The following is a 53,688-nucleotide window of genomic DNA, read 5'->3' as shown; positions in this document are numbered from 1 at the left end:
AAAACAGATTGCTTCGTTCCTCGCAATGACGCAGAGTTATGTCATTCTGAACTTAGTGAAGAATCTATCGCTAACAGAACACTCTATACAATAGATCCTTTGATTCCTAAGAATGGTATTATTACACTACAGACATTGCCTCCACCTTTAATTCAGCACCTACGTATACTATTATATCATTTTCTTTAACATCTTGTGGTGTTACTTCCGCTAAGATCTTTATATCTTCATTCGATTTTAAGAATAAAGGAATGCAGTTATCAAGTACTTTAATAGCTTCCATTTTTTGCAGGTAATCTTCTGTAGAAGCTACTTTTAATTCATTCATTTTCGGATAATCTCTAATGGTTTCTGTTACATTAATGTAATCATCATTCGCAGTAAATAGAATATCTGAGTTTTCTGGATTCTTTGTAGTAACTTCTCGCGATGTTGCTAATCTATACGCTCCTAATTCTCCAAAAATAGGTGAAAAACGTTCTAAGGCATATTTGTTAATCACATCACTACCTGTCATAGCAATTAAATATCCAACATCATTCAGTTCTACATTATCATCTAGATTATCGTTGTAAATATCAATATGAAAAGCCTCTATTCCTTCCTCTTTACTATCGTTTACATAATCTTTATTGCTATCTAATAAAATAACACGTCGGTTATTATTAATTAAGTATTTCGCAATTAATCGTGCAGATTTCGATGCTCCTACAAACACAATAGCTTCAGATTTCTTTAAGAATACACCAATCATTTTGGCTAACATTCTTGCGGTTGTTGCATTTAATAAAACTGTTCCTAACACTACCATAAATACTAATGGCGTAATGTATTCTGCTCCTTCTATACCCTGCATTTTTAAGCGCGTTCCGAATAACGAAGCAATACCTGCAGCTACAATTCCTCGTGGCCCTACCCAACTAATAAAAATCTTCTCATTTAGTTTTAACGTCGATTTATGGGTACTGATAAATACGCCTAACGGACGTACCAAGAACACTACTAGTCCGAATAATACAATAGTTCTCCAGTTGAATATCAATCGTAATTCCGACATATTCATGTTTGCAGCTAGCAGAATAAATAATATTGAGATGAGTAATACCGTTAGCGACTCTTTAAAGTATAATAACTCATCAAAACTCTTTAGCTTACTATTAGCTATTACCATTCCCATTACTACTACTGCTAATAACCCTGATTCATGTGCCAATAAATCTGACAATACAAACACTAACAGTACCATAGATAGTGAAACTACATTCAATAAATAATGTGGCACAAACTTTCTATTAATAAAGAAGATCAATGCCTTTGCAAAAACAAATCCTAAAGTAGTTCCGAATAAAATAATTTTAAAGAACTCCATTAATGCTGTTTGTGTAAAACCACCTTCTCCTCCAACGCTAATAAACTCAAATACCAATACCGCTACTAAAGCTCCAATAGGATCAATTAAGATTCCTTCCCATTTTAAAACGGCTGCTACATCTTTTTTAAGCGGTATATTTCTTAGAATTGGTGAAATTACAGTAGGTCCTGTTACGATAATTAACGATGAAAATAACAACGACATTTCCCAGCCTAAGTTGAAAATATAGTGAGCAAAAACTCCAGCCCCAAAAAAGGTAACTACAGAACCTAAGGTAATTAATTTGGTAATTACTGGCCCTACATTGTTTATCTCGCTTTTCTTTAAGGTTAATCCACCTTCAAAAAGAATAATACTTATGGCTAGCGATACAAAATAAAAGAGCCCTTCTCCTGGAAACAATCCTTTTTCTCCGTTCCAAATAGGTTCTATCCATTTGCTTCCGTTCTCGCTAAAATATTCTGCTGCAATAGGCCCTACCAATAATCCTATAAGTATTAAAGGTAAAATTGCTGGAATCTTAAATTTCCAAGCAACCCATTGTGCTAAAATTCCTAAAATAATAATGCCTGCTAATTCTAACATTCGTAACCGTTTTGTGTAAAAGTAAGTTTTTTTATACTATCATAAAACTTTATATTGTGAGTTTTTAAATAGATAAAATTTGACCAAAAAAATCTTGATTGGTTTGGCTTTTTCCCCAAATTTAAAAGCTAACCTTTTTGAAGCCATTAGAACTGCAAATATGTTTGATGCTGAGTTAGTTGCAGTGCATGTAGGAAAGAAAGATTCAAAAAAAGAACAAAATTTACACACTGTTTTAGAAGAAGCACCAGCAATACAAAATACCTTTACTACCGTATGGAAAGAAGGAAATCCTGTAGATATTATTCTTGATACTTGCGTAAAAGAACAAATTGATTTGCTGATTATTGGTGCTTTACAAAAAGAGAATCTCTACAAATACTACGTAGGTTCTATTGCAAGAAAACTGACTCGTAAAGCTCCTTGTTCTGTACTTTTATTAATAAAACCTTCTGTAGAAAGAGTGCCTTGTAAACATATTGTTGTAAATGGCTTACAAGACGATTCTACGCCAGATACTATTGCCTATGCTTTTAATGTTGCACATAGTTTAGATTGTAAACGTGTTACTATTGTTGAAGAAATTAGCCAAGATACTGTAGCTATTAAAGTAAGCGATGACAAAACATTAAAAGAATGTACACTAAACAAGGAACGTATTGAAAAGCGTGAAGATTTACGTGTAAAGAGCATCTTAAACAATATAGACACCAACGATATTAAGGTAAAAACACAAAGTATCTTTGGGCGTCGTGGGTATTCCATTGGCCACTATGCAAGAGTAAAAAGGGCAGATTTATTAATTATGAATAAGCCTAAAAAGACGAGGCTTGTAGATCGTATTTTCCCACACGATCTGGAATACATTTTATCGGAACTTCCTACCGATGTTTTAATTGCAAAATAGTATGACTAAAAAAAATAAATTTCAAAGTTTTGTGAGTGAACTACCACAAAACTTATTTTCTGGATTTGTAGTTTCTTTAATTGCACTTCCACTTGGTTTAGGATTGGCCTTAGCTAGTGGTGCTCCTCCAATTTCTGGTATTATTGCTGCTATTATTGGTGGTAGTGTGGTAGCCTTAATTGGTGGATCGCAAGTAACTATAACTGGGCCAGGAAATGGTTTGGTAGTAGTTATTTTAGGCGCTATTACTACCTTAGGAGCTGGCGATATGCAACAAGGTTTTTTATACACCTTAGCTGCCATTGTTCTTTCTGGAGCCATTATGGTTATTCTAGGTTTTTTACGAATGGGATCGTTGGGCGATTTCTTTCCTGCTTCTGCCATACAAGGAATGTTAGCTGCTATTGGAATTGGAATTTTTGCCAAGCAGTTTCATGTAATGTTAGGAAATACCAATGCTAAAGGAAGTATTATTGAACTAATGCTTCAAGTTCCTGAAGGTATTATAAATTACACTACTACCAATAGTGCTAGTGTATTTTGGGCTGGTATGATAGGAATTATCAGTTTGCTCATTATGGTGTTTTATAGTAAAATCAGAAACAAATACTTTCAGCTAATTCCTGCTCCTATGTGGATTGTCGTGCTCTGCATTGGTTTGTATTATTATTTCGATTTCTTTTCTGCTTCAGAATATCCAATAGCAAAGAGTTTACTAATTAATTTACCAGATGATGTATTGGCTAGTTTTGCCTTTCCAGATTTTGGAAAAGTGAATGACTTAGAATTTATAAGTGCGGTAATTTCTATTACTTTAATTGCTAGTATAGAGAGTTTATTAAGTATTAAAGCCGTAGATAAATTAGATCCTTTAAAAAGACGCTCTAATATTAATAAAGACATTCGTGCGTTAGGTTTTGCAACGATTATTAGTGGGTTTTTAGGTGGTTTAAATGTAGTAACTGTAATTGCCAGAAGTTCTGTAAATGTAAATAACAACGGAAGTAATCGTTCTGCTAACTTTTTTCACGCTTCGTTTTTAGTAGTGTTTATTTTATTGTTTGCTACTGAGCTTCGTAAAATTCCGTTATCTGCACTTGCTGCTATTTTGGTGTATACAGGATATAAATTAGCTTCTCCAGAAAATATTCAAAAAGTATTTAAAATTGGAAAAGAGCAATTAGCCATCTTTTTAATTACTTTATTTACTACAATTGCTACCAATTTAATTACCGGAATTGCAGTTGGTATTTTGGCAACATTTGTAGCGCATGTTATTATTAGTAAAGACATATTTCTTTTCATTACCAATTTATTCAAGCCTAATGTATTAATGTTTAAAGAAGATGGAAAGTACTATGTAAGTGTAAAGAACTTTTCTAGCTTTTTAAATTATACAAAGTTAAAAACGAAATTAGATCAGATTCCTGAGAGTTGTGATGCTATTATCGATTTTTCTTTGTCTGATTTTGTAGATCATTCTGTGTTAGAAAACCTAAATGATTATGCCGAGAGTTTTAAGAGAAAAGGCGGCTTTTTTGAAATTGTTGGTCTCGACAATCACAATGCTGGAAGTGAACACCCATTTGCTTTACGAAAAAATGCAGGTTTTCATATTCCTTCTCCCACAACAACTACGATTAATCTTACCAAAAGACAAAAGGCATTACAAAATGTTGCTAAGGAGTTACATTGGGAATACGAACCTAATAGAAATGTAGAGAGTCTTATTGAGCTTCCTGATTTTGGTTATTTTAAAACCAAAAAAATAAAAAAGGTTTCGAATATTTTATCAAACGATCGTTGCGAGTTGTTTGATGTAGTATTTCATGAAGGTGAATTATTTGCCAAACAAATCGTGAAAACAACAATGTTATATATCGATATAGAAGCACCAATTCCTGCTTTTACATTAGACAAAGAGGGAATTTTCGAATATATTTATCATTTTGCTGGTTTTAAAGATATTAATATTGATGAGCATCCCGATTTTTCAAAACGTTTTTATCTTTCTGGAAAAGATACTGAAGCAATTAAAAACTTATTCTCTAATGAGTTAATTTTGTTTTTTGAAAGCAATCAGTATTATCATATCGAAGCGAATAATCATGGTTTACTAATTATTGGTAGAGAACGATTGGCTGGAATTAAAGAAATAAAAGCCTTAGTTGATTACGGAACACGATTAAGACCTTTACTTTGCAATCAATATGAAACTGTTGCGCCTTTACTATAAATAATATCTAAATACATACTAGTTGATAGCATTACCTAACATACCAACCCATAAAATAGCGATTAAAGTAAAGCCTATGGCTGAAAATTTAATTAGAAAAGGACATCCTTGGGTTTTTGAGAATAGTATTGTAAAACAGAATAAAGAAGGAAAGTCGGGTGATTTAGCGGTTATTTTTGACACTAAAAACAATAAGTTTTTAGCCTGTGGGTTTTATGATCCTTTCTCTCCTATTCGAATTAAAATATTACAAGCAAATACATCTGCAACAATTAATGCAGAATGGTTTGCTTCTAAAATTGAAGCTGCGTATCAAAAGAGAATTCCTTTACTTCAAACAGACACCAATAGTTACCGACTTATTTATGGGGAAAATGACGGACTTCCTTCCTTAGTTGCTGATGTATATGACAATGTATTAGTAGTAAAACTATATGCTTCGTTTTGGTTTGCGTATTTAAAAGATATTTTACCTAAGCTTATTGCTACTAGTAAAGCTACTACTACCGTATTACGATTAAGTAGAAATGTACAAAAGGAACAACATACAGATTTTAAAGACGGGCAAATTTTAGACGGTACGTTAGAAAATGAAGTTATTGTTTTTAAAGAACATGGTGTTAACTTTTCTGCCAATGTTATTCATGGACACAAAACAGGCTATTTTTTAGATCATAGAGCAAATCGTAAAAAGGTTGGTGAGTTAGCGAAAGGAAAAACAGTATTAGACGTTTTTTCGTATGCTGGAGGTTTTTCTGTACATGCTTTAGCTGGAGGAGCTACTGAAGTTGAAAGCTTAGATATTAGTAAACCTGCTTTAGAAATTGCCAAGAATAATGCAAAGTTAAATCCTTATACTGGAAAACATACTACTATCGCTGGCGATGCTTTTATTGAATTACAAAAGTTAGTAGATAAAAAAACGAAGTTTGATATAGTCGTTATCGATCCGCCTTCTTTTGCTAAGAATGCTGCTGAAGTTGACAAAGCTATTGCTGGTTACCGAAAGCTTGCAAAGCTAGGGTATAAACTAGTTAAAAAAGGTGGTACGCTTGTATTAGCTTCTTGTAGTTCTCGTGTTACTTCTGATGACTTTTTTATGACTGTAGAAGAAACACTACGAAGAAACGGTGCTAGATATAAAGTACTTGAAAAAACATTACACGATATAGATCATCCTATTGGTTTTAAAGAAGGTGCTTATTTAAAGTGTGTGTATCTTCAAATTGATTAAAGTTATTGAATATATCTCAATCTTAGTTTTAGTTTGGTTTTATTCCAATACTAAATAAAATAAAAAACGACCTCCTAATCAAAAAAATAAAAATCAAGTAAGCAGTAGTGGCTGAAAGATGAAAAGCTGTTTGAGCGATAGCGAGTTCTTTTCATCAAAGGAAGGTTCCGTAGTATTTTATTTTTTTGATTAGAAGTCTTGATTTTTGTTTCTTTTTATCAAGAAAAAGAAAAAGCATTACAATAACTATACTATAAAAGTTAATACTTCTCAAATAAATTATCTAAAGAAACTACTTAATATAAATTCTACTTATGAAGATTTATAAGAGACTCGATAAATCATTTTTTTAAGTCATTACGAAGCCTAAAAAACTAAAAAGTAATCTTAACTTTATGTAATAAAGATTGCCACAAAACTCCATTTTATTCCGTTTTTCGCAATGACGTTCTTAATTAATAATATCGAGCTCATCCTAACTAAAAACGTATTCAATAACTAAATTTACTATAGTAATAATTTTACTCCACAATCAAAACCCTTTTTTCTTCATTCCCTAAATTATCAATTACAGCAATGATATGTTCTCCTATTTCAGGTTTTAGAGCAATTTCATGATATTCTTCTGTTTCTTTGATAAAAGTATCGTCTAAATACCAAAAAATGCTCGCTGTAGGATCTGCATGTGTTAGTTTTAAAATTACAGGATTTACTTCTCCATTTGTTCCCTTGGTTAAAGAAATTGTTGATTTATATTTTGTTGGAAATACAAAGTCTATTACATTTTCTCCTACAGGCACACAACCATTTTTGAAAGGAGGTAATTTTCGGTAATTTGGATTTCGCTGTTTGTAATAATAAGCGACTAGAGGCGGCAATACAAAATAAGTTTTTGCCGTAATATTTTCTATAGCTTCACAATTGGAATTAACTCTATACGTTTCATTTTTGTCCATTAACACTTCTATATGATATGGACAAGGAGTTGCTCTGACTCCATTTTTAGTTACTTGTTTTGTTTCTGAAGGACAAATAGGTAATGCAATATAACCACTCTCTGAACAAACTGCTACAGCTTCTTCATCTTCATACGGTTCTAAAAACCATTCCGATTTTGGTAAAATATCAAACACAGAAAACATTAATGGAGATGCACTTCCCACACCTGTTACATCGGGTCTTCCTTCTCCATCTGAATTTCCTACCCACACGCCTACTACATAATTCGCTGTAGCTCCTATTGCCCAAGCATCTTTGTTTCCAAAACTAGTTCCTGTTTTCCAAGCTATTTTTTGTGAAGAATCGTAATATTTCCACGCTTGGTCTGTAAGCGGCCTGTTTACTTCTGTTAATGCATTTAATGTAAGATAAGCTGCTCCTGCATCTATATAATTAGTCTGAGCTGTGACTTTTCCAAAATTCACTACTTCATCAAATAGATAACTAGGATTTTGAAATTCTTTAGTATAATAACGATGTTTTACTGTTTCAAAATGATTTACGGTTCCTGCATAACCTGCAAACAATTTACATAAATCCCACAAACTTGCTTCTGCTCCTCCTAAAATTAAGGACAGTCCGTAATGATCTGCCGATTTATTAATATGCTTAATATCGTATTCTCTTAAGTTCTCTCGAAACTTCTCTAGTCCGTACCGTTGTAACATTCTTACTGCAGGAATATTTAACGATCTAGTTAATGCTTCATTCGCAGGCACTGCTCCATCGTAAGATAAATCGAAGTTCTTGGGCGTATATCCAGCAATTTCTGTAGGAATATCTTTTACCAATTGACTAGGCAGTAACTCTCCTGATTCTAGCATATGCGCATACAAAAACGGTTTTAAAGTACTTCCTGTACTTCTGGGAGCTACTACATTATTTACATCTTTTTGATGTTTACTTGTTGTTGGAGCATTCCCTATATAAGCAACTACTTTCCTTGTGTGTACATCTAATACCAAAACAGCTAAGTTATGTACTTCATTTTGTCGCATGAGTTCATAATGTTGTTTTGCTAACATATATACTTGCTGTTGTATATTTCTTTGTATTGAACTATGAATTTTCTTCCCTTCATGTTCTTTTTTTACTTCTTGCACAAAGTGCGAAGCAAATGAAGGTAATTTATAAGGACTTTGAGGTAATTCTTCTTCAATAGCTAATTCATAAGTAAGATTGTCTATAATAGCTTTATCATATAGTTTTTTAAGTAATCTATTTCGTTTCTTCTTTAATTGTTCCTGATTTTTTCCTGGATAAATTAAAGAAGGGGCATTAGGTAATACTGCCAAAGTTGCACTCTCTGCCCAAGAAAGTTGATTGGGTTGCAATCCGTAATATCGCCAAGCAGCCATTTCTAAACCTACTACATTTCCTCCAAAAGGTGCATGCGATGCATATAATCGTAATATTCTTTCTTTAGAATAACGAAATTCTAAACGGGTAGCCAATACCAATTCCTTAAACTTTTCGAAATAGGTTCTTTGTTTGTTTTTTCTAGATAATCGTATAACCTGTTGCGTAATAGTACTACCTCCTCGTACAATTCTATTGGCTTTTCTATTTTCTAAAAATGCTTTTCCTATAGAAACAGGGTTGAATCCAAAATGTTTATAAAAATGTGCATCTTCAAATTGTAAAATACATTGCTTAAACTTATAAGGAACTGAGTCTAATTCTGGAAAACGCCATTGTCCGTCTGAAGCAATCGTAGCTCCTAATAATTCGTTATTACTAGCCGTTACTACTGTAGATGTAGGATCGTTAAATAACTGTTTAGGTAATGAAAAGTAATAAACAATCAGAAGAATACTAATTACAATAGTTTTCTTTGGGTGTTTTTTAAAAAGATTCCACAATACTTTCATTTACAATTTATTTCAAGCTTTCATTTCTAGCTCTAAAATACTGTTATACAATCGTAATTCTAACTTTTTTTGTTTTCAATCTCGTATTATTCAAGCTTTGCACTAATCTCTTTGCTTCTGAAACTGGTACTGCTATAAAAGCACAATCTTGTTTTAATTCAATAACTCCTAATTGATCTTTCGTTAAATTCCCTTTCTTAAAAAATAATCCTGCTATATCTCCTTTAGAGATTTTATCTTTTCTGCCTCCAGATATAAACAATGTTTCCCAATAACGAGATTTTATCGTTGTTTTCTCAGAGATATTTGCATTACTTGTTTTCTTAATAAACGCTGGTAATTGTTCTTTTTGCCATCTTAAAACATAAGCAGTTCCTTTAGCATTTACTCTTGCCGTTCTACCATTTCTATGCGTAAATTCCTCTATTCGTTGTGGTAATTCATAATGAATAATATAATTCAATTCTGGTATATCAATTCCTCTAGCAGCTAAATCAGTTGCTAATAATACTTGACTTGTTCCATTCCTAAATTTTATCAAAGAACGTTCTCTATCTCGCTGCTCTATACCTCCATAAAAATTACTGTGTGCGATCTTATTCTTAGTTAAAAAATTACTCACATATTGAATGCTATCTTTTAAGTTACAGAAAATAATTCCTTGTTTGTTTCCTATATGATGTAATAATTCCAGTAAAGTTTCATTTTTATTTTTTGAAGGTGAGACTACTGTTTTTATTGCTAATTTTTTAGATTTCTTACCTGTTAAATAATTCAATATTGTTGGATTATCTAAACGTACAAAGCTTGGAATTTCTGCTTCTTGTGTTGCAGAAGTTAAGATACGTTTATTAATACTTGGTAATTGCTTGATAATCCCTTTCATTTCGTATTCAAAACCAACTTCTAATGATTTATCAAATTCATCTAGAATTAATGTTTTAATACTATTCTTAGAAAAACGATTGTTTGCAAAATGATCTGCAATTCTACCTGGGGTTCCTATTAAAATACTTGGTGTATGTTTTAATTCGGTTTTATCTTTTGCCATTGCTCTTCCACCATATACTGCATTTACTTTTAATCCAGTTCCCATTTCTCGAATTACTTGCTCTATTTGAATAGCCAACTCTCTAGAGGGTGCCAAAATCAATACTTGGACTTCTTTATTCTCTGGATCGATTAATTTTAATGTTGGTAATAAAAAAGCTAATGTTTTTCCTGTTCCTGTTGGAGAAAGAATTATTGTATTGGTAGTTATATCTACAGTTGCAAGAGCTTCTTTCTGCATTTCATTTAACTCATTGATATTTAATTTTGCTAAAATGTCTTCCTGTGTCTTAATTGTATTTCCCATAAATATCTTTGAAGTTACTATTTAATTCACTGCCAAAGATAACGAGGCTTTTATAAGTATAGAAGTAAAATAACAACTATAAGACATTATTTAAACTAGGTACATAAGAGTAAGACTTAAAACGTCTTTTTTTTCTTTCAGTTTACTCCTCTACTCAACCTCATTTATTAACGTTTTTCTAACATAACGCTAATTTATAGCTAATGTTAGTTTTTCGCTGACTTCCTAGTTTCGCGCCACTAATTAATCAATCATTAAAATTAATAATTATGAAACTTTTTAAACTAAACTATTACGTAAAGTTATTTTTACTAGGATTATTTGTTACTACTTCTTTCAATGCCTGTCAAGACAGTGAAATCATTTCTAATAATCCTGATTCTGTAATTTCTATCGATGAAATTCAATCTGGTAAAGAAGATTTTAATCCTGTTGCTAATAGAGGCGGTTCTTCTTTTTTAATTGCTCATGAAAATTGTGGTGGACATACAATTGAGCGTCATATTAATAAATCAGATGCTTATTTACGTAATCGTTTAAATACAAGTGGTATTAGTGCTGCCAGTACTTTTTATGAATTAAATCAAGCTGGACAAGTTATTTACAATGCTATTAACAACAATAGTAGTCGTGTAAATAGTTGGTTAAATGGCAGCGGCGGACACCGATTGGTATTAACCTACACACATCGTAGAGCTATTGGAAAAGTGTTAAGAAGAGGCGCTTCATCACCTAGTAGTTCTAGCAGATTTAAAGTTGTTTTAGAAAGAAGAGGATGCTCTGGTTATGCTTATAAAATTCTTACAGCATATCCTTACTAATCACGACAAAATAAATTATAGCTTCAAGTAGCTTTAAACACTCTAAAAGTTCTTATTTTTAGAGTGTTTTTTAACCTTTATAATCTATGGATTTACAAGAAACACATCCCTTACTTTTTGATTTTTTTGCTGGATATTTTCCTGATGCTGATTTAGATGGTTTAACCGATAAAGAAGTTGTTTTTCGATTTATGGAACAAAATACTCCTGAAATTGTTTCGGAAACGCAAAACGCATTAACTACCTTAAACAATGACCCAATTGTATTACAAAATATTGCTGATGAAGCCAATCGATATTTTGAGTCTTCTGAGGAAATAATGAAATGGTTAGAAATGATTAAAGAAACTTTTAACACCAACCTTTAATATAAAAAGCATATATTTACATCCAGAAGAAAATACGTAAATTCTTTATTTACACATTCGTTTTCCATCATTAAGGAAGAAAATTGGGAAAATGGATGCTTTTCTTACGGAAAATCTCCGTATACCTTAATTACGAAAGTAAAGGTGTACGGAGATTTTTTTATACACCTATACTTTACAATTTCATATTAATTATTAAAATTTTAAACCATGAAAAAAGTACTTATTGGTATTGGTGTATTCCTACTCTTAATTGTTATTGGAATATTTTTTCTTTTCCCACAAATCTTATTCATTTTTCCATTTACTCAAAAATGGGCTTTAGAGTTAGAAGGAGAACAAGCTGCCACATTCTATTTTAAAAATGAAGCTAAAGATAGCTTGTACATGAAAGGTGTTATTTACAGCAATACCTACAATGAACTTACTAAAGTATTACAAGAAAACTCTAGTATTACCACACTAGTTATGGAAGAAGTTCCTGGCTCTATAGACGATGAAGTTAATTTAATAGCTTCTAAAGAAATCAGAAAACATAACTTAAACACTTACATTCCAAATAATGGTTGGGTTGCTTCTGGAGGAACCGATATGTTTTTAGCTGGTGTACAAAGAAATATTGCTTTAAATGCTAGATTAGGAGTGCATTCTTGGGCTGGACTCGATAAAGTTGCTAAAGATTTCCCAAAGGATGCCGAAGAACATAAGAAATACTTGAACTACTATAAAGAAATGGATATTCCTACCGATTTTTATTGGTATACCTTAGATGCTGCTCCTGCAGAGAGTATTCATTGGATGACTCCATTAGAAATTAATAAATATGATGTTGTAACTCCTACGTTAGATTTAAGTGAGTTATTAGCTACACAAAAACAATTAGCTTCAGATGAATTTGCAGGAAGAGCGGTTGGGAAAAATCAAAAAGCACAAAAACTTATTCGTAATCGTTTTCAGCAAATAGGCTTACAATCTTTTTCTGAAAACTACGAGCAACCTTTTACCTTTCAAAACGAAAAAACGAAACGTACTGTAAACGCTACCAATTTAATTGGCTATATAAAAGGGAAAAAATATCCAAATCATTATATCGTAATTGGCGCTCATTATGACCATGTAGGTATTATAAAAGATACCATTTACAATGGTGCAGACGATAATGCTTCAGGTACCTCTGCCCTACTTACATTAGCTAAATATTTTAGTAAAAAAATACCAGATCATTCTATCATTTTTGCTGCTTTTGATGCTGAAGAATCTGGATTATGGGGATCTAAATATTTTGTCGATAATCCGCCTGTTTCTTTAAAAGATATTCAATTAAATATTAACTTTGATATGATCAGTAGAAATCCTAAAAACGAGATTTATGCTGTAGGAACATATCAGTATCCTAAATTTAAAGTAGCCATCGATAGCGTAGCGAAATATGTTCCGTTTTTGCAAGTTTCTTTTGGTCATGACAATCCAAATGATACCACTAAAGACTTCTGGATGCGTTCTTCAGACAATGGGCCTTTCTTTGAAAAGAACATTCCTAATATTACTTTTAGTGAAGAAGATCATCCTGGATATCATCATCATTCAGATGATTTTGAGAATACCAATCCTGAGTTTTATAAAAACGTGGTCATTTTAATAAAAAATACCATTCAACAAATAGATCAAAACATTTTAGACTAATCACAAATGATTACTGCTAATTCAATAGAACAAGCATATCAACGTATTCAGCCTGATATTATTAAAACGCCTTTGGTTTACTCACAGGAATTAAGTAAGATCTCTGGCGCTAATGTCTACTTGAAAATGGAGCATTTACAACAAACAGGCTCATTTAAGATTCGTGGTGTACTGAATAAACTTTCTGATTTAGATACAGAAGCTTATCAAAAAACATTTGTGGCTTCTTCTACAGGAAATCATGCTGCTGCATTTTGTTTTGCTGCTGAGAAGTTCGGGTTTCAAGGTGTTTTATTTTTACCTAAAAATATAACTGATGCCAAATTAAATGCTATTACTTCTCCTAAAGTAAAAAAGGTATTATTTGGGAATAATAGTGTAGAAGCTGAACACAAAGCTACAATGTATGCTAAAGAAATAGATGGAATACTCGTACATCCATATAATGATCTTAAAATTATTGAAGGTCAAGGTACATTAGGAGCAGAAATAGCAACACAACTTCCTAATATAGACGTTGTATTGGCTCCTGTAGGTGGCGGTGGACTTATTTCTGGGTTGAGTATTTATTTTGCTGAAAAGAACACTTCTGTTATAGGTTGTCAACCTGAGAATGCTTCAGAAATGTATGAATCTATTATAAAAAATGAGATTGTTCCTCCAAGTGAACTAAAAACCGTGGCAGATGCAGCGGCTGGTGGTGTAGAAAAAGATGCTGCTACCTTTCATATTTGTAAGCAATACCTAAATGGTTTCGAAATTCTTACTGAAGAAGCCATCAAAAAAGCCGTAGCTCTTTTAATGAAACATCATCAAATTATTGTGGAAGCTACAGCTGCTTTACCTGTAGCTGCTTTATTAAATAGTTCAAATTATAAAGACAAAAATGTGGTATTAGTTCTCACTGGAAAGAAAATAGATAAAAACTTATTTAAAGAAATACAAAATACTTATGACTACTGTAATTAACTTAGAAACTATTACATCAATTGTTAAAGATATTGATGTAGTTACTGCAATGGAACAAGGGTTTATTGCCTATAGTAATAACCAAACTGTTGTTCCTCCTGTTGGTGAATTGTTATTTGAAAAACCAAAAGGAGATGCACATATTAAATACGGGTACATTAAAGACAATGCTTATTATGTTATTAAAATAGCTTCTGGTTTTTACGAAAATGCGAAACTTGGTATTCCTTCTAGTCAAGGATTAATGCTAGTATTCGATCAAAAAACTGGAGTTCCTAAATGTGTGTTATTAGATGAAGGTTTTTTAACAGATATTCGTACCGCAGCTGCTGGTGCTCTAGCTGCTAAATACTTTGCTCCTAAAAATGTAAAAGGTATTGGAATTATAGGAACAGGAATTCAAGCAAGGTTACAACTAGAATATTTACTACAACAAACTTCATGTAAAGAAATTTGGGTTTGGGGACGTAATACGGAAAATGCAAAAGCATTTGCTAAAAATTTCTCAAACGACATTCATATTCATATAGCTCAAACTACACAGGAAGTAGCACAACACACTAACCTAATTGTTACCACTACTCCAGCTGAAGCTCCTCTTTTAAAAGCCGAAGATATTCAACCAGGAACTCATATAACTGCCGTTGGTTCAGATACGCATTTGAAACAGGAATTAGACAGTTTAATACTAAAAAAAGCAGCGATTGTTGTTGCTGATAGTTTACCACAAAGTAAAAGTAGAGGAGAAATTTTTAGAGCTGTACAAAACGATGCTATTACTGAAGATACTGTGATAGAATTGGGAAATGCCATTCAGAATAAAGCTTTACAACGAACTAATGATGAACAAATTACTGTAGTAGATTTAACAGGGGTAGCTGTGCAAGATATAATGATTGCTACTGCAGTATACAATACTTATTTACAAACAAAATAACAATATTAATTATGAAAAGAACTATATATTATTTCGCCATATTTTTCACGTGTTTTTCATACGCACAAAACACAAAAACAGAAAATATCTTAACTCTTTTTGATAGTAATAAAGATGGTGTTTTAAATCCATATGAAGCATTAGATGTACTACTTACATTAGAAAAAGAAAAAGGTAAAAAACTTTCAATTGAAGCTTTAAAAAAAGATTTATTAACTGCTAAAAGCGAGCAACAAAAAGAATTTAAAGAAGAGTTTCAAACAATGGATACCAATAAAGATGGCATTGTTCAGTTTTCTGAAGCAGATGAAGAAACTCTTAATTTCTTAGCTTTAATGGACACCAATAAAGATGATGCTGTTACAGAAGAAGAAATGTTCAACTTTGATCCAGAAAAAGCTTTTTTATTAGACGAAAAAGGAATTCAGGCTGAAGTTAATGCTATTTTCAAAGACTTGGGAACTGATGACTCTATTACGCTTAATGATGTTCCAAAAGAAGTTCAAGAACAGTTTGTTTCTATGGATCAGAATAAAGATGGAAAACTGACTAAAAAAGAACTCTTAGTATTTATGAGAGCTAATAATACTTCTGCTTATTTCAAAGTAAAAGGAAATGTAGCTTACATGAATGGTGTTATCTCTTCAAGTACTCCTGCACGAGTTTTAGAACTATTAAATAAACACCCTGAAGTAACAACTATCGAAATGGGAATTGTACCAGGTTCTATAGATGATGTTTCTAACCTAAGAGCTAGCTTATATGTGCACAAAGCAGGTTTAAATACTAGATTAACTCCAACGAGTATGATTGCTTCTGGTGGAACTGATTTTTTTCTTGCGGGTAAGAAAAGAACCGCTCCTAAAGGAGCTTCAATTGGAGTACATTCTTGGGGAGGTACAGTAGATGCTACAAAGCTTTCTAAAGATGATGAAGCTCATGAGAAATACTTACATTATTATAGAACTATAAACATTCCTGAAGACTTTTACTGGTATACACTAAAAGCAGCTCCAGCTAACGGAATGCATACAATGACAAACAAAGAAATTTCAAAATACAACGTTCAAAATTAAAAATAACTATGTTACAATATGTAAGCAACAAAGGAGGTGGAAAACCTGTAGATTTTGAAACAGCCATTTTAGATGGTTTTGCTGTAGATGGTGGATTGTATGTTCCTGAAACCTTACCTACATTTACTACAGAGCAACTTACTCAATGGAAAGATTTATCATATACCGAAATTGCCTTTGAAATTCTTTCTTTATTTATAGATCGATCGATTATTTCTGCTAAGGAATTAAAAGGAGTTTTACACGATGCTTATGCTCCTTTTGAAAAAGAAGAAATTATTCCTTTACATAAATTAACTTCCAGAAAGGAAACATACATCATGGAATTATTCTATGGTCCTACTATTTCTTTTAAAGATGTTGGTTTAGCTTTTTTAGTCAATTTAGTAAATTTCTTTTTAAAAAGACGTAACGAACGATTAACCTTAGTTGTAGCAACCACAGGAGACACAGGTCCAGCAACTGCTTACTTTGCTGCAGGAAAATCAAATTTAGATGCTTGGGTATTGTATCCTAAGGAACGAATTACGGAAGAACAGGAAAGACAAATGACCACATTACCGCATCATAATATTTATCCAGTAGGAGTTTCTAATTGTCCTGATGGTGGTGATGATTTAGATCTTGTAATTTCTAAAATGTATAAGGATACGGCTTTTAAAGAAAAGCTAAAACTATCTAGTGTAAACTCTATCAACTGGGGACGTGTACTAATGCAAACAGTTCATTATGTGTACGGATATCTTCAAGTGGTAGACTCTATAGGGGAAGAAATTAATGTATCTGTCCCTTCTGGTGGATTTGGTAATTTATGTGCAGGTTCTTTGGCAAGAAAAATGGGACTTCCTATTAAAAACTTTATCGTGGCTAACAATAGCAATGCTTGTTTACATAGAATTTTTTCTGAAGGTGTTTTTTCTAAAAAAGATATTATAGAAACACCTTCTTCTGCCATTGATATTTTAATTCCTTTTAACTTTTGGAGATACTTGTATTTCTGTGTAGATAAAGACGCACAAAAAATAAAAAACTGGATGGAGGAATTCCAACATTCTGGACTTGTAACATTCGATTCTGAAACATATAAATCATACAGTAAAGGATATCTTTCTAATAGTGCAACAGATGAAGAAACACTACAAATTATTAAAGAAATTTATACCAAAGAAGGATATTTGCTAGACCCACATGGAGCTGTTGCTGTATTAGCTGCAGATGCTGTAAAAAATCAATTAGGTAATGAAAAGTTAATTTGCTTAGATACAGCGCATCCTGCAAAGTTTCCGGAAGCTATAAAAACTGCTTTAGGAACTACGGAACTTCCTCTAGCTGCTACACATTATAGTATTGAAGCAGAAAGAAAACGATGCGAAAAAGTGTATTTGTGTAATTATAGCAATTTAAAAGAAGCATTGTTTGAAGTAATGGAAACAAATTGGGATTTAAAAAACAACTAACCTTTATGAGTTTATACACACATTTGAGTATTCAAGATATTGAAAATATATTAAGTACATTTTATACCATTCAAAATGTACAGGAAGTCATTCTTCTAAAGGGAGGCTCAGAGAATACAAACTACTTAGTAAAAACACAAGAGTTTTCATTTGTATTAACACTCTGCGAACAAAAAACAGTAGCAGAAGCAGAACGGCTTGCCTCTTTATTACAATACTTAAATGATAATGATTTCAAAACTTCTGAAGTAATTCATACATCTCAAGGGGATTTAATTACAACATTTAAGAATAAGCCTATTATTTTAAAATCATTTATTGAAGGAATCATTACAGAAGACTTATCTAATGATCAATTAGAAGAGCTTGGTAAAAAACTAGCACATTTACATCAAATAAAAGCTCCAGATTATATAACAGATACTTTAAATTTTGGAGTTAAGTATTTTGATAAAGTAAAAGTATATGCTGCTGGTTCTGATTTTGATAAATGGTTAACTCAAATTAAACTCGATGTATCTAAAACCTTTAGCGATAAACTTCCTAAAGCTCTTATACATAGTGATATTTTTTCTAGTAATATCATTGTAAATACAGCAGCAAATTCCACTACTATTATGGATTTTGAAGAAGCTTGTTACTATTATAGAGTTTTTGATATTGGAATGATGATCGTAGGAACTTGCAGTGCTAATAATGAAATTTCATTATCTAAAGCTACTCATATTTTAAAAGGATATCAGAAAATTACACCTTTATTAACTATTGAAAAAGAAGCTTTACAAATGAGTATTGTGTATGCTGCAGCTGCAACTTCTTATTGGAGACATCAAAATTTTAATTATGTAAAACCAAACCCAAAAAGGAAAGACGATTATATAGAAATGCAAAGACTTGCAGATTTTGCTCGTGCTATTCCAAAAGATGTATTTAATACTATCTTTAATTAATAGAAAAGGGACTAAAATTTAATTTTTAGTCCCTTTTTACTATTTAATTCTTTTGATATAGATTCTTATTCTTGGTCCAGCTAAGTATTGTTTCGTCTCTAACTGAAGATGGATTTTCTGGTACTGCTTTATAATATGGATCTCCAACATCGTAACCTACAGCAGTTAGTTTTGCTTCTCCGTTACTCATAATATCAATCTTAGTGTACCCAAAGAATTTTGCTGGACCAGGACTTCCTGCATTTCCTGCAATTACTTGGTATGTCCCTTTGTTTCCTGGTTGCATTCGTTGATAATCGTGTACGTGTGCAGATAACATTGCAGTAACTTTATTCTCTTCTAACTTAGGCCATAGAACAGGTCCTTCTGGAATTCCATGATGTCCTGTATGTGGTTTTCCATCTACATAATATGGTTTATGACCTAGTACAAAAATATGTTCTATAGCCGGATCATTTTTATAAGCTTCTACTTTAGTAATAATCCTATTTGTTGGTATTTGTCCTTCCAAACCATACGGATTTTCTTTTGTAGGAGCATTATAAGTATCTGTATTCATAACAATAAAACCAATATTTTTTCTTGTAAATGCAAAAGTCATTTGATTATTAATACTATCGTTTCCTGTAATATGGTCTCTATCTTTAGGCATAAAATCTGCCATATGTTTCATCCAAACTTGCGTAGCTCCTTTCAGCGGCCATTCATCATGATTTGGAACGTTATAATCATGCCAATACAACATTTCATGATTTCCTGGAACTGCTACGGTTTCAATATTCGATGTGCTTATTGGGCTGAAATCTGTGTTGTTATATAACTTTATCCAAGCCGCTAATTGATTATTAAGGTTTATTGTATCTGTTTCTGCCAATACCATATCTCCTAAAAAGAAAAATAGTTCTGGTTTGCGAGGTAAATTAGCCACTTCTGTCCAAATTCTTTTCATTGCAGATAAATTGGCTGTAGAAGCATTTGTTGCGGTTGTATCGTTTTGTTGATGTCTATCTACTCGATTGCATCCAAGAAATACAAAACTAAAAGTTATTGAATCTTGCTTTTGATAGGTTTCTTTTTCTGAATTAACTTTTTCACTTTCTTTTTTCTTAGAATTACAACTTACCATACAGCACGCTAGTAATAATAACAAAATGAGTTTTTTGGTTTTCATGATTTTCGGAGGGTTTAATGTTTTAATTAATTATGTTCTAAAATCTACTATTATAGGAGTTTTAGACGATGTTGGATTCATATATAATTCAGTTTCATCAACAAACTGAATCGTTAATAATACTTGCATCACATCGAATTTAAAAATTGCATCTAACTTTTCTTTAACCTCTTCTCGTTTTTTTTCAGATATTTTTTCACTTATGAGTAAGAATTGAATTGCTCCTTGTTGTGGAGGATGTAAGCTTAATTGAATTTGAAAACGATCTACATAATCGTATAACCAATTAAATTCATTTAAAAAGTAGGCTTCAGAATCTATAGAAAAAGAGGTAGTATCTCTAGATGTTAATATCAAAATTCTCTTTCCATCTTTATTTTCAATTCTTCCTATATCTCCCATTAAATATCGAAATACAGGGAATCGTTTCCTAAGTAAATTTGTAACAATTACTCTTCCATTTCCGTTTATATCTGCATTTTCTATTTCTACAATAATATCGTCTAATAACTCAAAACATATTTCTCCTCTACCATAATTTCCCCATGCCCAAATACCTGTTTCTGCTGAACCATACAATGAATAAATTTGAGTAGTTCCAAAAACTTTTTTGAACAATCTTGCATGAGAATCTAATAAAAACTCGCCTCCATAAATTATCTTATCAATTTTGAGAGTTAATTTATGTTTTAGAACATAAGTTGCTAATTGCGCTATTTTTGTTGGAGTTCCCATTGCCAAATTAGCTTTAAACTCTGTTGCTGTATGATACATAATTTCAAAAGAAGAAGATGCACTTAAAGATATTGTTGTTGCATTGCATCTTTCTAAAATATCATCTAAAATACCAGCAGAACGGTACATATCTTTATAACTAAATAGATTTAATGCAATTGTTGTAGGAGTAACCATTCCATATTTGACTAATGCGTTTGCCAATAATTCTCGTTGGTATAGATTTTCTTGGATATCTACAGGAAAAATTAATGGTTTTGCGGAAGAACCTCCTGAACGTACAAGATACACACCTTTATTTTCTTTTTGTAAATCGAAATTGCTATGTAATACTTTTCTTAAAGTATCTTTTGCTATTGGTAAAACATGAGTAGCAGAAGATTGATCACTGTAAAAATCTTTAAACAATGATGATGTTTTTACTACTTCAAAATGTGTTTTCAATTTTTCAGCTATCATATGCTTTGGTTTTAAAATTTGTGTAGAAAGTAATAATGGAGTTGATTTAGGAATATTCGCTTATAGTTAATGATAAATTTTACTTTCTCTGATCTATTACTTAAGTTAGCCAAAGCATGTTTTATCCAACGTAAGCTAACCACTCCTTTTAATCGTCTATCGAAATAATCTTTGCTATTTTTAAATCTCGTTAATACAGGAGGAATATCAATATCATCCCATTTTGGGTATTTTTTTCTTGAAGCACTTCCTTGTACTTCTCTAACTTTTAAATAGTTTCCCATTAACAAACCAATATTTGCATTTTTATTTGCTAACATATTTCGTAATACACGATACCAGTAATCTATACCTTCGTAAAAAATATTTTCTTCAATATATTTCACACTACTTCCTAATGTTCTTTTTATAATCACATTACTTCCAACTCCCATATAAAAATTATGAGATGTTATCGTTTTTAATGGATGTTGAAAAGTATATAGCTCTGGTGTATGCCTGATTAGTTCTTTCTGTATTTTGTGTAACTTTGGATATACTTCGTATGTAGGAAACAATTGGATTCCTAGAATTAAAAAATCTATGTTATTATGCAACATTATTTCTTCTGTTACTTCTAATAAGTTTTCTTCATATATATCATCTGCATCCAAAAAACTCACTATATCTCCAGTTGTTTTTTTAAAACCTACATTTCTTGCATATCCTACTCCTCTATTTTCTTCTAAACGAATAATTTCTACTCTAACTTTTTCAAATCGCTTAGGAATATTGTCTAAGTATTCTAGTACTTCATTTAAGCTATCATCTGTACTTTTATCATCTACAATAATAACTTCATATGGCAGCTTCGTTTGATTTGCTAGCGATTCTAGTGTTTCTCTTACATAAAGAGCTTTGTTGTATAATGGAATAACTATAGAAAATTTCATGCATCACTTTTTAATTGCACTGGGTAAAATACATGCTCCGCTATGTACATTGATAATACTTTTTATTGCTCCTCTGTACAAACCTGTTCCAAATGATATTTCATTATAAGAAAGTAACATCCCCACTATATTCAGTTTTTGCTGTAATCCTTTATGCGTTACCGCTACTTTTTGTTGTTCTACAAATTCCTGTATCATATAATCTTTCCACTCATCTCTGATAACTTGTTGCCAAATATCAGTTGCGCATTCATCTTTAACATACATATCTACACCTCTTCCTCCACTACTTCTTTTCAATACCCAATTTTGATTTGAATTGCTGAATTTTTCTCTTTTAGCAGAAGTATCTAAAATGAAAGAAGGAATTAAAAACGCTTTTAAAAAGTTATACTCAGACATGCTTATGTAATCGAGCATGATTTCTTCGTCATACAACACAGAAAGAACTCGTTTATCATGCACTAAAATAATCGTTCTGAGATCGTTAATACATTTTTCACTTTTTATAAGTGCACTTAAAATATTCGTATCTATTTCTTTTAGCTCTTCTCTATCTAATTCTAAAATAAATTGAACTGCTTTATCATTATCTACATATAATTCTTCTTTATATAGAGTAAGTTCACTTGGAGAAATATCTTCAATAAGTAACCCTTTCTTTTTTAGTTCTTCAAAAAGTAAAAAAGCCTCGGTTCCTTTCTCTTTATTGTGTACGTAAAATAGCTTTTCATCTTTGCTAAAATCTTTAAAGATTTCTGAAATAAAATCTAACTGTTTATCAATTGGTTTCCAGTCAGTATCTGCTTGAGAAAGCTCTTTTAAAATCTTACTTAAATAATAACTCAACATCCATCCGTTAATAGGATATCTACAACCTATTTCACAGATTTTAGCCTGTCCTGTTTCATCAAAAATTATATCTGGTCGATACATTCCTACTTCATAAGAAGCTACGTTTGCTAGTTTTAGAATCTCTTCCAGCTTAGTATCCAATTGGTAAATCTGACGAATCCTTTCATCTAAGAAGTAGTTCGATACTATTTTTTCAAGGGTTGTATAGAGTAATTTTATCAACTTACTATATACTTCATCCTGATTTAAAGAAATCATTAGAGGAGTATTATTAAAAATTGTTACATCATGTGATAGTTCACTAACATAACGTTTCAATAACTTTTTATAATCTGCTATCGCTACTCCTCTACTTGAAATCTCGCAAGTTTTTAAACTAATATCGTATTCGTTTTCTAACATCTTCTTCACTCATTTATAATTAATTATAATATCAGAATGCTAGACTCTTCTGAATTATGTTTTATTACTTATTTTTCATTACATTCAATAAAAAATTACACTGCATACTCTTTTAACAACTCTTCGTGTAATACTCCCATTACTTCTGACTTTAATTGTAAATAGTCTTCTATGATTTCTTGTAAGTCATATTCTTCTATATTTACCTCAAAAGCTTTTGCATACGACGCTACAGAGGCAACTGCATGAAAGAAATGATCTTTTTCTGTTGGTCCACAATGTACTTGAATCCAAGCTAAAGCTTTATCAATTTCTAAATCAGACAAACGTCCTTCATCTTCTAACCATTTTCTAAATAGTGGAATGATAAATTCAACTTCTCCATGAGTATAAATTTCATGAACTAACGTGGTTAACAAACCAATCATTATATCTTTATTTCTCAAAGAATTTTTATCCTTCCAAGCTTTAAAATCAATAGCTTGTTGACTCAAATATCTATTGGACAACCAAGAATCATCTCCTGCAATACTGGTAGCCATATCGTAAAATAACTTTGAGTGTAATACTCTTCCAACTACGGCTAAATCTTCATCTACAATTCTATTTAAACTTGATACTGCTCTAAATAAATCGTACTCACTTTTTACTTCTTTGTTCTTATGAATAATCATAGTCATACGATTACTTAACCCTGCAACTGTCATTGCACTATTATTCGTTTGACTCCAGCTCTTAAAGAATAAATTCAAAGCATCTTGATGTTGCTTTTGAGCTGTTAATGCTTGGAATGAAGCTTCTATTTTTGAAAATTGCTCTTCTTGTTGTGGAAAATATTTTAAAAGTTGTGTTTTTAGATGAGAACTTTCCATTTGATCGATTACCGGTGTAATAATTGAAATTAAGCTCATGTTGTTAAATTTTAATGTTAGTAGGTTGTTTTGTAATGATATATACATCAACTACGCTTCAATTTTAAAATTTAAATCTGCTAACTATTATCATTTTACCACAAGCGTGTAAAATTCAGGCATGGAAGGAATTTTACACACCAAGAAATACCTCTTGAAATAAAAAATAAAAAAATAAACTCCTATTGATCAACATCTTATTTCATTTTTTTTATTAGTTTTAAATCAATTAACCAAAACCCTATTATTATGAAAAAACAATTATCTATTGTTTTATTCTTGCTGTCTATTATTGCAATAGCACAAGAGACCAAAAACAAACCATTTTATCGAGGAAAAATTTCATCAGTTGAGTATGTTTCTCCCCTGTCTTCTAGATCTGCCGATTTAGTTCCTTTTGTTGATGTTAAAAAAGAAGCTAAAGACAAAAGATCTATGGGAAATGTGGTTGTTTCTGGAAAAGACCCCCAAAATCGAGATGACTATTTTAGAAGAAATAGACACCCTCAAGAACAAAGTATACAAATGGCTAATGCAGGTTTAGTTTTTGATACTTACACTTCTAGCTCTCAACCTACAGACCCTTCATTAGCTGTTGGTCCAAATCATGTTATGGTTGTATTTAATACAGGTTTCATGATTTACGATAAACAAGGAAACCAATTACTGGGAGCTACCGCACCTAACCCTGCAATTTTCCCTTCTGGTGGTTGTTGTGATTTAACTGTTTCTTATGACAATGCTGCCGACAGATGGGTATTATCTTTTTTAAATGGTGCCGGAGCAGGTGCTCAAATTGCGGTATCTGATGGACCAAACCCTTTAACTGCTGGATGGTACATTTATAATGTTACTCAAATACAAGATTACCAAAAGTTATCTATTTGGAGTGATGGTTACTACATGACAGATAACACAAATGGCTCTAACAGAGTTTGGGCTTTAGAAAGAGATGCTATGCTTGCTGGAAATGCTAATGCAGGTATAATAGGTTTTAATTTACCTAATATTGCTACTAGTGGTTTTTATAGCCCTCAAGTATTAAATGTTACCGACAATAATTTACCTGCAGCTGGAGGAGCTACTGTAGTCTACATGCAAGATAATGCTTGGTCTGGAGTTTCAACAGACCATGTAAAAGTATGGACTATTGACGTTAATTGGACTAACACTTCAAGCTCAACAGTATCTACTCCAACAGAAATTTCTGTAACACCATTTATTGGAGTATTTGATGGAGGAAGCTTCTCTAATTTACCACAACCTAATGGAGGACCAACAATTGATGCACTACAAGCTACAATTATGAATCAAGCGCAGTTTAGAAAATTTAGCACTCATAATTCTGCTGTTTTCAACTTTGTTGTAGATACAGACGCTTCTTCTGGAAAACTTGCTGGTGTTCGTTGGATGGAATTTCGTCAAAGTGGTGACAATCAACCTTGGTCTTTATACCAAGAAGGAACGTATAATGCTCCAGATGGAAGGCATGCTTGGAATGCAAGTTTAGCTATGGATGGTGATGGAAATATAGGTATGGGATATACTTCTTTATCTGGGCCAACAACAGCAACTACTACAAGAGTAAGTTCATACTTTACTGGACGATCTAACGGAGATCCTTTAGGAACTATGACAGCTATGGAAGGATTGATCGCAAATGGTAATCAAAATATTCCTGGTACGCGTTATGGAGACTATAGTAAAATAGACGTAGATCCATCTAACAATAGTACTTTTTGGTATATTACCGAGTACATGAATAATGGTAGAAAAGGTGTTGTAGGTACCTTTGAAATGCAACCTGCTGGACCACCAGACACTCAATCTCCAACAGATCCTTCTAATGTAACTGCATCTAATATTGGAGGTACTAGTGCAACCTTAAACTGGACTGCAGCTACAGATAACGTGGCAGTGGCTAGATATTTAATTTCTATTAATGGTAATCAAGTAGGTACATCTCCTAACACTACTTTTAATGTAACTGGTTTGACTCCTACTACACAATATACTGCTTCTGTGGTAGCTCAAGATGCTGCTGGTAATGTTTCTGGTAGTGCAACTACTACATTTACTACCATAGAAGGTCAGGTTACTTACTGTAACTCTACAGGTAATAATGTTAATGATGAATACATTAGTAATGTGACGTTAAATACTATCAATAACACTTCTAATGCACAAGGTTATTCAGATTTTACTAGTATTTCAACTGACTTAAACGAAGGACAAGAGTATACCATAAGCGTTACTCCAACTTGGACAGGTACTACATATGCTGAAGGATATGCTGTTTGGATCGATTATAACAATAATGGTGATTTTTCAGATAGTGGCGAATTAGTATGGTCTAAAGCTGCCTCTACAGATACTCCAAACACTGGAACCTTCACAATTCCTACTGGAACTGCACAAACTGCTGTTAGAATGAGAGTTTCTATGAAATACAATGCAATACCTACAGAATGTGAAACTTTTACTTATGGTGAAGTTGAAGATTACACAATTAATTTAAAAGCAGATACTGGTGGTGGAGATCCTAATCCTCCTACTGGATATTGTAGTTCTAACGGAAGAAATACTAGTGACGAATATATTTCTAGAGTTCAATTAGAAGGTATAGACAATACTACTGGTGCTGAAACTGGTGGGTATGGTGATTATACTTCTATTTCTACAACATTAAGTGGAACACATACCATTACTGTTACACCAACATGGACAGGAACTGTTTATAGAGAAGGTTATGCTGTTTGGATTGACTATAATAGAGACGGAGATTTTTCAGACCCTGGAGAGCTCGTTTGGTCTAAAGCTGCTTCAAGAGATACATCTAACTCTGGAACATTTACTGTTCCTGCATCAGCTCTTGCTGGAGCTACAATAATGCGTGTATCTATGAAATATAATGCAATTCCAACTGAGTGTGAAACCTTCACATATGGAGAAGTTGAAGATTACTTAGTAAACATTAGTAAAACAGCAACGCCTGGTGATGACTTAAAAACATTTACATTAAATTCTTTAAACAACATAAAATTATATCCTAATCCAGCTACAAATCATTTAAACATAGAAGTTTTAAACGGAGACTTTAGTGAAATAACAATATATTCTATTATTGGTGAGATTGTATACTCTTCAAAAGAAAAAGTAAATACAAAATCTACTATTGATGTTTCTCAATTTGCTACTGGTCCATATTTTGTGAAGTTTATTTCAAATGGAAAAGCAGTTACAAAACGATTTATTAAGAAATAAATATCGATAATATTTTAAACTCTAAAGATCACCTTGAAAAAGGTGGTCTTTTTTAATTTAAATTAGTTTTATAAAGTTTCAAATTCTATAAATCTAAAAAATTAAATAACAGACATCTGCCTTTTAACTAAGAGTAAAAAAACTAAAAATCTAACACTACAAACCTATAAAGCAAAACGTTAACATTTTATCATATTCATTACAAAAAACAAATTATAAGATAAAATAACTATTTTTTTAATACTTTATTTTAGAAAATAAAAATTGTTTAACGCTTTTTATTTTTTGATTTTTGATGCTTAAACTCAAATAATAACATAAATGAAAAACAATTTTAATGGAATCTTAACGATCCTGTTAACGTTCTTTATGCAATTCACTTTTGCGCAAGAAAAAACGATTACAGGTACGGTTAAAGATGCCAGTGGGCCTTTACCTGGCGCCAGTATCGTAATTAAAGGAACATCAAAAGGAACAGAAACAGATTTTGATGGAAACTATTCAATAAAAGCCAATACAGGCGATGTCCTTGTATTTAGTTTTGTTGGATTAACAACGGTTGAAAAAACTGTTGGTTCAGAAAGTAAGATTGATGTCTTAATGTCTGAAGATGAAAATTTACTACAAGAAGTAGTTATTACCGCAGTTGGAATTAAGCGTAAGCCAGATGAGATTACCACAGCTAATCAAGTTGTAAAAGCGGATGAATTAAACCAAGCAAGTAACCCCGATGCAGTCCAAGCCCTAGCTGGTAAAGTTTCAGGGTTACAAATTAACACCACATCTAACGGTTTAAATCCTAATTCTACAATTACATTACGTGGAACTCGTTCTATTTCTGGTAATAACTCAGCATTAGTAGTTATTGATAATATCATTTCAACTCAAAATGTTTTATCTACGTTAGATCCTAACACTATTGAATCTATCAATGTAATGAAAGGAGCTAATGGTGCTGCTTTATATGGTGAAAGAGGTGCTTCAGGAGTAATTATTGTTACTACTAAAAAAGGCACTAAAGATGCAGAAAAACTATCTGTAGATTTTAAGACAAGTCTTACCTTAGAGGAAATTGCTTTACTACCAGAAACTCAAGATCGATTTGGACAAGGATGGTCTGGAACTTTAGATTGGACAGATCAAGGATCTTGGGGTACTCAATATGACGGTACTTTACAAGTTACAGGAACACCAGATCTTACTACGGGCGCTTGGAGGTTATTTCCTTATGAACATATAGAGGATAATATTTTACCTTTCTTTACTACAGGTACAAATTTTCAAAACAGTGTTTCTTTATCTGGAGGGAATTTAAAAAATGGATTTTTAAATTTTAGCTACTTAAGACAAGATATTGGAGGTGTGATTCCAAATGATTCGAGAATTAAAAACAACTTTTCTTTAACTACGGGAAAAACATTTAATAAGTTTTCTATTCAAGTAATTGCAAGGTATACAACGGATGAAATTGATAGAGCTAATGGTGCTTTATACGAACGTTTAGCAAATACACCTGGTAATATTCCAATTGAACAGTTTGATAGCGGTAATAACAACGATCACTGGACCTTATTTGATACAAGTCCATATTGGACACGACAAAACGACCGTTTTGAGGGAATTTCTAGAATTATAGATTTATCTGCTGATTTACAATACAAATTTAATGACCACATAAGTACCATATTAAGATCTTCTATAAGAAATACAAATTCTGAAGGTCAAACTAAAAGAAATGGATTTGTAGATAATATCAGATATGTTGGAAACCCTAGAGATATCAGGTCTCAGTATTTTATAAACACTAGCAACGATCGCTTTGTATATACTGATTTAATTACAAATTTCGATTATAAATTAACTGATGATATCACATTTAAATCGAACATCGGTTTTAACATGACTGATGCTGAATTTGGTTCATTAAATGTAGGTGGTAATGATTTAAGGATTGATAATTTCTTTGATTTATCGAATGTTTCGAATGTGATTCAATACAATCAAATAAGATCACGTCAAAGAACCATGGGAATCTTTGGTAATTTCGATTTTGGTTATAAAGATTATTTATTTTTAAATATTACAGCTAGAAACGATTGGAATTCTGTATTACCTAAAGCAAACAGATCATTCTTCTATCCTTCTGTAGGAGTTGCTTTTATTCCAACAAAAGCTATTGAAAACTTAAAAAGTAAATTTTTACATAAGATAAAAGTATCCGCAAGTTACGTAAGAACAGGAAACGCTGCTGCATTAGCAGCTCACGAAGTAATTCCAACAGCACCACAAGCACCCGGGTATCCTTATTTTTTAAATGCGAACAATTCATTTGTTTTAGAAAGAGATAATGTTGATCCAAACATTAAAAACGAATTTATTACCAACTTTGAAGGTAATATTAACTTAGAGTTATTAAACATTAGAGGCCCAAGAATTACATTAGATGCTTCTTATACTTCTGGTAAAAACTCAGATCAGCTACTAAATATTACCAATTCATCTGCAACAGGTTTTTATACAACTTTAACTAATATTGGAGAAACTACTTCTACTTCATTAGAACTTGATTTAGGCTTTACACCTTTAAAAACGGAAAATTTCGAATTTAATGGTAGAGTTGGTTTTTCTACCTACAAAACTGTTGTTAACAAAGTAACTGACGATTCTAACATTGTAACATTAACCAATGGATTATCTGCTGTTGAAGGTGAAGAGTTTCCTGTTATTAGAGGAACAGCTTATTCAAGAGACGATAAGGGAAGAGTTATCTTAGATTCAAATGGAAATCCTATTAGATCATCAGAATTAAAAGTATTAGGTAAAACTACACCTGACTATATCTTAAATTTTGCAGCAAGTTTCCGTTACAAAAGAATACGATTAAATGCCGTAGCAGACTATAGAACTGGACATGTTTTTTATTCAGGAATTAGAAAACAATTAAGTTACCAAGGTAGAACAATTCAATCTACTTCTAATAACAGATTGCCTTTCTTATTCCCTAACTCTACAGTACAAGGAACTGGAACAGATAATACAACTGTATTAACTACAGCGGCTAATGCTGAAGGAGCTATGAGATACTATCAAAATAATTACGATTTCTTTGATGAAAACTTTATAACAGATGCAACTGCATTTAAGTTACGTGAAGTTTCTTTGAGCTATGATTTACCTGAAAAAATAGTGTCATCATTAGGTTTAACAAAATTTAATGTTGGTGCTAGTGGAAGAAATTTATTAATCCTTTTACCAGATGAAAATAAAGACTATAACGATCCTGAATTTGGGAATGGTATTGGAGATTACAGTTTTACACCTCCTACAAGATTTTATACGTTAAATGTTAATGTAGCCTTTTAATAAAATAATTATGAAACACATATATAAAATAATCGTAACCTTAGTAATTTTTGCAGGTCTTGCTTCCTGTGACGATTACTTAGATGTGAATAAAGATCCTGGTAATCCTGAATTAGCAGATTTAACTCCTAATGATATTCTTTCTGCTGCAGAATCTACCTTAGGGAGTTTGTATACAACACGAATGAATCAGTTAGGAAACTTAATGGCTGTCGCTTGGTCTGCCAACTTTAGTGATTTTGCCGATCCTTATGGTGACGAGTTTCGTTATAATTTAACAAGTGAATTTTATGATGATATTTGGGATAATATCTATTCTAGAACAAACAATCTAACCTTTATAGAAAATTTCCAAGATGGAAACAACTGGGACAACCACAGAGCAATTGCAAAAATTTTAAAAGCTTTTTACTTACAATATATTGTAGATTTATATGGCAGAGCTCCTTATAGTGAAATCCATAAAGGAACTCAAAATTTATTTCCAAAATACGACGATCAACAATCAATTTACAGAGCTTTAGTAGATGTACTTGACGAAGCAGTTGTTTTAATAGACAATGCTCCAAGTACCGCACAAGGTTTTGTTGGTTCTGAAGTAATTTTTGATGGAGATATGGAAGCTTGGAAACGTTTTGCTAATACTATAAAATTACGTTTACTCGTCCGTCAAACAGAACTGGCTACAACAGATGGAGCTGTTAACACCTATATTACAAGTGAATTTAACGAATTACAAAATTCGGGAGCACAGTTTTTAACAACAAATGCTGGATTAAATCCTGGTTATTTAAATTCAGATGATAAACAAAATCCTTTTTACGCTCGTTTTGGGTATAATGCCGTAGGAAATGTTACCAATGGTTTCAGATCTACAGGACCATCTGCATATAGCTTTAACTTTTTACAAAACACTAACGATCCTAGAATTAATAGAATGTGGCAACCAAACTCTAGAGGTGGTTTCTCAGGAACTTTACAAGCTGCTTCTGGTGGTAGACCTGCTTCTTTTGGTCCTGCTTTTATAGAGAGAGGAGTAGCTAATAAAAACGTGTATTTAATGTTAGCTTCTGAGAGTTATTTCTTACAAGCTGAAGCTGTTCAAAGAGGGTATTTAACAGGAAGTGCACAAGATTTATTTAATAGCGGTATTAACGCTTCTTTTGAGTACTTAGGAATTCCAGATGATGCAAATGCTTATATTACGAGTATTACTAGTACTCCTAATGTTGGTTGGACTGGAAATTTAATAGAATCTATTATTACTCAAAAATATATTGCACTTACCAGCACAAGTGGAATTGAATTATGGATAGAATATAACAGAACTGGATTCCCAGATGATTTACCTTTACCTAATGGTAGTGCTGCTGCTAATATTCCAGTGAGATTAATTTACCCTGCTTCTGAATATTCAGGAAATACTAACAATGTTCCTGTTTTAACAGGCGCAGATGCATTTACTGCTAAAGTATTCTGGGATGTAAACTAATAAACAAACAACATTCTTTTTGAATATGTTTAAAACAATTAAAAAAATGAAAACAAAAAATATACGAAATTTAATAGCTATTCTTTCTCTAGCTGTTATTGCTGTTTCTTGTGATCAAGATGAAACAGTACCTAGAGCTCCTAAAGCCAAAGTAGAATTAGTAGAAGAAACAATTACTGTTTCCGAATCTGGAACAGACGATCCTGATTTAACTTTTAGGCAAGATATTCCTACTATTCCACAGGTAGATGATCAATATACTTCATGGTGGGGACCTCCTTATCCAGCTGAACGAGGTGTAGAAATGCGAGTGGAAATTGTTGGTGGCACTGCAACAGAAGGTGTAGATTACGAATGGGCAGTTACTGCACCATCTGGTAGTACTGTTGAAGATGTAGGGTTTGAATATTGGGGTGGTAATGGACTATACTATTGGTTACCACCAGATGCTACAGCTCTTGAAAATATTATGAAATTAAGTAGTATGATTGTTATTATTAATGATAATATTACAGAAGGAGACGAAACTATTGAACTTCGTTTTTACCCAGTAGGTATGGGACTAGCAACGATAGATGATACGTTAACAATTACTATTACTGACTAATAAAGTATAGTTTATCTTACAAAAAACACCCTATCGATGTGTCGATAGGGTGTTTTATTTTCAAGGTTAATTTAAACTAAGTTATTTAACAACTTTAATCCATTCTCCTTTAGTTCTTGCTATATAATCGTTATTATACATTGCTTCAACTTGTATTCCTGGTAAATAATAATCTCCTAAATACGATGCATTTAGTAAAACATTAAATGTTTTTGTTTCGTATTTCTTCAATGTAAAATAGTTATGAATACTTGCATCTCTTATATCTGTATAATCTACTTTATCTGAAGTTGTATTCCCTCCAAAATCTGTGAAACGTGTATTAATCACTTCCCAACCAGAAGGTAAAAACTGTGTTAGTGCTACATTATCAACTTTCTCATCTGTTGTATTTCTAACTGTAACTTGTGCTACAAAATTTGTTCCTTGTGATAAGTTCGTCACATTTATAGCCGCCCCATCTTTACCTTTATAAATTATAGTAGCATCTAAATTCTTTTGAATAACTTTTTCCTCTCCTACTGGTAGAATTCCAGTATTATAAATTCTTACATATACTACTCCTTTAGACCCATTCGTTATTTTTAGTGAATTCTCTTTCTTTAAGTCTTCTAAATCAGCAATAACTAATGATTTAGAGCTTTCTATACCTTTATTACTTCCATTATTAAATGAATAGTTTACAGAAACACCTCTATTATCTCCATTCTTTAAAGTATACTGTCCCATAGCTAATAAACAAAAAGCAGTAGTTTGTGTACTCATCCATTGATTACTAGATAAGGCTTCAGCTATTTCTTTAGCTAATTTAATTGCTTTTACCTCATCATTAACCAATGTATAGGTTTCTAAAGACATTGCTTTATTTCTCAGTTCTGAACCATAATTTGAATAATATCTTTTCTGATATCCATTTGGTGACAATGTATTTAGAATTGCTTTTGCAATATTGCTCTTACCAATTAAGGCATATGCTCCTGCTAAACGTCTTTTTGCTTCATTAGAAATCCCTCCTGTTTCTCTTAAACGGTTCATAGAAGCTAAATCAGGGCTATTAGCTAAACTCAATGTATATAATCTATATGCTTGTGATAATGCATTGTTATAATAAGTAGTATTGTACCTCCAATTTCTAGCTTCTTTCTTTTGATAATTCACCCATTTCGATCTAAAACCAATCGGCAATGCATATCCTTTTTTAGCTGCTTCAATCATAAAATGTCCAGCATAAGAAGTTCCCCAACTATTTGCACTACTACCACCTGGCCAGTACGATAATCCTCCACTCGATCTCTGGAAGCCTGACAATCTTTGTATTCCAGCTTTTATATTTCTATCAATATCTTTTCGTTCTTCTTCTGGTAAATCGAACAATTCAGATAAATATAATTGAGGAAAAACACTAGATGTTGTTTGCTCTACACAACCATGTGGATAACGTACTAAATACCCTAAGCGTTTTGTAAAATTCATTGGAGGAATAGTAGACAATTCTATTTTTGCATTATTAGTTCCTTTCGTTCCAAAAGTTGCAAAATCAATCGTATTTTCCTCGTTCGATTTTAACACCAATTCTTTTACTTCTGTAGTTACTGGATTTGGATTTAGCACATCTATTTCTACTTCGTAAAAAGCTTTATCTGAACCAGAACTTGCTTCTACTCTTACTTTACCAATTCCTTTAAAGTCATTAACTTTTAAAGTAAAATAAGCCATTTTTTCATCTGGCTGATTAAATGTAATTGTTTGTGTATTGCTCCCTATAATAGTATAAGAAGGGTTTGGTTGTACTACTACATTTACTTTTTTTACATTTGGTTTCATTGCAAAAACAGTAACTGGTAATGTAACAGTTTCTGCTGGTGTTATTTTTCTTGGTAAAGAAGCTAACACCATAACAGGTTTACGAACAAATGCTGTTTTCTCTGCATTTCCATAAGCGCTATTTGCAGCATCTGAAGCTACAACCATAGCTCTTACAGAACCTACATAATTTGGAATCCTGATCTTATGCGTTTTATCTTCTCCTGCTTTCAATGTAAATGGCCCCATAAAGGTTACCATAGGCTTAAAGCGATTTGCTTTCTTATTTTTACTTCCAGCTTCCGCTTCATCTCCTCCAATACTTAGAATTTGATTTACTTTTCCTCCATACGCGCCAATAACATCATCAAAAATATCCCAAGTTCTAACTCCTAAAGATTGACGTGCATAGAATGTATACCATGGATTTGGTGTTTTAAATCTAGTTAAATCTAACAATCCATCATCTACTAAAGCAACCGTGTAGGTCATTGGTTGTCCGTTCTTTTCTTTTACACCTAAATTAATTGTACTTTCTGGTTTTAATTCATCTGCTAATTTTATTTCTGGCTCTAATTTTGTAGCTGGATCACTCACTAAAATTGGAATAGAACCATACATACGAATTGGAAGATCATTTTTAGTTTGTGCGTGTTGCTGTAATAAAGATACATTCACATAAATATTAGGTGTGTAATGTTCCAATATAGGAAAACTAAACTCAGTTTGTTTATCCGTAGTTACAGTCCAAAAATAATCTAAAACTTCTGTACCATTTTCTATAGTAATTAATGCTCTAGCTCCTTCTGATGATGGGAATTTAATTGTAGCTTCTTCATCTACTTTATAGGTGTCTTTATCACTAGAAAACACCAACATCGTTGCATTCGTTTTATCTTGGCTACTTCTCTTTTTTCCATACCAAGATGGCCAATCGAAATACACTACGGAAGATGTGACATGGTTACTATTCTTATCTTTTACTTTTATCAAATATCTACCCCAATCGTTTTTACTAATTTTTAAATTAAACGTTCCTTTTCCATCTGTACTAGTTGTTACTTTTCTAGTGGTGTAAGAATAACGTTCTTCTCTACCATCATAATATGAAAGTCCATCATTAGAAGAGCTCCACCACCATCTCCAATTCAATTTATATACTTCAACTTCTAAATTATTCGCTATTCCATTTCCTTCTTGATTAACAGCTGCTACATTAAAAGTATAATCCTGATCAGTAAACAAATAGTTTTTAGACTGTTGTTCTTCTGCCATATTAATTCCTGCATATGATGTGTATGGTGAAACTTTCATTCCGTAGACATCAGTACTAAAGTCCCCTCCATTTTCATATACTTTTGTAATAAAGGTAGCTTTTACCATTCCTGGAACTCTAATTCCCAAGTTTGGCTTTTTAGAAAAACTAGCGTTTCCTTGTTCATTTAAACTTCCAGAAGCTATTCTAGTTGTTGCTGTGGAGAATTTTCGGGTAGCATCGTCGAATATATAATTTGCGAATTTTGGAAATTCTGTTTTTGCCTGTGTAAACTTCGATTCGATGTCGTATTTCAATCCTCTAGCGATGGCACCATGTAACCATTTTACTTCTATATTCCCTATAATTGGTTCACCTGCCTTGGCTATTTTCTCTTCTGTATTGAACTTAATTTTTAAACGATTTGGTTTAATCGTTTCTATTTTTAAATTCTTATGGAATTTCGCAGTTCCAACATTTACTCGTACTTTCCAATTCCCTGTAATTGCTTCTGGATCTGTTTTTGGAGTATAGGTATATACATTATCTGGTACTTTGTATGTTACTTTTCTATCTATTATTTTTCCTTGTGGATTTACCAACTCAAACTTTATTGGGTGTTTCGTTGGAATTGGATTCGCTTCATCGTTCAACACAAATGTTAAGAATAACTGATCCCCAGGACGCCATACACCACGTTCTCCATAAATATACCCTTTGATCCCTTTTTGTGTTTTCGCTCCTGCAACATCAAACTTACTCATAGAAAGCGCATTTCCATCATTCAATTTGACATAGGTAGTACTATTATTAGTAGATGCAGCTGCAAAATATGCTCCTGATATTGCATTAAATTCTGCTACACCATCTGCATTAGTAGTTCCAGATGTAATTACTTGTTGTTGTAAATTAATTAGATCTACTTTTGCACCTGTAACTGGTTGCGCAGTTATAATATCTGTTACAGCCACAAAAACATGATCGTTATTTCCTCTTTTAACGATAGCTCCTAAATTAGAAGCTAAAATATTTTTACTGATTTTTTTATCTCTATAATACGATTTCTTACATGGATCTGAGCTTTCATTCCAATTGTAATCATCATAATAATAATCATCGTAATATGAATAATTATAAGCTCTATCGTATTCCTTAGTATCTACTTCTTTTTTACCAAATACAATAGGTTCTGTGCTTTCTTCTCCATCACAAGCATATCTCGAATACGCTTTATGAAAAGACAATTCTACACGATACATTGCACCATTTTCTACATCTACTAACTCAGATAAATCAACCGCAAACGCATTTGGATGTCCTAAATCTAATCCTTGATTTGCTAAGTTTACTGTGTATTTAGCTGTTGGTCTACCTACATAACGTAAATTCCCTTTATTGTTTAAATTATTATTCTGTAGGAACTGTAATACATTGTTTTTATAAATTTTATAAACTAAAACATCTACAGCTTTTAAATTCACTGCCTTAAAATTGATTTTTAAGTTATTTGAATTTGGTAAAATTGTTCCACTTTTTATAAAACTAATTTCAGGTTTTAACTGTGTAAAGTACAATGTTCTTACAACATTGTTTTTTAATGTATATCCTTCCGTATTCTTGATCCCTTTGAATACTTCTATATCTACTTTGTTTTTAAAAGATGCTGCTGGATAAATTGTTACAACATTATTTCTTACTTTATATGTAAACTTTTGTTTTTGTGTATTTACAAATTGAATTAATCCTTGTAAGTCTTGTGAAGTATTAATAGGATCTGAAAAGCTAATTTCTATACGTTGTTTTGTATCGTTAAAAATATCGAAGGATAATACTTTAAAATTGGATTTCCCTGTAATTACAACATCTCTATCTCCTTTAGATTCTGAATTTACAGATTTTCCATTCCATGTTACTTCTAATGTTTTATCATCTGCAAAACGTTGTATACTGTCTATTTTAAACTGAAACGTCGATGCGTAATCTCCAACATTATCGAATGTGATATTTTTAGACTTACCATCGTATCTTGCTTTTATAATTTCTGAAACTTGTTTTCCTTCAATTACATCGCTAGCACGTAATGTACCTTCTACATAATACCAATCTTTATCGTAAATAGAAGGCGCTTGTAAAGACACGTTAAAATTTAATTTTTTGGTTTTTAAAGCAACTGTAAAATTTGCAAGATCGGACGGCATATCACTGTACAACTTATCTAAATGTAATGTTGCTACATATTCTTTATCATAATCCAGTTTTTCTTCAGGAACAAACGATATAATATTGTTATCTAATAACACTTTTCCTTTCACTTTAGGCTGTAACGAAATTACATCGTCCAAAACTTTATCTACTGTTACCTTTTTATTCAGGTAAAACTTTAAGTTTGGGACAACTGAAATAGATTTTTCTGGGTATACACTTATGTATTCGCTAAATGCATTCGCATCGCTTTCTACATTTTCTTTTTGCTTACACCCAACCACAATAAATAGTAGTACTAAGAGACTGTTAATGATATAGTTTTTCATGATTTGCAGGTTTCTTTTTCTATGAGTTCAGTATCAAAATTAATAAAAACGAAGTTAAATCGGTTTTACTTTTAGTAAATTTGTCGTTTTATTTACAATAAGCGTCGTTTTAGATATGTTAGGACTTAAATTTGATACAGAAACTTCTTGGGTAGATGTTGCTAAAAATGGATTACAACAATTATTAACCGATCATGCTTTTGCAGAGCAAAAAGCTGCAAGTAATGCTGTATCTATTATTATAAATTATTCTGAGGAAACTGAATTAGTAAAAGATATGAGTGATATTGCTATTGAAGAAATGGAGCATTTTAGAATGGTTCATAATTTAATGGTAGAAAGAGGAATGGTTTTAGGTCAGGCAACTAAAAATGATTATGCGCTAAAACTTCAAGGTTTTTTCAAAAAAACTCCAAACAGAACAGAAGCTTTGATACATCGTTTATTAGTCGCTGCTTTAATTGAAGCGAGAAGCTGTGAACGTTTTAAGGTATTTGCTGATAATATGGAAGATCAACAATTATCTGATTTTTATAAGGATTTAATGATTTCTGAAGCAAACCATTACACTTTATTTTTAGGCTATGCAAGAAAGTATATGGATAGAGAAATTGTAGACCAAAAATGGAACGATTTGCTAGCTTTTGAAGCTAGTATGATGAAAGAAAGAGGTACTACTGCTAAAGTACATGGATAGTGAGATGTTAGATGTTAAGTAAATTGCTTTTTCTTTATTTATCTTTTTATAAATTAACATCATTTTTTATTGCCTCCGAATTAGAAAAGTAAAACAATTATAAATTTTAAATTAATATGAAAACAAAAATTAAAATTGCTATTGCTGCTATTATAGCAACAGGGTTAGCAGCTAAAGCTCAAGAATTCACTGAAGATGTTAAAATTAAAGGGAATTCAACTCAAAAGCATTCTTCCTTATCTTTTTATAGAAACGATAATGCTAAATTTATGACTATTGGGCATAGTGAACCTAATAACTTTAACTCTACTTTCGATTTTCATCATCATAATGGAAATCCTTTTCGTTTTTTAATCAATGATAATGAACTTTTACGACTTGCTGTAAATGGTAATGTAGGTATTGGGACGGCTAGTCCTACAGATAAATTAGATATTTATTCTAGTTCGGATTCCAATGAAATTGGGATTACGTTAAGACAAATGTTTGATAACGGTAATCATGTTCCTCAAAATTCCGGTATCTCTAGAATTACACAAAAAAGATATAACACTAACTTAGGAAATTATCGTGGTGAACTTACCATTCAATGCCAAGACTATGATAATGGCTATTATATGAGAGATGTTGCTAGTTTTTTAAGTAATGGTAATGTAGGTATTGGTACTACAAATCCTTCAACTAAGCTTCAAATTCAAGGAACTCCTGCTAACAACGTAATTGAGACTGAAGAAGTATTTAAAGTGAGTAGAGCACTTACTACTGGAGTTTCTTTTCAGCAAGCAGCAGCTTTTAAATTAGGAAGATGGGCTACATCTGGAAGTTCTTACAAATCTAATACAAGATTAGATATTGCTTTAAAGGGTAATAATCCAACATCTGATTATAACACAGATGTAAATGTTATGACACTACAAAATAATGGGAATGTAGGTATCGGGACATCTAGTCCATTATCTAGGTTACACATTTTCGGTTCGGGAACAGGAGATAAAGGTCTTACAATTCAGAATAATGTAGAGCAAATAGGAAATTCTGCCACTTTATGGTTTAAAAGTGCTTCTTCTAATTCAGACTATAGAAAAGGAGCTATAATGTTTGTTAATGATGGTCGTGGTCATGGTCGTGGTGATTTCGTTTTTGCATTGAACGATGCTTCTTCCTCTAGTGTTGCTAAAGCTTCTAATGCTAAAATGATTATAAAAAGTGAAACTGGTAATGTTGGTATTGGAACTAATTCACCAACACAAGGTAAGTTAGTAATAAAAAGTAGTACGCTACCTAGTCTTTCTGGAAATAAAACAGGTGGGCTTGCTGTTATTGGTAGAAATACAGAACTAGCTATGGGCGCTAGTTCTCAAATAAATGGTGGAAGTTGGATTCAAACTAGACACACTAGCTCTACATTTCCTAATTCTGCTTACCAGCTATCTCTTAACCCTCTAGGAGGTAATGTAGGTATTGGAACAGATGATACCCAAGGTTTTAAATTAGGTGTAAATGGTAAAATTGCTGCTACTGAGGTAAAAGTAGCTACTTATACTAATTGGCCTGACTTTGTTTTTGAAACAAAATATTCGTTACCAACTTTAACTGAAGTTGAAAATCATATTAAAGAAAAAGGACACTTAAAAAATATTCCTAGTGCTAAAGAAATTGAACAAAATGGTTTCTTTTTAGGTAATATGGATGCTAAGTTATTACAAAAAATAGAAGAGCTAACTTTATATACTATTGCACAAGAAAAAGAAATAAATAATTTAAAAGAACAAAATTCTAAAATTGAAACACAACAAAAGGAAATCGAAGCTTTAAAAAAACAAAACAAACTTCTTTTATCTTTGTTAGAACGAGTTTCTAAATTAGAAAAAAAAGTACAATAAAAAAGTAACAGTTTATAATAAGCAGCAGGTAATTACAAAATTAACTCCCTGTTGCTTATCAAATATTCAATACTGAAAATACATGTTTAGCAAAGAAGAATCGGCAAAAATGCGAAAAGAGTTCTGGACAAGCTTTGGTAAGTCTTTTCCTAGAAAGTGGTTGTTGTACAACACCAATATTAAAGGTTTTTCATTTAAATTTCAAGCAGATAGAAAAAAAGCTTTTGTTACACTTGATATTGAAAACCCAGAAGAGATTGCTAACGAATTATTGTACGATCAGTTACTTTCTTTACGTAAAATATTAGAAACAGAGTATTTACCTGAAGTTATTTTTGACCCAGCTTTTCAATTAGATAGCGGAAAATATATTCATAGAATTTACGTTCTCCATGAGAAGAAATTTAGTATTCATAATAAAAATACTTGGCGTGATTGCTACGAGTTTTTTGTAGATACAATGACGCAATTTGAATTGTTTTATTACGAATATGAAGATTTTATTAAACAAGCAATTTAAGTTTTAAATCCCCTAATTATGAAACAACTCAAATCCCTAGCCTTAGTAATTTTACTATTTTCATTTTGTATTTCTTGTTCTTCTAACGAGGATATGGAAAATCTTGATTCAGATTCAGGAACTGAAAACACCAATGTGTCTTCTTATGAACAAGAAATTCTTGATCTCATTAACGCTCACAGAACAAGTAATGGTTTAAGTAGATTAGCCTTATTAGACGCTATTAAAACTCAAACAAACGCCCATACAGATTATATGATTAATGCCGGTGCTATTTCTCATGATAATTTTAATCAACGTAGTGCTTATTTAAGAGAAAATGCTGATGCTAGAAGCACTGCTGAAAATGTAGCTTCTGGATACAGTACTGCACAAGCTGTTGTAAATGGTTGGTTAAATAGTCAAGGTCACCGACAAAATATTGAAGGAAATTATACGCACTTTCATTTAACTGCAAAACAAAGTAGTAATAACAGATGGTATTATACCAATATTTTTATTAGACAATAAGAATAACTTTTATAACACATAAAAAAAGCACCCAAAAGGGTGCTTTTTAACTAATTCAACAACTATTATATATTATCTTCTAAAAGAATGAAATACTAAACGGGTAATTTGGTGTTTCATCATTATTTGCTCTAATAGCATTCATGATTGGAAAAATTAGGTAAAATATTCCTAGCACTAGAAAACCTAACAATCCTAAACCAAATAATAATATTAAAGGAATACACAATAAAACATATAGAAACATAGAAATTCTGAAGTTTATAATTGCCTTACCATGCTCATCCATTCCTTCTACTTCATCTTTCTTAACTGCCCATAAAACTAAGGGCACTATCAATCCTCCAATTCCTGTAACAAAGTCTAACAATTGACTTAAATGTGTTAATACCAATAATTCTTTATTTTTTCGCATTTTTTGATTGTTTATGTATTATTAAGACGATTTTTTTTCTGTTTTGTTACACTTTAAGCTGTTTTTTCGTTTTTTCACTTTTAAAAATTATTCAAAAAGCAGCTGCTTTATATTACTTTCCACACTGTAAAACTTCGCCTAAATTTCACGCTATAAGTCCGTATATTTGCTGCATGATTCAAAATGATACCATTATTGCTTTAGCAACTCCTTCTGGTGTTGGAGCTATTGCTATGATTCGACTTTCTGGTGAAGATGCTATTACGATTGTAAATTCTTTTTTTAAATCGATTAAAAAAGATAAATCTTTATTAGATCAGAAAACACATACTATTCATTTAGGACACATTATAGATAACGGAAAAGTTCTTGATGAAGTTTTGGTATCAGTATTTAAAAACCCTAATTCGTATACGGGCGAAAATGTGATAGAAATTTCATGTCATGGTTCTGTTTTTATTCAGCAAGAAATTATTCAGCTATTTTTACGTAATGGTTGTAGAATGGCCGATAATGGTGAGTTTACCATGCGTGCTTTTCTAAACGGAAAAATGGATTTAAGTCAGGCAGAAGCGGTTGCAGATGTTATTGCATCTAACTCAGAAGCTTCTCATCAAATGGCTATTCAGCAAATGCGTGGTGGTATTACAAATGAATTGAAAGAGTTACGTGGACAATTATTAGATTTTGCAGCTTTAATTGAATTAGAATTAGACTTTTCAGGTGAAGATGTGGAGTTTGCAGATAGAACAAAGTTTAGAGCATTGGTTACGAAAATCTCTACAGTTTTAAAACGCTTAATAGATAGTTTTGCTTTTGGTAATGCTATGAAAAATGGAATTCCTGTAGCTATTATTGGTGAGCCAAACGTTGGAAAATCTACTCTGTTGAATGCCTTATTAAATGAAGAGAAAGCCATTGTATCTGATATTGCTGGAACAACCAGAGATGCTATTGAAGATGAAGTAATTATAAATGGTGTTGCTTTTCGCTTTATCGATACCGCGGGAATTCGTGAAACAGAAGATGTAGTAGAAAGCATTGGTATTCAAAAAGCATATGAAAAAGCTGATAAAGCACAATTGGTAATTTTCTTAGTCAACTCACAGAAATTAATTACTGATAGTGATACAATTCTTGAAGAAATCATCAATATCAAAGATCGTTTTAGTAATAAACGCTTACTTGTAATTGCTAATAAAATTGATACTACTTCTGATAGCGAAAAAGAGAGAATTAAAGAGTTAATCCCTAATATTTTATTACTATCTGCCAAGAAGAAAGTTGGTGTAGATACCTTACAATCTGAATTAACTTCATTAGTAAATACAGGAGCTTTAAGTAATAATGAAACTATTGTAACAAACTCTAGACATTTCGAAGCTTTAAATAATGCCTTAGAAAGTATTCAATCTGTAGAAAATGGTATTGAACTTGATATTTCTTCAGATTTATTTGCAATCGATATTCGTGAATGTTTACGTTACTTAGGTAATATTACTGGAGAATACGATGTGGATAAAGATATTTTAGGTCATATTTTTTCTAACTTTTGTATTGGGAAGTAAATGTTATCATATTTTATGATAGAATTATATAAGAAAATAGTAGCTTTTTTATCACAACCCTATCCTTTCTATTATAAAGGAAAGTCTTTAAAGGTTGTTTCTTTCTTGATATTTATTGTAACATTTCTTTTTCTTTATTTTTATGAGCCTTTTGTAACAACTTATGACCCTGTGTATAAAATGGATTATTTCTGGATCGTTATAATTCGCTCTTTCATTCCTGTAATTATAATTTCGCTTTTATCATTTTTAAAATTCGCTTTTCCTAGTGAGAATAGATGGAACATAAAAAAAGAAATAATTTTAATTGCTATATTTCTTCTTTTAGTAGGAATAACTCAATTTCTAATTCGTGATATTATTTATGACCTCTCAGACAATTGGTCTTTGTATTTTTTTATTACTGATATAGAACATACATTTTTAATAGGATCATTATTAATCATTATTGTTATTTCTTTCAACTATAATAGATTAAACTCAAAAAATATTGGAACAGCTCATGAATTAAGTTATTCTTTAAACTCTAATAAAAATACCCAAACTCAAACTGTTTTAGTAAGTCCTAAAGTAAAAAGTGAAGAGTTTGTTTTAAATGTAAATGATTTCTTATATGCTAAAGCCGTTGGAAATTATGTCGAATTACATTTAAAAGGTGAGGAAAAAAACTACATTTTAAAGCGTATGACTTTAAAAGAGCTTATAAATGCTTTAAAACAGTATCCTAACATTTTTAAAACACATCGATCATACATTGTAAATTTAAATTTCATTGAAAAGGTTTCTGGTAATGCACAAGGATACAAACTTCAATTATCTTCTTGTGAAGAAGAAGTTCCTGTAGCTAGAAATATTATTCCATCATTTGATAATAAGGTAAAAGAAGTATAAACTTTACTTTGTTATTCATCACAAATTCTTGTTTTTCATAAATTATAATGCTTTTCATCACAAAAGCTTGGTACTAATCACAAACTATATTTAGCACCTCTGTTTTTGAATAATTTTGTCCAAAAATTAGAATGGGAAGATATGACATATACTATTGTTAGTAGTGAAATATTAATTCAATTAGATATGTTTTTCTCCCTTGAAAACAACAAAATATAAATTAAAAATAGAATTATGATTTACAAGAAATTGCTTTTAGTATTAGTAGTTGTAGTAAGTTTAGGATTTAACTCTTGTAGTAGTGATGGAACTAGCAACAGTATAGATGGAACCAATTGTACTGTAACAGGTGAAGGTACAATGGTTACACAGGTATTAAATTTATCCAATTTCAGTGGAATTAACGTCTCTATTGCAGGAAATGTAACTATTAGTCAAGGAGCAACTCAAAATGTTGAAGTAATAGGACAAGCCAATATAATTGCTGCTTTATCTACTTCTGTTAGTAACAATTTTTGGAATATCGGTTTTGAAGGAAATTGTAGTTATAACTATAATGAATTAACTATAAATATTACTGTTCCAAATATCAATCAAATAGAATTAAGTGGTGCCTCTGATATTGTTGTTAATGATTTTAATAATCAGAACAATCAATTAATGCTAGATTTAACTGGTACAGGAACGTTAACTTTAAATAATTTTGAAGGAATAACTTCAATAGATTACATTTCAAGTGGTAATGTAAAAACAAACATAAATAAACCAATTTCAACATTAAACACAATGGATGTTACTATCTCTGGTACAGGTGATTTAAGTATTAACGAAGCAGGTATCATGCTAGATAATCTAAATATTAGCCTGATTGGTGATGGAGATTATAAAGGGTTTAAAATAGTAACTGAAGATTGTACAGTTACAACAACAGGAACAGGTAATGCCGAAGTTTTTGCTAATAATACATTAAAAGTTACAATAAGTGGAACAGGAAATGTGAGTTATAAAGGTGCTCCTACTATCACACAAAATATAACTGGTACCGGACAATTAATTGATGCTAATTAATTTTTTTATCTGAGCATTTTGAAATTCGTAGTTCTTTGTTCGATTTTCGAAATGCTTTTTTGATTCTTAATAAACTAACAATAATCGTATGAAACAATACAGTCCTTTTTTAGCGCTAATTATTGTAATACTTACAGTTTTTTATAGCTACTACTCGTTAACACCTCACAGAATTTCCAATGCTTCAACGTCATTAACAGAATTTTCAACAGAACGTGCATTAAAACCACTTAAAGAAATTTCTAAAAAAGCACATTATTTAGGCTCTAAAGAACACAAAAATGTACGGGAATATATTGTTTCTGAATTAGAAAAGATGGGATTGGAAACAACCGTTGAAACACAACAAATATTCAGCTCCTATGGTACAGGAGCTAAAATCAATAACATTATTGCTACAATTAAAGGAACAAACAATACAAAAGCCTTAATGCTGAGTACTCATTACGATTCCGATACAAGCGCCTCACTTGGTGCTAGTGATGCAGGCAGCGGCGTAGTAACTATTTTGGAAGGAATAAGAGCCTATTTAGCTTCAGGAAAAAAACCTAAAAATGATATTATAATTTTAATAACCGATGCTGAAGAATTAGGACTTTTAGGAGCTAAAGCCTATAGAAAAACACATAACATTGAAGAAGTAGGTATGATTTTGGTTTTTGAAGCCAGAGGTTCGGGAGGACCAAGTTATACTCTTATAGAAACTAACGGTGGTAATAAAAATCTTATTAAAGAATTAAAAAAAGCGCAGCCAACATATCCTGTAGCTACTTCTTTAATGTATTCTATATATAAAATGTTACCTAATTCAACAGATCTAACTGCTTTTAAAGAAGATGCACCTGTTAATGGTTTTGGTTTTGCTTTTATAGGCGATCATTTTGATTATCATACTCCCCAAGATAGTTATAATCGTTTAGATAGAACATCTTTAGAACACCAAGCAAGTTATTTAATGCCTCTATTACATTATTTTGCTGATGCTGATTTGAGTAACTTAAACTCAAAAGAAGATTATGTATATTTTAATTTCCCTTTTTTTAACATAATCTACTACCCTTTCTCTTTTGCAATACCAATTGCCTTAATTATAAGTTTATTATTTACTGCAATTACCATCTTTGGTATAAAAAAGAAAAAACTTAATACAAAAGAACTTTTAAAAGGGTTTATTCCTTTTTTGGTAGCACTAGCAAGTACTGGAATTATAACAAAATATGGCTGGGAATTACTTAAAATAATTTATCCGCAATACAACGATATTAAACAAGGATTCACCTACAATGGATATACCTATATTATTGCTTTTGTTGCATTGACTCTATCTATTTGTTTTTTTTCATATAAAAAGTATTTTGATAAAAATGAACCAAAAAATTTATTGATCGCACCGACTCTTATATGGATTTTATTAAACATTGGTGTTGCCATTTATTTAAAAGGAGCTTCTTACTTTATTATTTCAGTGATTTTTGGACTCATAAGTCTTAGTATATTATTATTCTTAAAAACTACTAAAGAAAAAAAGCTACTCCTAATCACCTTTTTATCTCTTCCTGTATTAATTATTTTTTCACCCAACGTAAAAATGTTTCCTTCAGGTTTAGGTTTAGATCTTTTAATAGCAGGTATGCTTGTTGTTGTTCTTTTATTTGGAATATTGGTTCCTATTTTGTCAAGTTTCAAAAAATTTAAACTGCATTGGATTACTTTAGGTATTGCTTTAATTGGATTTATTACTGCCTCTTTTCAATCTTCATATACCGTAGATAGAAAAAAACCTAACGGTATTAACTATATAGTAAACATTAATGATAATAAAGCATTTTGGGCAAGTACAGATAATAGCTTAGATGAGTTTACACAACAGTTTTTTAGTGATACTATAACAAAGCTCCCTAAAAAATATTATAAATTTTACGAAAAAACGACAGTAAAATCCTTTAAACAACCTACTCTTACAGTGATAAAAGATACCATTGTAGATAACGAAAGGCAAATTAACTTTTCGATTACCAGTCATCGTGGAGCTAATCTTATTAGAATGTTTGCTCAAAATGAATTTATTATCAAAAATCTGAAAATTCAAGGATATGAATTTCCAAAAAGAGAAAACAAAGATTATGTACAAAATACTAAATATAAAAAATGGTTAACGAGTTATAACTTTGCTTATCAAGATTCTATTTTGAATGTAGAACTTATCGTATTACCTAATGATAGACCTAAAATTAGTGTTAGTGAAGTTACTTATGATTTACTTAAGAACCCTAATTTTAATATTAAGCCTAGAAAAGATTATATGATGGTTAATTCTTACCCAAACGATGTAGTAGATGCCATTATTTTAGTTAAGGAATTTGAGTTTTGAAATTAGTTACTTTTTTAGGTAAAATTTGAGCTATCAAAAACTAGTAATATATCCTCATAATTAAACATTAAAAACAAAACCTTTATACTACTCCACTATATCACATTGTAAACAATCATTCTACTGGAGTAGTTAGGTTTTGTATTAAAAAGTAATTATGACCTAAAAAATCTTAAATAGTAATCTCATTTTCGTTTTTAAAAACATCGTATAATGAAGGATACATATTTTTAAAAGTTTCCTTAATAAAGTCTAACGGTACATCTTTAAAACTTCCATAATCTTCTATATACTCCATAAACTTTAGATCATTACTATTATATTCTTGAAGAATAGCATTTTCTGAACCATCAAAATCTAATGGCTCTACATTATATAATGCACATAATTCTTTATTAAATATAGGTGAACATTTTACCCATTTTCCGTTATTATATACTTCTACCAAACCATGAGGAGCAATCTCGCTAGTTCCTAGCTTTTTTTCTAATCGTTCTACTGCTATATGATTTGACACTTTTGCCAATCGCAGTCGTGCAGGAATTCCCAAGGCTCTTAAACCAGCAATATATAAAATTGACTTGTCTATGCAGTGTGCTTCATTTTTTCTAAAAATCGAACTCGCTTTAAAATGTTTTGCTGTTAAACCAATATTAAACGGACTATAACGCCAACCGTCTCTAACTTTTAGATATAATCTTGCTATTTTTTCCGATTCAGGCACTAATGTATAATCAGCAATTAATTCCTGAATTTCTGGGCTTTCAATATCGAAATAATAAGTCGCTGTAAGATATTTTTTCTGCATGGTTTAATATAAATAATTTATCTGAGACTCAAAATCCTTGTTTATAATTCCTATGCTTTCACAATGCAAATTTGCCATGATAAATATCATGTTTTTTTGAAAAATTCAGTTGTTATTTTGACCCGATGAAAGTGATAGAGACAATGGAGTTAATGGCTCCTGCCGGAAATTTTGAATCGTTACAAGCTGCAATTGATAATGGTGCAGATTCTGTTTACTTTGGTGTAGAACAGCTTAATATGCGAGCACGCGCAAGTATCAATTTTACAATTGAAGATTTGCCCGAAATAGCTAGACGCTGTAAAAAGAAAAATGTTCGTACCTATTTAACATTAAATACAATTATTTACGATCATGATTTATCTATCATTAAAACACTTTTAGATGCTGCAAAAGCTGCAAATTTAACTGCTGTAATAGCAATGGATCAAGCTGTAATTGCTTATGCCAGACAGATTGATATAGAAGTACATATCTCCACTCAAATTAATATTACCAATATAGAAACTGTTAAGTTTTATGCTTTGTTTGCAGACACTATGGTAATGAGTCGTGAGTTGAGTTTACGTCAAGTTAAAAAGATTTGTGAACAAATAGAAAAAGAGCAAATTAAAGGACCTTCTGGTAAACTTGTAGAAATTGAAATCTTTGGGCACGGCGCTTTATGTATGGCTGTTTCTGGAAAATGTTATATGAGTTTACATGCTTATAATTCTTCTGCTAACAGAGGAGCTTGCAAGCAAAATTGCAGAAAAAAATACAGTGTTATCGATCAAGAAACAGGTATTGAAATGGAGTTAGATAACGAGTATATTATGTCTCCAAAAGACTTATGTACATTAGATTTCTTAGATCAGGTAGTTGCCACTGGAGCTAAAGTATTAAAAATTGAAGGTCGTGGGCGTGCACCTGAGTATGTTGCCACCGTAATTAAAACTTATAGAGCTGCTTTAGATGCCATTGCTGAAGGTAGTTATTCTAAAGATAAAGTTTCTGAGTGGATGGATACACTTGCCAAAGTTTACAATCGAGGTTTCTGGAGTGGATATTATTTAGGTCAGAAACTAGGCGAATGGAGTGATACTCCTGGTTCTAAAGCTACTCAAAAGAAAGTATATATTGGTAAAGGTGTTCATTTCTTTCCTAAACCGAGTATTTCTGAATTTAAAATTGAAGCGTACGATATAAAAATCGGAGATACCATTTTAGTAACTGGTCCAACTACTGGAGTTGAAGAATTTGAACTCACTGAAATGATGGTAAATGACGAACGTTTAACTGTAGCTCAAAAAGGAGATTCTTGTACAATCCCTACTCCTTTCAGAATTCGTCCTTCTGATAAACTATATAAAATTGTTCAGAATTAATGGTAGTAGTAACCTTACAGCGCAATAAATGTATTGGTTGCAATTATTGTGTAGAAATGGCTCCAGATCACTTTAGAATGTCTAAAAAAGATGGGAAAACAGTACTATTACATGCTATTGAAAAAAAAGGCTTCTTTACCATAAAATCTACAGATAATGTTATTTTCGATGCTTGCCATCAAGCAGAAAAAGCATGTCCTGTTAATATTATTTCCACAAAACTAATTTAACTTCCTATTTATTTAGTTTTTATCAGGTATTTTACATACACAATACAGTTTAAAGAGAATACTACAAATTCGTATTGTGTATGTTTCGTTTCATATTCTTTGTCTTACTTTATTCCAATTTATAACCTTAAAAACTTTTTATGTTTTTGATATGATAAATGTCATATTTTTTTGAAGAATTGTATTGTTACTTTGAACTCAATTAAATGATATGATGAAAGTTCAGCAATTATATACAAAGTGTTTGGCAGAAGCCACATATTATATTTCTTCAAATGGCGAAGCTGCTATTATCGATCCTTTACGAGAAACAAAACCGTATTTAGAGTTACTTGCTACAGATAAAGCTAAACTAAAATATGTGTTCTTAACACATTTTCATGCGGATTTTGTTTCTGGTCATGTAGATTTAGCAAAAGAAACTGGTGCTACTATTGTATATGGACCTAGTGCAAAAGCAGATTTTGATTTTTACGAAGGAAAAGACGGCGAACTTTTTTCTATTGGAAATATAAACTTACAATTAATACATACACCAGGGCATACCTTAGAATCTTCTTCTTACTTATTATTCGATCCTTCTGGAAAAGAACACTGCTTATTTTCTGGCGATACTTTATTTATTGGTGATGTAGGAAGACCAGATTTAGCTATTACCTCCTCTATTTCTAAAGAAGATTTAGCTAGCAAATTGTACGATTCTTTACATGACAAAATCTTATCACTACCAGATAATATTATTATTTATCCTAATCATGGAAAAGGTTCTGCTTGTGGTAAAAACATGAGTAGTAAAACTTTTGATACATTAGGAAATCAAAAAGAGGTTAACTATGCATTGCAATTAGATTTAACTAAAGATGATTTTGTGCAGCAAGTATTAGATGGATTGCATACTCCTCCACCCTATTTTCCAAAAAATGCCTTATTAAACAAACAAATAAATAAAGATGTAAATCTTGTAATTGCCGATGGTTTGTCTCCAATGAGTGCTTCTGAAGTACAACGTATTATAGTTTCAGATAATGTTCTAGTATTGGATGTAAGAACTGCGGGAGATTTCTGTGAAAAACATATACCTAATTCTTTATTTATTGGTTTAGAAGGTGATTTTGCTCCATGGGTAGGTGCTTTAATTCAAGATATAAACCAACCTATTATCTTAATTACACCTGAAGGTAAAGAAGAAGAAGCTATTACAAGACTATCTCGTATTGGATACGACAATGTAATAGGTTATTTAGAAGGTGGTATTACTGCTTGGGAAAATGCAAATTACGATATTACTTCTATAGCTTCTATTACTACAGATATGGTTCCTTCTTTTTCTGAAAACTTATATATAGATGTTAGACGTGATGGTGAATTTAATGACAATCATGTAAAAGACGCTATTCATATTTCTTTGCAAGATATTTACAACAATATAAACACATTAGATACGCAAACTTCATATTTTGTGTATTGTGCTGGTGGATATCGCTCTGTTATTGCGGCTTCTATTTTAAAACGTCATGGATATCATCATCTAATTAATATTAAAGGCGGCTTTGCAGCACTTTTACAAAGTACTGTACCACTCAGTAAATGCCGTAAAGATTGTGCACTTTGTGCCTGTAGTGGATAGTATCCACGTTTATTATGAAGGGTTATTTAAAAAGAAAGATTCACTACTCCTTAAAAAAGAGTTTATGAATCTTTCTTCTTTTAGAATTAATTCTAAATTAATCTTATTTATAAAATTTCTTGTAAAAAGATAGAAAACATTGTAAATTCATTTAGAAAACTAGATGTGTAACTAACAAGAATAATACATCTACTTACTCCATTAAAAAACATAAATGATACAAAAATTTGAACCTCACCAACAAGAACAATTAGCTAATTTTGTACTTGGCATACAAAATGGTGAATTTGGACTTGGTTTTAAAAGAGATGAACAAAAAGATTTACTAAATACTTCTGAATTTTATAAAGGTGGTAACTTTTGGATTGCTAAAAATGAAAATGATATTATAGGCTGTATTGGTTTACAAAAACTTAATTCTGAAGTTGGAGTCTTAAGAAAAATGTTTGTTCAGAAAGAATTTAGAGGAAAAGAATTGAACATTGCCCAACAATTATTTGAAAAATTAAAACAAGAAGCAATCAATCTTAAGTTTGAAAAAATTCTTTTGGATACACCTTCTATAGCAAAAGCTTCTCATCGTTTTTATCAAAGAAATGGCTTTATAGAAATTAGGAAAAATGAAATTCCTTCAGCTTACAGTTTCCCAGATAGAAACTCTAAAATATTCGAGTTAAAATTAAAGTGAAAAATTCAAAACTCTTATGTACATTAGTACTCAAACTAACTTTAAACGAAAGTCTAGTAATTATTGAGTAATCGCAGTATTTTATAGTAACTTTATATCCAAAACGTAACAAAACTACACATCAACGTTTTTTGAATTTAAAATTATGACTCATAACTATACAATCACTGGAATGACTTGCGGAAGCTGCGAAGCTAAAGTAAAATCGTCATTGCTATCAATACATAATATTACAGCAGTTGCTGTTTCTAAAGAGGATAATACTGCAACTATTACTATGGATAAGCATGTTGCTTTATCTGATTTACAAAATGCATTAGATAGTAAATATCAAATTACTGCTCTTCAGCATAATGAAACTTTGGAACAAACCAAATCTTGGTTTGCTACTTATAAACCTGTTATACTTATCTTTTTATACATTTTTTCTGTAACAGCTCTTA

General features: G+C 31.4%; 39 protein-coding genes (1 of these 39 cut by a window edge). 28 read left to right on the top strand and 11 right to left on the bottom strand.

What is annotated here, in order from left to right:
- Nucleotides 1–121: 121 nt before the first annotated feature.
- Nucleotides 122–1,957 carry a cation:proton antiporter gene (locus tag ACKTTC_RS17165; RefSeq protein WP_408041086.1) on the bottom strand — a complete coding sequence of 612 codons (1,836 nt, stop codon included), beginning with the start codon at nt 1,955–1,957 and terminating at the stop codon, nt 122–124.
- Nucleotides 1,958–2,036: 79 nt separating this feature from the next.
- Here ACKTTC_RS17165 and ACKTTC_RS17160 point away from each other — a divergent pair, with 79 nt between their 5' ends.
- The 3 genes from ACKTTC_RS17160 to ACKTTC_RS17150 are packed head-to-tail and all read left to right on the top strand — an operon-like array spanning nt 2,037 to nt 6,334.
- The gene (locus tag ACKTTC_RS17160; RefSeq protein WP_408041085.1) at nt 2,037–2,864 is read left to right on the top strand and encodes a universal stress protein; all 828 of its coding nucleotides are present in this window, start codon (nt 2,037–2,039) and stop codon (nt 2,862–2,864) included.
- 1 nt (nt 2,865) lies between these two features.
- Nucleotides 2,866–5,100, top strand: a complete 2,235-nt coding sequence (locus tag ACKTTC_RS17155) for a SulP family inorganic anion transporter (protein WP_408041084.1) — start codon at nt 2,866–2,868, stop codon at nt 5,098–5,100.
- A gap of 22 nt (nt 5,101–5,122) precedes the next feature.
- Nucleotides 5,123–6,334 carry a class I SAM-dependent rRNA methyltransferase gene (locus ACKTTC_RS17150; protein ID WP_408041083.1) on the top strand — a complete coding sequence of 404 codons (1,212 nt, stop codon included), beginning with the start codon at nt 5,123–5,125 and terminating at the stop codon, nt 6,332–6,334.
- 521 nt (nt 6,335–6,855) lie between these two features.
- On the opposite strand, the gene pbpC is transcribed toward ACKTTC_RS17150, so the two are convergent.
- Complete coding sequence (gene pbpC / locus ACKTTC_RS17145) at nt 6,856–9,204, bottom strand: penicillin-binding protein 1C (protein ID WP_408041082.1); 2,349 nt, start codon at nt 9,202–9,204, stop codon at nt 6,856–6,858.
- 43 nt (nt 9,205–9,247) lie between these two features.
- Complete coding sequence (locus ACKTTC_RS17140) at nt 9,248–10,561, bottom strand: DEAD/DEAH box helicase (RefSeq protein WP_408041081.1); 1,314 nt, start codon at nt 10,559–10,561, stop codon at nt 9,248–9,250.
- Between the two features lie 269 nt (nt 10,562–10,830).
- Here ACKTTC_RS17140 and ACKTTC_RS17135 point away from each other — a divergent pair, with 269 nt between their 5' ends.
- The 8 genes from ACKTTC_RS17135 to ACKTTC_RS17100 all read left to right on the top strand — a co-directional run bounded on the left by ACKTTC_RS17135 (nt 10,831) and on the right by ACKTTC_RS17100 (nt 18,822).
- On the top strand, nt 10,831–11,382 hold the full coding sequence (locus ACKTTC_RS17135) for an RNase A-like domain-containing protein (RefSeq protein ID WP_408041080.1): 552 nt from the start codon (nt 10,831–10,833) through the stop codon (nt 11,380–11,382).
- Between the two features lie 86 nt (nt 11,383–11,468).
- Nucleotides 11,469–11,750, top strand: coding sequence for a hypothetical protein (locus ACKTTC_RS17130; RefSeq protein ID WP_408041079.1), 282 nt, complete (start codon nt 11,469–11,471; stop codon nt 11,748–11,750).
- Between the two features lie 210 nt (nt 11,751–11,960).
- Nucleotides 11,961–13,433 (top strand): M28 family peptidase, encoded by a 1,473-nt coding sequence (locus ACKTTC_RS17125; RefSeq protein ID WP_408041078.1) that lies wholly within the window; start codon nt 11,961–11,963, stop codon nt 13,431–13,433.
- A 6-nt stretch (nt 13,434–13,439) separates the two neighbouring features.
- On the top strand, nt 13,440–14,402 hold the full coding sequence (locus ACKTTC_RS17120; protein ID WP_408041077.1) for a pyridoxal-phosphate dependent enzyme: 963 nt from the start codon (nt 13,440–13,442) through the stop codon (nt 14,400–14,402).
- Nucleotides 14,386–15,339 (top strand): NAD(P)-binding domain-containing protein, encoded by a 954-nt coding sequence (locus tag ACKTTC_RS17115; protein ID WP_408041076.1) that lies wholly within the window; start codon nt 14,386–14,388, stop codon nt 15,337–15,339. The genes ACKTTC_RS17120 and ACKTTC_RS17115 overlap by 17 nt, the downstream gene beginning before the upstream one ends.
- Before the next feature lie 11 nt (nt 15,340–15,350).
- Entirely contained in the window at nt 15,351–16,415 is a 1,065-nt protein-coding gene (locus ACKTTC_RS17110; protein ID WP_408041075.1) for a hypothetical protein, read from the top strand.
- Between the two features lie 8 nt (nt 16,416–16,423).
- On the top strand, nt 16,424–17,872 hold the full coding sequence (thrC, locus tag ACKTTC_RS17105; RefSeq protein ID WP_408041074.1) for a threonine synthase: 1,449 nt from the start codon (nt 16,424–16,426) through the stop codon (nt 17,870–17,872).
- 5 nt (nt 17,873–17,877) lie between these two features.
- Nucleotides 17,878–18,822 (top strand): phosphotransferase, encoded by a 945-nt coding sequence (locus ACKTTC_RS17100; protein ID WP_408041073.1) that lies wholly within the window; start codon nt 17,878–17,880, stop codon nt 18,820–18,822.
- A 43-nt stretch (nt 18,823–18,865) separates the two neighbouring features.
- Here ACKTTC_RS17100 and ACKTTC_RS17095 read toward each other — a convergent pair whose 3' ends face one another.
- The 5 genes from ACKTTC_RS17095 to ACKTTC_RS17075 all read right to left on the bottom strand — a co-directional run bounded on the left by ACKTTC_RS17095 (nt 18,866) and on the right by ACKTTC_RS17075 (nt 24,287).
- Nucleotides 18,866–19,993, bottom strand: a complete 1,128-nt coding sequence (locus ACKTTC_RS17095) for a metallophosphoesterase family protein (RefSeq protein ID WP_408041072.1) — start codon at nt 19,991–19,993, stop codon at nt 18,866–18,868.
- Nucleotides 19,994–20,023: 30 nt separating this feature from the next.
- Nucleotides 20,024–21,187: a phenylacetate--CoA ligase family protein gene (locus ACKTTC_RS17090; protein ID WP_408041071.1), complete on the bottom strand. Its 1,164-nt coding sequence runs from the start codon at nt 21,185–21,187 to the stop codon at nt 20,024–20,026.
- Nucleotides 21,188–21,198: 11 nt separating this feature from the next.
- A complete protein-coding gene (locus ACKTTC_RS17085; RefSeq protein ID WP_408041070.1) occupies nt 21,199–22,119 on the bottom strand; it encodes a glycosyltransferase family 2 protein in 921 nt (306 codons plus the stop codon).
- Nucleotides 22,120–22,122: 3 nt separating this feature from the next.
- On the bottom strand, nt 22,123–23,376 hold the full coding sequence (locus ACKTTC_RS17080; RefSeq protein WP_408041069.1) for a magnesium transporter: 1,254 nt from the start codon (nt 23,374–23,376) through the stop codon (nt 22,123–22,125).
- A gap of 95 nt (nt 23,377–23,471) precedes the next feature.
- The gene (locus ACKTTC_RS17075) at nt 23,472–24,287 is read right to left on the bottom strand and encodes a hypothetical protein (RefSeq protein WP_408041068.1); all 816 of its coding nucleotides are present in this window, start codon (nt 24,285–24,287) and stop codon (nt 23,472–23,474) included.
- A 249-nt stretch (nt 24,288–24,536) separates the two neighbouring features.
- On the opposite strand from ACKTTC_RS17075, the gene ACKTTC_RS17070 reads away from it, so the two are divergent.
- The 4 genes from ACKTTC_RS17070 to ACKTTC_RS17055 all read left to right on the top strand — a co-directional run bounded on the left by ACKTTC_RS17070 (nt 24,537) and on the right by ACKTTC_RS17055 (nt 33,013).
- Complete coding sequence (locus ACKTTC_RS17070; protein ID WP_408041067.1) at nt 24,537–27,551, top strand: GEVED domain-containing protein; 3,015 nt, start codon at nt 24,537–24,539, stop codon at nt 27,549–27,551.
- 321 nt (nt 27,552–27,872) lie between these two features.
- Nucleotides 27,873–30,914: a SusC/RagA family TonB-linked outer membrane protein gene (locus ACKTTC_RS17065; RefSeq protein ID WP_408041066.1), complete on the top strand. Its 3,042-nt coding sequence runs from the start codon at nt 27,873–27,875 to the stop codon at nt 30,912–30,914.
- Nucleotides 30,915–30,924: 10 nt separating this feature from the next.
- The gene (locus ACKTTC_RS17060) at nt 30,925–32,406 is read left to right on the top strand and encodes a SusD/RagB family nutrient-binding outer membrane lipoprotein (protein WP_408041065.1); all 1,482 of its coding nucleotides are present in this window, start codon (nt 30,925–30,927) and stop codon (nt 32,404–32,406) included.
- A gap of 46 nt (nt 32,407–32,452) precedes the next feature.
- Nucleotides 32,453–33,013 (top strand): hypothetical protein, encoded by a 561-nt coding sequence (locus ACKTTC_RS17055; RefSeq protein WP_408041064.1) that lies wholly within the window; start codon nt 32,453–32,455, stop codon nt 33,011–33,013.
- Nucleotides 33,014–33,094: 81 nt separating this feature from the next.
- On the opposite strand, the gene ACKTTC_RS17050 is transcribed toward ACKTTC_RS17055, so the two are convergent.
- The gene (locus ACKTTC_RS17050; protein WP_408041063.1) at nt 33,095–38,602 is read right to left on the bottom strand and encodes an alpha-2-macroglobulin family protein; all 5,508 of its coding nucleotides are present in this window, start codon (nt 38,600–38,602) and stop codon (nt 33,095–33,097) included.
- A 115-nt stretch (nt 38,603–38,717) separates the two neighbouring features.
- Here ACKTTC_RS17050 and miaE point away from each other — a divergent pair, with 115 nt between their 5' ends.
- From miaE to ACKTTC_RS17030, 4 genes are all read left to right on the top strand, one after another.
- A complete protein-coding gene (miaE, locus tag ACKTTC_RS17045; RefSeq protein WP_408041062.1) occupies nt 38,718–39,299 on the top strand; it encodes a tRNA-(ms[2]io[6]A)-hydroxylase in 582 nt (193 codons plus the stop codon).
- 116 nt (nt 39,300–39,415) lie between these two features.
- A complete protein-coding gene (locus tag ACKTTC_RS17040; protein WP_408041061.1) occupies nt 39,416–41,182 on the top strand; it encodes a hypothetical protein in 1,767 nt (588 codons plus the stop codon).
- Nucleotides 41,183–41,264: 82 nt separating this feature from the next.
- On the top strand, nt 41,265–41,702 hold the full coding sequence (locus ACKTTC_RS17035; protein WP_408041060.1) for a DUF4268 domain-containing protein: 438 nt from the start codon (nt 41,265–41,267) through the stop codon (nt 41,700–41,702).
- Between the two features lie 18 nt (nt 41,703–41,720).
- Entirely contained in the window at nt 41,721–42,212 is a 492-nt protein-coding gene (locus ACKTTC_RS17030) for a CAP domain-containing protein (RefSeq protein WP_408041059.1), read from the top strand.
- Between the two features lie 79 nt (nt 42,213–42,291).
- Here ACKTTC_RS17030 and ACKTTC_RS17025 read toward each other — a convergent pair whose 3' ends face one another.
- Entirely contained in the window at nt 42,292–42,627 is a 336-nt protein-coding gene (locus ACKTTC_RS17025; RefSeq protein WP_408041058.1) for a DUF4870 domain-containing protein, read from the bottom strand.
- A gap of 173 nt (nt 42,628–42,800) precedes the next feature.
- On the opposite strand from ACKTTC_RS17025, the gene mnmE reads away from it, so the two are divergent.
- From mnmE to ACKTTC_RS17005, 4 genes are all read left to right on the top strand, one after another.
- Nucleotides 42,801–44,195 carry a tRNA uridine-5-carboxymethylaminomethyl(34) synthesis GTPase MnmE gene (gene mnmE, locus ACKTTC_RS17020; RefSeq protein WP_408041057.1) on the top strand — a complete coding sequence of 465 codons (1,395 nt, stop codon included), beginning with the start codon at nt 42,801–42,803 and terminating at the stop codon, nt 44,193–44,195.
- A 15-nt stretch (nt 44,196–44,210) separates the two neighbouring features.
- Nucleotides 44,211–45,086, top strand: coding sequence for a LytR/AlgR family response regulator transcription factor (locus ACKTTC_RS17015; RefSeq protein ID WP_408041056.1), 876 nt, complete (start codon nt 44,211–44,213; stop codon nt 45,084–45,086).
- 234 nt (nt 45,087–45,320) lie between these two features.
- Complete coding sequence (locus ACKTTC_RS17010; protein WP_408041055.1) at nt 45,321–46,154, top strand: GIN domain-containing protein; 834 nt, start codon at nt 45,321–45,323, stop codon at nt 46,152–46,154.
- 88 nt (nt 46,155–46,242) lie between these two features.
- Nucleotides 46,243–48,525 carry a M28 family peptidase gene (locus tag ACKTTC_RS17005; protein WP_408041054.1) on the top strand — a complete coding sequence of 761 codons (2,283 nt, stop codon included), beginning with the start codon at nt 46,243–46,245 and terminating at the stop codon, nt 48,523–48,525.
- A 172-nt stretch (nt 48,526–48,697) separates the two neighbouring features.
- Here the strand turns inward: ACKTTC_RS17005 and ACKTTC_RS17000 are convergent, their stop codons facing one another.
- Nucleotides 48,698–49,333: a transglutaminase-like domain-containing protein gene (locus ACKTTC_RS17000; RefSeq protein ID WP_408041053.1), complete on the bottom strand. Its 636-nt coding sequence runs from the start codon at nt 49,331–49,333 to the stop codon at nt 48,698–48,700.
- Between the two features lie 125 nt (nt 49,334–49,458).
- On the opposite strand from ACKTTC_RS17000, the gene ACKTTC_RS16995 reads away from it, so the two are divergent.
- The 5 genes from ACKTTC_RS16995 to ACKTTC_RS16975 all read left to right on the top strand — a co-directional run.
- Nucleotides 49,459–50,700 carry a peptidase U32 family protein gene (locus ACKTTC_RS16995; RefSeq protein WP_408041052.1) on the top strand — a complete coding sequence of 414 codons (1,242 nt, stop codon included), beginning with the start codon at nt 49,459–49,461 and terminating at the stop codon, nt 50,698–50,700.
- On the top strand, nt 50,700–50,930 hold the full coding sequence (locus ACKTTC_RS16990) for a ferredoxin (RefSeq protein WP_408041051.1): 231 nt from the start codon (nt 50,700–50,702) through the stop codon (nt 50,928–50,930). The genes ACKTTC_RS16995 and ACKTTC_RS16990 overlap by 1 nt, the downstream gene beginning before the upstream one ends.
- A 211-nt stretch (nt 50,931–51,141) precedes the next feature.
- Nucleotides 51,142–52,557, top strand: a complete 1,416-nt coding sequence (locus tag ACKTTC_RS16985) for a rhodanese-like domain-containing protein (protein WP_408041050.1) — start codon at nt 51,142–51,144, stop codon at nt 52,555–52,557.
- A 214-nt stretch (nt 52,558–52,771) separates the two neighbouring features.
- Entirely contained in the window at nt 52,772–53,245 is a 474-nt protein-coding gene (locus ACKTTC_RS16980; protein WP_408041049.1) for a GNAT family N-acetyltransferase, read from the top strand.
- Nucleotides 53,246–53,390: 145 nt separating this feature from the next.
- Nucleotides 53,391–53,688 carry the 5' portion of a heavy-metal-associated domain-containing protein gene (locus ACKTTC_RS16975; RefSeq protein ID WP_408041048.1) on the top strand. Its footprint extends 422 nt past the window's final position, so 298 of the gene's 720 nt are visible here — the first part of the coding sequence; its start codon is at nt 53,391–53,393; its stop codon lies beyond the right edge, outside the window.

This window comes from Tenacibaculum amylolyticum, from assembly GCF_964511145.1.
Classification (GTDB): domain Bacteria; phylum Bacteroidota; class Bacteroidia; order Flavobacteriales; family Flavobacteriaceae; genus Polaribacter; species Polaribacter amylolyticum.
Note: the sequence above shows the minus strand (reverse complement) of the source record. Positions and strands in the feature narration are given on the sequence as shown.

Coding starts and splice junctions, on each gene's coding strand:
- ACKTTC_RS17165 (WP_408041086.1), bottom strand. CDS start 1,957: ATGTTAGAATTAGCAGGCATTATTATTTTAGGAATTTTAGCACAATGG.
- ACKTTC_RS17155 (WP_408041084.1), top strand. CDS start 2,866: ATGACTAAAAAAAATAAATTTCAAAGTTTTGTGAGTGAACTACCACAA.
- pbpC (WP_408041082.1), bottom strand. CDS start 9,204: ATGAAAGTATTGTGGAATCTTTTTAAAAAACACCCAAAGAAAACTATT.
- ACKTTC_RS17140 (WP_408041081.1), bottom strand. CDS start 10,561: ATGGGAAATACAATTAAGACACAGGAAGACATTTTAGCAAAATTAAAT.
- ACKTTC_RS17135 (WP_408041080.1), top strand. CDS start 10,831: ATGAAACTTTTTAAACTAAACTATTACGTAAAGTTATTTTTACTAGGA.
- ACKTTC_RS17130 (WP_408041079.1), top strand. CDS start 11,469: ATGGATTTACAAGAAACACATCCCTTACTTTTTGATTTTTTTGCTGGA.
- ACKTTC_RS17125 (WP_408041078.1), top strand. CDS start 11,961: ATGAAAAAAGTACTTATTGGTATTGGTGTATTCCTACTCTTAATTGTT.
- ACKTTC_RS17120 (WP_408041077.1), top strand. CDS start 13,440: ATGATTACTGCTAATTCAATAGAACAAGCATATCAACGTATTCAGCCT.
- ACKTTC_RS17115 (WP_408041076.1), top strand. CDS start 14,386: ATGACTACTGTAATTAACTTAGAAACTATTACATCAATTGTTAAAGAT.
- ACKTTC_RS17110 (WP_408041075.1), top strand. CDS start 15,351: ATGAAAAGAACTATATATTATTTCGCCATATTTTTCACGTGTTTTTCA.
- thrC (WP_408041074.1), top strand. CDS start 16,424: ATGTTACAATATGTAAGCAACAAAGGAGGTGGAAAACCTGTAGATTTT.
- ACKTTC_RS17100 (WP_408041073.1), top strand. CDS start 17,878: ATGAGTTTATACACACATTTGAGTATTCAAGATATTGAAAATATATTA.
- ACKTTC_RS17095 (WP_408041072.1), bottom strand. CDS start 19,993: ATGAAAACCAAAAAACTCATTTTGTTATTATTACTAGCGTGCTGTATG.
- ACKTTC_RS17090 (WP_408041071.1), bottom strand. CDS start 21,187: ATGATAGCTGAAAAATTGAAAACACATTTTGAAGTAGTAAAAACATCA.
- ACKTTC_RS17085 (WP_408041070.1), bottom strand. CDS start 22,119: ATGAAATTTTCTATAGTTATTCCATTATACAACAAAGCTCTTTATGTA.
- ACKTTC_RS17080 (WP_408041069.1), bottom strand. CDS start 23,376: ATGTTAGAAAACGAATACGATATTAGTTTAAAAACTTGCGAGATTTCA.
- ACKTTC_RS17075 (WP_408041068.1), bottom strand. CDS start 24,287: ATGAGCTTAATTTCAATTATTACACCGGTAATCGATCAAATGGAAAGT.
- ACKTTC_RS17070 (WP_408041067.1), top strand. CDS start 24,537: ATGAAAAAACAATTATCTATTGTTTTATTCTTGCTGTCTATTATTGCA.
- ACKTTC_RS17065 (WP_408041066.1), top strand. CDS start 27,873: ATGAAAAACAATTTTAATGGAATCTTAACGATCCTGTTAACGTTCTTT.
- ACKTTC_RS17060 (WP_408041065.1), top strand. CDS start 30,925: ATGAAACACATATATAAAATAATCGTAACCTTAGTAATTTTTGCAGGT.
- ACKTTC_RS17055 (WP_408041064.1), top strand. CDS start 32,453: ATGAAAACAAAAAATATACGAAATTTAATAGCTATTCTTTCTCTAGCT.
- ACKTTC_RS17050 (WP_408041063.1), bottom strand. CDS start 38,602: ATGAAAAACTATATCATTAACAGTCTCTTAGTACTACTATTTATTGTG.
- miaE (WP_408041062.1), top strand. CDS start 38,718: ATGTTAGGACTTAAATTTGATACAGAAACTTCTTGGGTAGATGTTGCT.
- ACKTTC_RS17040 (WP_408041061.1), top strand. CDS start 39,416: ATGAAAACAAAAATTAAAATTGCTATTGCTGCTATTATAGCAACAGGG.
- ACKTTC_RS17035 (WP_408041060.1), top strand. CDS start 41,265: ATGTTTAGCAAAGAAGAATCGGCAAAAATGCGAAAAGAGTTCTGGACA.
- ACKTTC_RS17030 (WP_408041059.1), top strand. CDS start 41,721: ATGAAACAACTCAAATCCCTAGCCTTAGTAATTTTACTATTTTCATTT.
- ACKTTC_RS17025 (WP_408041058.1), bottom strand. CDS start 42,627: ATGCGAAAAAATAAAGAATTATTGGTATTAACACATTTAAGTCAATTG.
- mnmE (WP_408041057.1), top strand. CDS start 42,801: ATGATTCAAAATGATACCATTATTGCTTTAGCAACTCCTTCTGGTGTT.
- ACKTTC_RS17015 (WP_408041056.1), top strand. CDS start 44,211: ATGATAGAATTATATAAGAAAATAGTAGCTTTTTTATCACAACCCTAT.
- ACKTTC_RS17010 (WP_408041055.1), top strand. CDS start 45,321: ATGATTTACAAGAAATTGCTTTTAGTATTAGTAGTTGTAGTAAGTTTA.
- ACKTTC_RS17005 (WP_408041054.1), top strand. CDS start 46,243: ATGAAACAATACAGTCCTTTTTTAGCGCTAATTATTGTAATACTTACA.
- ACKTTC_RS17000 (WP_408041053.1), bottom strand. CDS start 49,333: ATGCAGAAAAAATATCTTACAGCGACTTATTATTTCGATATTGAAAGC.
- ACKTTC_RS16995 (WP_408041052.1), top strand. CDS start 49,459: ATGAAAGTGATAGAGACAATGGAGTTAATGGCTCCTGCCGGAAATTTT.
- ACKTTC_RS16990 (WP_408041051.1), top strand. CDS start 50,700: ATGGTAGTAGTAACCTTACAGCGCAATAAATGTATTGGTTGCAATTAT.
- ACKTTC_RS16985 (WP_408041050.1), top strand. CDS start 51,142: ATGATGAAAGTTCAGCAATTATATACAAAGTGTTTGGCAGAAGCCACA.
- ACKTTC_RS16980 (WP_408041049.1), top strand. CDS start 52,772: ATGATACAAAAATTTGAACCTCACCAACAAGAACAATTAGCTAATTTT.